The 55,668-nt window shown below is 65.8% G+C and carries 58 protein-coding genes and 1 pseudogene (1 of these 59 only partly in view); 32 read left to right on the top strand and 27 right to left on the bottom strand.

Going from position 1 to position 55,668, the window contains the following annotated elements; genetic code table 11:
* The 4 genes from mnmG to FL625_RS03330 all read right to left on the bottom strand — a co-directional run.
* Positions 1-123, bottom strand: partial view of a tRNA uridine-5-carboxymethylaminomethyl(34) synthesis enzyme MnmG gene (mnmG, locus tag FL625_RS03345; protein WP_200833869.1) — the start only. It extends 1,740 nt beyond the left edge of the window; the window shows 123 of its 1,863 coding nt (coding positions 1-123); the start codon lies at positions 121-123; the stop codon falls past the left edge of the window.
* Between the two features lie 12 nt (positions 124-135).
* Positions 136-1,419: a tRNA uridine-5-carboxymethylaminomethyl(34) synthesis GTPase MnmE gene (gene mnmE, locus FL625_RS03340; protein WP_149587223.1), complete on the bottom strand. Its 1,284-nt coding sequence runs from the start codon at positions 1,417-1,419 to the stop codon at positions 136-138.
* A gap of 13 nt (positions 1,420-1,432) precedes the next feature.
* A complete protein-coding gene (gene rho, locus FL625_RS03335) occupies positions 1,433-2,704 on the bottom strand; it encodes a transcription termination factor Rho (RefSeq protein ID WP_149587222.1) in 1,272 nt (423 codons plus the stop codon).
* 120 nt (positions 2,705-2,824) lie between these two features.
* Positions 2,825-3,286, bottom strand: coding sequence for a CopD family protein (locus FL625_RS03330; RefSeq protein WP_149587221.1), 462 nt, complete (start codon positions 3,284-3,286; stop codon positions 2,825-2,827).
* Between the two features lie 411 nt (positions 3,287-3,697).
* Between FL625_RS03330 and FL625_RS03325 the strand changes: the two genes are divergently transcribed.
* Genes FL625_RS03325 through dnaQ form a run of 4 tightly spaced genes read left to right on the top strand, consistent with a single transcriptional unit; the run spans position 3,698 to position 6,456 of the window.
* A complete protein-coding gene (locus FL625_RS03325; RefSeq protein WP_149587220.1) occupies positions 3,698-4,297 on the top strand; it encodes a Maf family protein in 600 nt (199 codons plus the stop codon).
* Positions 4,294-5,133 (top strand): shikimate dehydrogenase, encoded by an 840-nt coding sequence (locus FL625_RS03320; RefSeq protein ID WP_149587219.1) that lies wholly within the window; start codon positions 4,294-4,296, stop codon positions 5,131-5,133. The genes FL625_RS03325 and FL625_RS03320 overlap by 4 nt, the downstream gene beginning before the upstream one ends.
* Entirely contained in the window at positions 5,130-5,726 is a 597-nt protein-coding gene (gene coaE / locus FL625_RS03315) for a dephospho-CoA kinase (RefSeq protein WP_149587218.1), read from the top strand. Before FL625_RS03320 ends, coaE begins: the two co-directional genes overlap by 4 nt.
* Positions 5,719-6,456, top strand: coding sequence for a DNA polymerase III subunit epsilon (gene dnaQ, locus FL625_RS03310; protein WP_149587217.1), 738 nt, complete (start codon positions 5,719-5,721; stop codon positions 6,454-6,456). Before coaE ends, dnaQ begins: the two co-directional genes overlap by 8 nt.
* A 21-nt stretch (positions 6,457-6,477) precedes the next feature.
* Here dnaQ and secB read toward each other — a convergent pair whose 3' ends face one another.
* The 8 genes from secB to FL625_RS03270 all read right to left on the bottom strand — a co-directional run bounded on the left by secB (position 6,478) and on the right by FL625_RS03270 (position 13,961).
* The gene (gene secB, locus FL625_RS03305) at positions 6,478-6,996 is read right to left on the bottom strand and encodes a protein-export chaperone SecB (RefSeq protein WP_149587216.1); all 519 of its coding nucleotides are present in this window, start codon (positions 6,994-6,996) and stop codon (positions 6,478-6,480) included.
* 193 nt (positions 6,997-7,189) lie between these two features.
* A complete protein-coding gene (gene iolG / locus FL625_RS03300) occupies positions 7,190-8,191 on the bottom strand; it encodes an inositol 2-dehydrogenase (protein ID WP_149587215.1) in 1,002 nt (333 codons plus the stop codon).
* Positions 8,192-8,199: 8 nt separating this feature from the next.
* Positions 8,200-8,982 carry an SDR family oxidoreductase gene (locus FL625_RS03295; protein ID WP_149587214.1) on the bottom strand — a complete coding sequence of 261 codons (783 nt, stop codon included), beginning with the start codon at positions 8,980-8,982 and terminating at the stop codon, positions 8,200-8,202.
* Entirely contained in the window at positions 8,975-9,742 is a 768-nt protein-coding gene (locus FL625_RS03290) for an ATP-binding cassette domain-containing protein (protein WP_149587213.1), read from the bottom strand. Before FL625_RS03290 ends, FL625_RS03295 begins: the two co-directional genes overlap by 8 nt.
* Positions 9,743-9,746: 4 nt before the next feature.
* Positions 9,747-10,859 carry an ABC transporter permease gene (locus FL625_RS03285; RefSeq protein WP_149587212.1) on the bottom strand — a complete coding sequence of 371 codons (1,113 nt, stop codon included), beginning with the start codon at positions 10,857-10,859 and terminating at the stop codon, positions 9,747-9,749.
* A gap of 103 nt (positions 10,860-10,962) precedes the next feature.
* Complete coding sequence (locus FL625_RS03280) at positions 10,963-11,904, bottom strand: substrate-binding domain-containing protein (RefSeq protein ID WP_149587211.1); 942 nt, start codon at positions 11,902-11,904, stop codon at positions 10,963-10,965.
* Between the two features lie 76 nt (positions 11,905-11,980).
* Positions 11,981-12,799, bottom strand: a complete 819-nt coding sequence (locus FL625_RS03275; protein WP_200833868.1) for a TIM barrel protein — start codon at positions 12,797-12,799, stop codon at positions 11,981-11,983.
* A 130-nt stretch (positions 12,800-12,929) separates the two neighbouring features.
* Complete coding sequence (locus FL625_RS03270; RefSeq protein WP_149587210.1) at positions 12,930-13,961, bottom strand: LacI family DNA-binding transcriptional regulator; 1,032 nt, start codon at positions 13,959-13,961, stop codon at positions 12,930-12,932.
* A 153-nt stretch (positions 13,962-14,114) separates the two neighbouring features.
* On the opposite strand from FL625_RS03270, the gene FL625_RS03265 reads away from it, so the two are divergent.
* The 3 genes from FL625_RS03265 to FL625_RS03255 are packed head-to-tail and all read left to right on the top strand — an operon-like array spanning position 14,115 to position 16,324.
* Entirely contained in the window at positions 14,115-15,206 is a 1,092-nt protein-coding gene (locus FL625_RS03265; RefSeq protein ID WP_149587209.1) for a fatty acid desaturase family protein, read from the top strand.
* Positions 15,207-15,215: 9 nt separating this feature from the next.
* Complete coding sequence (locus tag FL625_RS03260; protein ID WP_149587208.1) at positions 15,216-15,527, top strand: MocE family 2Fe-2S type ferredoxin; 312 nt, start codon at positions 15,216-15,218, stop codon at positions 15,525-15,527.
* Positions 15,527-16,324, top strand: coding sequence for a 3-methyl-2-oxobutanoate hydroxymethyltransferase (locus tag FL625_RS03255; protein ID WP_149587207.1), 798 nt, complete (start codon positions 15,527-15,529; stop codon positions 16,322-16,324). The genes FL625_RS03260 and FL625_RS03255 overlap by 1 nt, the downstream gene beginning before the upstream one ends.
* Here the strand turns inward: FL625_RS03255 and FL625_RS03250 are convergent.
* A complete protein-coding gene (locus FL625_RS03250; RefSeq protein ID WP_149587206.1) occupies positions 16,321-17,253 on the bottom strand; it encodes a LysR family transcriptional regulator in 933 nt (310 codons plus the stop codon). The two genes, FL625_RS03255 and FL625_RS03250, sit on opposite strands and share 4 nt — an antisense overlap.
* A gap of 165 nt (positions 17,254-17,418) precedes the next feature.
* Here FL625_RS03250 and chvE point away from each other — a divergent pair, with 165 nt between their 5' ends.
* From chvE to FL625_RS03210, 8 genes are all read left to right on the top strand, one after another.
* Positions 17,419-18,465, top strand: a complete 1,047-nt coding sequence (gene chvE / locus FL625_RS03245; RefSeq protein WP_235019325.1) for a multiple monosaccharide ABC transporter substrate-binding protein — start codon at positions 17,419-17,421, stop codon at positions 18,463-18,465.
* Positions 18,466-18,527: 62 nt separating this feature from the next.
* Positions 18,528-20,069, top strand: coding sequence for a multiple monosaccharide ABC transporter ATP-binding protein (gene mmsA / locus FL625_RS03240; protein WP_149587204.1), 1,542 nt, complete (start codon positions 18,528-18,530; stop codon positions 20,067-20,069).
* Positions 20,070-21,239, top strand: a complete 1,170-nt coding sequence (mmsB, locus tag FL625_RS03235) for a multiple monosaccharide ABC transporter permease (RefSeq protein WP_149587203.1) — start codon at positions 20,070-20,072, stop codon at positions 21,237-21,239.
* Between the two features lie 8 nt (positions 21,240-21,247).
* The gene (gene araD1, locus FL625_RS03230) at positions 21,248-22,216 is read left to right on the top strand and encodes an AraD1 family protein (RefSeq protein ID WP_149587202.1); all 969 of its coding nucleotides are present in this window, start codon (positions 21,248-21,250) and stop codon (positions 22,214-22,216) included.
* A 10-nt stretch (positions 22,217-22,226) separates the two neighbouring features.
* Entirely contained in the window at positions 22,227-23,972 is a 1,746-nt protein-coding gene (araD, locus tag FL625_RS03225) for an L-arabinonate dehydratase (RefSeq protein ID WP_149587201.1), read from the top strand.
* Positions 23,972-24,892 carry a Gfo/Idh/MocA family protein gene (locus FL625_RS03220; protein WP_149587200.1) on the top strand — a complete coding sequence of 307 codons (921 nt, stop codon included), beginning with the start codon at positions 23,972-23,974 and terminating at the stop codon, positions 24,890-24,892. The genes araD and FL625_RS03220 overlap by 1 nt, the downstream gene beginning before the upstream one ends.
* 11 nt (positions 24,893-24,903) lie before the next feature.
* Positions 24,904-26,412 carry an aldehyde dehydrogenase (NADP(+)) gene (locus tag FL625_RS03215; protein WP_149587199.1) on the top strand — a complete coding sequence of 503 codons (1,509 nt, stop codon included), beginning with the start codon at positions 24,904-24,906 and terminating at the stop codon, positions 26,410-26,412.
* A gap of 2 nt (positions 26,413-26,414) precedes the next feature.
* Positions 26,415-27,440, top strand: coding sequence for an aldose epimerase family protein (locus FL625_RS03210; RefSeq protein WP_149587198.1), 1,026 nt, complete (start codon positions 26,415-26,417; stop codon positions 27,438-27,440).
* Positions 27,441-27,458: 18 nt separating this feature from the next.
* Here FL625_RS03210 and FL625_RS03205 read toward each other — a convergent pair whose 3' ends face one another.
* The 3 genes from FL625_RS03205 to FL625_RS03195 are packed head-to-tail and all read right to left on the bottom strand — an operon-like array spanning position 27,459 to position 30,288.
* Positions 27,459-28,157 carry an SDR family oxidoreductase gene (locus tag FL625_RS03205; protein ID WP_149587197.1) on the bottom strand — a complete coding sequence of 233 codons (699 nt, stop codon included), beginning with the start codon at positions 28,155-28,157 and terminating at the stop codon, positions 27,459-27,461.
* 10 nt (positions 28,158-28,167) lie between these two features.
* Entirely contained in the window at positions 28,168-29,400 is a 1,233-nt protein-coding gene (locus tag FL625_RS03200; protein ID WP_149587196.1) for an NAD(P)/FAD-dependent oxidoreductase, read from the bottom strand.
* A gap of 3 nt (positions 29,401-29,403) precedes the next feature.
* Positions 29,404-30,288, bottom strand: a complete 885-nt coding sequence (locus FL625_RS03195) for a dihydrodipicolinate synthase family protein (protein WP_200833867.1) — start codon at positions 30,286-30,288, stop codon at positions 29,404-29,406.
* 157 nt (positions 30,289-30,445) lie between these two features.
* On the opposite strand from FL625_RS03195, the gene FL625_RS03190 reads away from it, so the two are divergent.
* Positions 30,446-31,165, top strand: coding sequence for a GntR family transcriptional regulator (locus FL625_RS03190; RefSeq protein WP_149587195.1), 720 nt, complete (start codon positions 30,446-30,448; stop codon positions 31,163-31,165).
* Between the two features lie 39 nt (positions 31,166-31,204).
* On the opposite strand, the gene FL625_RS03185 is transcribed toward FL625_RS03190, so the two are convergent.
* From FL625_RS03185 to FL625_RS03160, 6 genes are all read right to left on the bottom strand, one after another.
* Complete coding sequence (locus FL625_RS03185) at positions 31,205-33,286, bottom strand: oxidoreductase (RefSeq protein WP_149587194.1); 2,082 nt, start codon at positions 33,284-33,286, stop codon at positions 31,205-31,207.
* A complete protein-coding gene (locus tag FL625_RS03180) occupies positions 33,283-34,041 on the bottom strand; it encodes a nitrilase-related carbon-nitrogen hydrolase (RefSeq protein WP_149587193.1) in 759 nt (252 codons plus the stop codon). The genes FL625_RS03185 and FL625_RS03180 overlap by 4 nt, the downstream gene beginning before the upstream one ends.
* A 95-nt stretch (positions 34,042-34,136) precedes the next feature.
* Entirely contained in the window at positions 34,137-35,153 is a 1,017-nt protein-coding gene (locus FL625_RS03175; RefSeq protein WP_149587192.1) for an extracellular solute-binding protein, read from the bottom strand.
* A gap of 18 nt (positions 35,154-35,171) precedes the next feature.
* The gene (locus FL625_RS03170) at positions 35,172-35,972 is read right to left on the bottom strand and encodes an ABC transporter permease (protein ID WP_149587191.1); all 801 of its coding nucleotides are present in this window, start codon (positions 35,970-35,972) and stop codon (positions 35,172-35,174) included.
* Complete coding sequence (locus tag FL625_RS03165) at positions 35,969-36,886, bottom strand: ABC transporter permease (protein WP_149587190.1); 918 nt, start codon at positions 36,884-36,886, stop codon at positions 35,969-35,971. Before FL625_RS03165 ends, FL625_RS03170 begins: the two co-directional genes overlap by 4 nt.
* Complete coding sequence (locus FL625_RS03160) at positions 36,886-37,941, bottom strand: ABC transporter ATP-binding protein (protein WP_235019299.1); 1,056 nt, start codon at positions 37,939-37,941, stop codon at positions 36,886-36,888. The genes FL625_RS03165 and FL625_RS03160 overlap by 1 nt, the downstream gene beginning before the upstream one ends.
* A gap of 80 nt (positions 37,942-38,021) precedes the next feature.
* Between FL625_RS03160 and FL625_RS03155 the strand changes: the two genes are divergently transcribed.
* Positions 38,022-38,849: a helix-turn-helix transcriptional regulator gene (locus FL625_RS03155; protein ID WP_160147721.1), complete on the top strand. Its 828-nt coding sequence runs from the start codon at positions 38,022-38,024 to the stop codon at positions 38,847-38,849.
* 159 nt (positions 38,850-39,008) lie between these two features.
* Here FL625_RS03155 and FL625_RS03150 read toward each other — a convergent pair whose 3' ends face one another.
* Both FL625_RS03150 and FL625_RS03145 read right to left on the bottom strand, forming a co-directional pair.
* On the bottom strand, positions 39,009-39,665 hold the full coding sequence (locus FL625_RS03150; protein ID WP_149587187.1) for a flagellar hook capping FlgD N-terminal domain-containing protein: 657 nt from the start codon (positions 39,663-39,665) through the stop codon (positions 39,009-39,011).
* A 7-nt stretch (positions 39,666-39,672) separates the two neighbouring features.
* Positions 39,673-41,475: a flagellar hook-length control protein FliK gene (locus FL625_RS03145; RefSeq protein WP_149587186.1), complete on the bottom strand. Its 1,803-nt coding sequence runs from the start codon at positions 41,473-41,475 to the stop codon at positions 39,673-39,675.
* 107 nt (positions 41,476-41,582) lie between these two features.
* Here FL625_RS03145 and FL625_RS03140 point away from each other — a divergent pair, with 107 nt between their 5' ends.
* Both FL625_RS03140 and FL625_RS03135 read left to right on the top strand, forming a co-directional pair.
* A complete protein-coding gene (locus FL625_RS03140) occupies positions 41,583-41,855 on the top strand; it encodes a rod-binding protein (protein ID WP_149587185.1) in 273 nt (90 codons plus the stop codon).
* Positions 41,842-42,153, top strand: a complete 312-nt coding sequence (locus FL625_RS03135; RefSeq protein WP_149587184.1) for a hypothetical protein — start codon at positions 41,842-41,844, stop codon at positions 42,151-42,153. Before FL625_RS03140 ends, FL625_RS03135 begins: the two co-directional genes overlap by 14 nt.
* 69 nt (positions 42,154-42,222) lie before the next feature.
* Here the strand turns inward: FL625_RS03135 and FL625_RS03130 are convergent, their stop codons facing one another.
* The 3 genes from FL625_RS03130 to FL625_RS03120 are packed head-to-tail and all read right to left on the bottom strand — an operon-like array spanning position 42,223 to position 45,283.
* Complete coding sequence (locus FL625_RS03130) at positions 42,223-43,401, bottom strand: acetyl-CoA C-acyltransferase (protein WP_149587183.1); 1,179 nt, start codon at positions 43,399-43,401, stop codon at positions 42,223-42,225.
* Entirely contained in the window at positions 43,398-44,522 is a 1,125-nt protein-coding gene (locus FL625_RS03125) for a 3-hydroxyacyl-CoA dehydrogenase (RefSeq protein ID WP_149587182.1), read from the bottom strand. Before FL625_RS03125 ends, FL625_RS03130 begins: the two co-directional genes overlap by 4 nt.
* Positions 44,523-44,527: 5 nt before the next feature.
* Complete coding sequence (locus FL625_RS03120) at positions 44,528-45,283, bottom strand: enoyl-CoA hydratase-related protein (RefSeq protein ID WP_149587181.1); 756 nt, start codon at positions 45,281-45,283, stop codon at positions 44,528-44,530.
* A 104-nt stretch (positions 45,284-45,387) separates the two neighbouring features.
* On the opposite strand from FL625_RS03120, the pseudogene FL625_RS03115 reads away from it, so the two are divergent.
* The 13 genes and pseudogenes from FL625_RS03115 to FL625_RS03055 all read left to right on the top strand — a co-directional run.
* A pseudogene (locus FL625_RS03115) lies at positions 45,388-46,479 on the top strand (FAD-dependent monooxygenase); the annotation flags it as partial.
* 8 nt (positions 46,480-46,487) lie between these two features.
* Complete coding sequence (locus tag FL625_RS03110; RefSeq protein ID WP_235019298.1) at positions 46,488-47,240, top strand: SDR family NAD(P)-dependent oxidoreductase; 753 nt, start codon at positions 46,488-46,490, stop codon at positions 47,238-47,240.
* Positions 47,237-47,668, top strand: coding sequence for a MarR family winged helix-turn-helix transcriptional regulator (locus FL625_RS03105; protein WP_149587180.1), 432 nt, complete (start codon positions 47,237-47,239; stop codon positions 47,666-47,668). The genes FL625_RS03110 and FL625_RS03105 overlap by 4 nt, the downstream gene beginning before the upstream one ends.
* The gene (locus FL625_RS03100; protein WP_149587179.1) at positions 47,665-48,492 is read left to right on the top strand and encodes an enoyl-CoA hydratase family protein; all 828 of its coding nucleotides are present in this window, start codon (positions 47,665-47,667) and stop codon (positions 48,490-48,492) included. The genes FL625_RS03105 and FL625_RS03100 overlap by 4 nt, the downstream gene beginning before the upstream one ends.
* A 4-nt stretch (positions 48,493-48,496) precedes the next feature.
* Positions 48,497-49,645, top strand: a complete 1,149-nt coding sequence (locus tag FL625_RS03095; RefSeq protein WP_149587178.1) for an acyl-CoA dehydrogenase family protein — start codon at positions 48,497-48,499, stop codon at positions 49,643-49,645.
* A gap of 4 nt (positions 49,646-49,649) precedes the next feature.
* A complete protein-coding gene (locus FL625_RS03090; protein ID WP_149587177.1) occupies positions 49,650-50,057 on the top strand; it encodes an acyl-CoA thioesterase in 408 nt (135 codons plus the stop codon).
* Positions 50,054-50,452 carry a RidA family protein gene (locus FL625_RS03085; protein WP_149587176.1) on the top strand — a complete coding sequence of 133 codons (399 nt, stop codon included), beginning with the start codon at positions 50,054-50,056 and terminating at the stop codon, positions 50,450-50,452. The genes FL625_RS03090 and FL625_RS03085 overlap by 4 nt, the downstream gene beginning before the upstream one ends.
* Positions 50,453-50,497: 45 nt before the next feature.
* Positions 50,498-52,129 carry an AMP-binding protein gene (locus tag FL625_RS03080; RefSeq protein ID WP_149587175.1) on the top strand — a complete coding sequence of 544 codons (1,632 nt, stop codon included), beginning with the start codon at positions 50,498-50,500 and terminating at the stop codon, positions 52,127-52,129.
* 228 nt (positions 52,130-52,357) lie between these two features.
* On the top strand, positions 52,358-53,563 hold the full coding sequence (locus FL625_RS03075; RefSeq protein WP_149587174.1) for a flagellin N-terminal helical domain-containing protein: 1,206 nt from the start codon (positions 52,358-52,360) through the stop codon (positions 53,561-53,563).
* 71 nt (positions 53,564-53,634) lie between these two features.
* Positions 53,635-54,006, top strand: coding sequence for a flagellar biosynthesis regulator FlaF (gene flaF, locus FL625_RS03070; RefSeq protein ID WP_149587173.1), 372 nt, complete (start codon positions 53,635-53,637; stop codon positions 54,004-54,006).
* Positions 54,003-54,407 (top strand): flagellar biosynthesis repressor FlbT, encoded by a 405-nt coding sequence (flbT, locus tag FL625_RS03065; protein WP_149587172.1) that lies wholly within the window; start codon positions 54,003-54,005, stop codon positions 54,405-54,407. The genes flaF and flbT overlap by 4 nt, the downstream gene beginning before the upstream one ends.
* A complete protein-coding gene (locus tag FL625_RS03060) occupies positions 54,404-55,195 on the top strand; it encodes a DUF1217 domain-containing protein (RefSeq protein WP_149587171.1) in 792 nt (263 codons plus the stop codon). The genes flbT and FL625_RS03060 overlap by 4 nt, the downstream gene beginning before the upstream one ends.
* Positions 55,196-55,396: 201 nt before the next feature.
* The gene (locus tag FL625_RS03055) at positions 55,397-55,621 is read left to right on the top strand and encodes a hypothetical protein (protein ID WP_160147720.1); all 225 of its coding nucleotides are present in this window, start codon (positions 55,397-55,399) and stop codon (positions 55,619-55,621) included.
* Positions 55,622-55,668: the final 47 nt, after the last annotated feature.

Raw genomic sequence — 55,668 nt, 5'->3', positions numbered from 1 at the left:
CGCACCCAGCGTTTCCACGCGCAACGTGACCAGAGCCGTGGCCACGCCCATCCGGGCCGCCACCGCCGCCGCTTCGGCGCCCGCATGGCCGCCGCCAATCACGATGACATCGTAGTGTTTCACGTGGAACACCCCTTACTTGCCGATGCAGAAGCTGGCGAAGATCTCGCCCAGCAGATCGTCGACATCCACTCGTCCGACCAAGGCATCCAGTGCCCGGACCGCCTGCCGCAGATGCTCCGCCGCCAGCTCGACGCGCGAGTCGGGTCTTACCACTTCCGCCCGTGACTCGGCCAGAGCGGCAATCGCCGTCGTCACGGCAACGCGATGCCGTTCGCGCACCAGGGCACCAGCCGAGCCCACCCGCTGCGCCAGGATTTCGCCGATCCGCGCCATCAGTTCCGGGACGCCTTGCCCGGTCTTACCCGAGACAGCCAAGCCAGAAATCCCAGATCTGGTGTCGGCCTTGCCAATTACCACAATATCATCGCCCACCGGCTCCAGCGGCAAATCCGATCCGTCCGACAGGAACAGCCGCAGGTCGGCCGCCTCGGCCCGGGCAAGCGCCCGCTCGATCCCGGCGCGTTCCAGCCGATCCTCGGTCTCGCGCAGGCCGGCCGTGTCCAGAAAGGTCACGGGAAGCCCGGCAATCTCCATCCGCACCTCGATCACATCTCGGGTCGTCCCGGCTATCTCGCTGGTGATCGCCGCCTCCCGCCCCGCCAGCTGGTTCAGAAGCGTCGATTTGCCGGCGTTCGGCGCGCCGACAATAGCCACCTCGAAGCCGTCGCGGATGCGTTCGGCCGCCGTGACCCCGGCAGCCTCGCGGCCAAGATCGTCCATCAGCCCGTCGATCAGCGCCAGAACCTCGGGCGAGACGTCCACCGGCACGTCCTCGTCCGCAAAGTCGATGGTCGCTTCCAGAAGCGCCCCTGCCCGGATCAGGTCACGTCGCCAGCCCTCGACCTTCTGGCCCACCGCCCCCGACAGCACCCGAACCGCCTGACGCCGCTGCGCCTCGGTCTCGGCGTCGATCAGGTCCGCCAGCCCCTCGACCTGCGCCAGGTCGAGGACGCCATTCTCCAGCGCCCGCCGCGTGAATTCCCCCGGCTCGGCCAACCGCAAGCCTGGCTGCTCCGACAAGGCCCGAAGGACTGCCCCCACCACCGCCGGCCCGCCATGACAGTGCAGTTCCACCACCGACTCGCCGGTGAAACTGGCACCTTCGGCAAAGGTCAGCACCAGCGCCTCGTCCAGGAGCTCTCCGCCCCAGGTCAGCCGCCGCAGCCCCGCAACCCGCGGCGCAGGCAGCGACCCGCAAAGCGCAAGACCGGCCGCCACAGCGTCCGGTCCCGAGATCCGTACCACGGCTAGGCCCGACCGACCCCGCGCCGTGGCGAGGGCATAGATCGTGTCCATCGCCAACCGCCTGTCAGGTGTTCATCGACTCGAAGAATTCCGCGTTCGTCTTCGTCTGCTTCAGCTTCGAGATCAGGAACTCGATAGCATCCGTCGTCCCCATCGGGTTCAGGATGCGGCGCAGGACATAGGTCTTCTGCAGGTCGGTCTTGTCCACCAGCAGGTCCTCTTTCCGGGTGCCGGATTTCAGGATGTCCATCGCCGGGAACACGCGCTTGTCGGCGACCTTGCGGTCCAGCACGATCTCGCAGTTGCCAGTGCCCTTGAACTCCTCGAAGATCACCTCGTCCATCCGGCTGCCGGTGTCGATCAGAGCGGTGGCGATGATGGTCAGCGACCCGCCTTCCTCGATGTTCCGGGCAGCACCGAAGAACCGCTTCGGACGTTGCAGGGCATTGGCATCGACACCACCGGTCAGGACCTTGCCCGAGGACGGCACCACGGTGTTGAAGGCCCGGCCCAGGCGGGTGATGGAATCGAGCAGGATCACCACGTCGCGCTTGTGTTCGACCAGGCGCTTGGCCTTCTCGATCACCATTTCCGCCACGGCGACGTGCCGCGTCGCTGGTTCGTCGAAGGTCGAGGACACGACCTCGCCCTTCACGGACCGCTGCATGTCGGTCACTTCCTCGGGGCGTTCGTCGATCAGCAGGACGATCAGATAGCACTCGGGATGGTTGGTAGCGATCGAATGGGCGATGTTCTGCAACAGCACCGTCTTGCCGGTCCGCGGCGGTGCCACGATCAGCGCGCGCTGACCTTTCCCGATCGGCGAGACGAGGTCGATGATCCGGGCCGAGCGGTCCTTGATCGTCGGATCGTCGATTTCCATCTTCAGCCGCTCGTCGGGGTAAAGCGGCGTGAGGTTGTCGAAATGGACCTTGTGCTTGGCCTTTTCGGGATCGTCGAAGTTGATCTTCGTGGCCTTGACCAGGCTGAAATAGCGTTCGTTCTCCTGCGGGGCCTTGATGACGCCCTCGATGGTGTCGCCGGTACGCAAGCTGAACTGGCGGATCATCTCCGGTGAGACGTAGATGTCATCCGGGCCCGGCAGGTAGTTGGCTTCCGGAGAACGAAGGAACCCGAACCCGTCCTGCAACACTTCCAGAACGCCATCGCCGCCGATCTCCCAGCCTTCCTCGGCATGCTCCTTCAGGATCGAGAACATCATCTCGCCCTTGCGCATGCTGGGGGCGTTCTCGATCTCCCACTCTTCGGCCATGGCCAGAAGATCGGCCGGGGTCTTGGCTTTCAGCTGGGCGAGATTCAAGCGTTCGACGGTCATGTCATACCTTTGTGCGGGTCCCGCACACTGCGGGAAACCTCGACGGATCTGGATCGGGAGACGCGATGGACCGGACGGCCCTGCATGGCGGCACCTAATCGCGCCCCGGCCAAAAGTCAATCAGAAGCGGGTGATGACAGCAAAGACGATGACCAGCATCAGGATGGTCGGAACCTCGTTCATCATCCGATAGGTGCGCCCGCTGCGGGTGTTGGTGCCCATGACGAACTCTTTCCGTCGCAGTCCCAGCCAATGATGGAACCAGGTCATGGTCAGGATGCAGACGACCTTCACCCAGGGCCAGGCGAAGGACCAGTCCACCACGCCCGGCGTAAAGACCAGCGCCAGGCCAAAGACCCAGGTCGCGATCAACGACGGGTTCATGATGCCGCGCAGCAGCCGCCGCTCCATCGTCTGGAACATCTTGTCGGTGGGCGACCCCATCTCGACCTGTTCGACGTGATAGACGAAGAGGCGCGGCAGGTAGAAAATCCCGGCCATCCAGGTGATCACCGACACGACATGCAGCGATTTCGTGACCAGATACCACTCGGCCAGGAAATCCGTGATCGTTGCAAGCATCGTCCCACTCCGTCCGTTCAAGTCAACTTCTTCTATTAAGAATAAAGAAAAGAAGGAATGCTGATGCTGTTGCGGCTGTGGACGACGGGATTTCCCGACTCTCCCCCAGATCGCTCCACAGGGAAGAGGCTGTGGACAAATCCGGGAAAATCCCTGAAAGGGCATGGAGGCATAAGAAAAATCATTATAAAGCAAATACTTGTGTCTGAATCCCTTGACGCGCAATCCACAGGCGAGTGCTGCGCTCTCCCCGGGCATAACCACTTCTCCCGAGCCGCGTGACAAGGCCATGCACAACGGGATATCTCTGGCACAGCCGCCGCGGAACTGGCTGCCTGATCACAGGGCCACCCGCAGAGCCTCAATGGCCCCCATTCCGGACCCAGGAACAAACCGAGGTTATTCACAGCCTTGCCCCCGACCCTGATCCTCGCCTCCACCTCCGCCACCCGCCTGTCGATGCTCCGCGCTGCGGGCCTTGAGCCGATCCCCGTCGCTCCGCGCGTCGATGAGACCAGCGTCCGGGATTCCCTGGTGGCCGAGGGAGCGACCCCCCGCGACATCGCCGACGCCCTGGCCGAGATGAAGGCGCGCAAGGTCGCCGAGAAGCATCCCGACGCGCTTGTCCTCGGCTGCGATCAGGTCCTCGCGCTCGACCGCGATATCTTTGCCAAACCCGAGACCCCCGACGATGCCCGCCAACAGCTGCGGCAGCTTCGGGGCAAGACCCACAAGCTCCTCTCCGCTGCCGTCGTCTATGAAAACGCCGAACCCGTATGGCGCCACGTCGCCGAGGCCCGCCTGACCATGCACCGCTTCTCCGACGCCTACCTCGATGACTACGTCGAGCGGAACTGGGACTCGATCCGCCATTCCGTCGGCTGCTACAAGGTGGAAGAGGAAGGCGTCCGCCTGTTCTCCGCCATCGCCGGCGACCATTTCACCATTCTCGGCCTGCCGCTTCTGCCGCTGTTGGCTTGGCTCGGCAACCGGGGCATGATCGCCACATGACAGATCATCCCCGCATCCCTCTTGCTGCCGTCATCGGTCACCCCGTCGCGCACAGCCGCAGCCCCGCCCTGCACGGCTACTGGCTGAAACGCTACAACATCAAGGGCCATTACATCCCGATCGACATTGCGCCCCTCGATCTGCCCCGCCTGCTGCGCACCTTGCCGGACCTCGGCTTCGTCGGCTGCAACGTCACGATCCCGCTCAAGGAGGCCATCCTCCAGATCGCCGATGTCGTGACCGACCGCGCCGCGTTGATCGGGGCCGCGAACACGCTGATCTTCCGCAAGGACGGCAAGATCCACGCCGACAACACCGACGGTTCCGGCTTCATCGCCAACCTGCGCCAGAACGCACCCGACTGGAAACCGGCCTCCGGCCCGGCTGTCGTGCTTGGGGCAGGCGGCGCCGCCCGCGCCGTGGTCGCCGCGCTGATCGAGGTCGGTGTGCCGGAGATCCGTCTCGCCAACCGCACCCGCGCTCGCGCGGACGCCATCCGCCAGGACTTCGGCGCCAAGATCCACGTTCACGAATGGGTCCAGGCCCCGAACCTTCTCGACGACGCGGTCACGGTCATCAACACGACCTCTCTGGGAATGACCGGCAAGGCCGACTTCAACGTCCCGATGCACCGCCTGAACGCCGGGGCAGTCTGCAACGACCTGGTCTATACGCCGCTCAAGACCCAGTTCCTGATCGAGGCCGAGGAGCGTGGCGGCATCGTCGTTGACGGGCTCGGCATGCTGCTCCACCAGGCGGCCCCCGGCTTCGAACGCTGGTTCGGCGTCCGGCCCGAGGTGGACGAGGCCACCCGCAAGGCCGTTCTTTCGGCATGAAAAGACCTTTCGTCCTTGGCCTCACCGGCTCCATCGGGATGGGCAAGTCCACCACCGCCCGGATGTTCGCCGAAGAGGGTCTTCCCGTCTGGGACGCCGATGCCACTGTGCACCGCCTCTATCAGCCCGGCCAACCCGCCGCCCTGATCGTCTCGCGTCTTTTCCCCGATGCGATGGACCCGGACGGCCGCGTCAACAGGCCCCGCCTGCGCGCCCTCATCAACGAAGATGCCACAGTGCTTGACCGTCTCAACGCCGCCGTCCACCCGCTTGTCGCCGAGGATCGCGCTCGCTTCCTTGCCCATGCGGATGCGCCCATCGTCCTTCTCGACGTGCCCCTTCTCTATGAAATCGGACTCGAAAAGGCCTGCGACGCTGTTGCCGTGGTCTCGGCGCCCCCGGAGGTTCAGCGCGAACGCGTCTTGATGCGCGGCATGACCGAGGCCGAATTCCGGACCATCCTCGACCGCCAGATGCCCGATGAGGAAAAGCGCCGGCGCGCCGATTACATCATCCCCACGACCAGCCTTGAAGGCGCCCGGCAGGCCGTGAAAGATGTGCTGGAAGACATCCGGCGGACCAAAGATGCGTGAAATCGTCCTCGACACCGAAACCACCGGACTGGAACCCGCAGAAGGCCACCGCATCGTCGAAATCGGCGCGGTCGAGCTGTTCAACCATCTGCCGACCGGCAGGACCTGGCACCAGTATATCAACCCCGAACGCAGCATGCCGCTCGGCGCGTTCGAGGTGCACGGCATCGGCCATGACATCCTGGAAAGCCCCGCAAAGCCCGTCCCCGGCGGCGTCACCCTGCGGGACAAGCCGGTTTTTGCCCGGATCGCGCAGGCGTTCCTCGATTTCGTCGGCGATGCCCAGCTGGTGATCCACAACGCCGCCTTCGACATGAAGTTCCTGAACTTCGAACTGGAACGCGCGGGCCTGCCGGTGTTGCCCCTCGCCCGGGCGACGGACACGGTGATGCTTGCCCGGACGAAGTTTCCAGGCTCTCCAGCCTCGCTCGATGCGCTGTGCCGGCGGTTCGGCATCGACAACTCGATGCGCGAAAAGCACGGCGCGCTGCTCGACAGCGAAATCCTGGCCGAGGTCTATCTGGAGCTGATCGGCGGCCGGCAGCCCGATCTGGTTCTCGGCACGGCCAGCCCGCTGCCCGGCCGCACCGTAACGGGCGAGGCTGTCGCCTGGCGCCCGCACCCGCGCCCGCACCCGCTTCCGCCCCGGATCACCGAGGCGGAAGCCGCTGCCCATGCCGAGATGATTGCCCGGATCGGCGCCTCGGCCATCTGGACAAAGGACGCCTAGCCAGAACCCAGGGCTGCGGGCTCAGTTGACCTGCTCGCCCGGCGCCGCCTGCTGTGCCTGGGCTTGCGCCCGCCGCGCCAGTTCCTGACGGTAGAGCGACATGAAGTCCACGGTATCGACGTTCAGCGGCGGGAAGCCACCGTCCCGCGTCACGTCCGAGATGATGCGGCGCACGAAGGGGAACATCAGGCGCGGGCACTCGATCAGCAGGAAGGGGTGCAGCTGTTCCTCCGCGACGCCCTCGATGTGGAAGGTCGCGCCGTATTCCACTTCCAGCAGGAACAGCACGTCGCCGTTGACCTTGTTCTTCGAGGTCACCTTGTATTTGGTGATGACCTCGAACTGGTTCGGGACAGGGCGCTTGCGGGCGTCGAGGCTGACCGCAACCTGGATGTCGGGCTGCACTTCGCCGGCGCTCAGACCTTTCTGCACGACCACGTTCTCGAAAGACAAGTCGCGCACATACTGGGCCAACACCTGCATCTTTATCTGCTGCGGCGCAGCCGTCGCGCCATTCCCTGCCGGGGTTTCGTCTGCCATGTCCGGGTCTCCTCAAGAGTTGGCGCCTTCTATCAGGTCGGGCGCCCGCTCTCAATGCTGCGGTTCATCGAGATGGAAAAGGCCGACCACGGGGGGTCGGCCAAAGGTTAATCTTTCGTATACGCCCACGATCAACATTTTGATTCCATGTCGAAATCAGAAAATGTCCACCGTGGACAGACTGGACCTCAGGTCAGAGAATCTCGCTCATCTTCACGACGCGCCCCTCGGCGACCGACTTCAGCGCGGCCTCGGCCAGGGCCAGGGCCAGAAGCCCGTCCTCGCCCGAAGGCGACGCCTTGGCCTTGCCCGCCATCGCGTCGATGAAGGCCGCGATCTCGGCCGCATAGGCCTCGGTATAGCGGGTCATGAAGAAGTCGTGCAGTGGCGGCCGGGTATAGCCCGCGCCGGTTGCGACCTCGATCGAAACGGGCCGCTGGTTCTCCGCCGCAACCGACCCGCCCGACCCGTGCACCTCGATCCGCTGGTCGTAGCCATAGGTTGCCCGGCGGCTGTTCGAGATGACGGCCATCTTGCCGCTGGCTGTCCGCAGCATCACCTGGACCGAGTCGCTGTCCCCGGCCTTGCCGATCTCGGGGTCCACCAGGACCGAGGCCATGGCCGAGACCTCGGCGACCTCCTCGCCCAAGAGGAACCGGGCCATGTCGAAGTCATGGATCGTCATGTCCCGGAAGATCCCGCCCGACCGCTTGATGTAATCCACAGGCGGCGCGCCGGGGTCGCGGCTGATGATCACCGCCATCTCGACCTTGCCGATGGTGCCCTTGTCGATCTCGGCCCGGACCGCACGGAAATGCGGGTCGAAACGACGGTTGAAGCCGACCATCAACGTCCCCCTGTGGGCGCGGACGACGTCAAGGCACTGTTTCACGCGGGCGAGGCTGAGGTCGATGGGCTTTTCGCAGAACACGGCCTTGCCAGCCTTCACGAACTGCTCGATCAGGTCGGCATGGGTGTCGGTCGGGGTGCAGATCACCACCGCGTCGATATCCTTGGCCGCCGCGATGGCGTCGATGGTCCGCACCTCGCAGCCATACTGATCGGCAATCGCCTGCGCCGCGGCGGGCATCGCGTCCGAAACCGCCACCAGCTTCGCGGCCGGGTTGCCCGTCACCGCCTTCGCATGAACCTTCCCGATGCGCCCCGCACCCAGAAGCCCGAACCTGATCGTCATCTTTCTCCTTACTCCGGGTAGGCCCCGGCGACGTTCTGATCGAAATCCACCAACGCGCCGGTCATCACGCCGGACGCGTCGGAAAGCAAGTAGCTGGCCAGCCCGGCCACATGGACGGGCTTGACCAGCATCCCCATCGGCTGCCGCGCCTCGGCCTCGGCAAGCCAGCCATCCCGCGCGCCATGGAAGCGGCGCTGCGTCTCGTCCTCTCCGGGCGTGTCCATCCAGCCGCAGTTGATCCCGTTCACCCGGATCCGATACTTCCGCAGCGCCTGGGCCGCGTTCTTGGTGATGTTGGCCAGCGCCGCCTTCGAGGCCGAATAGGGCGCGAGGTAAGACTGCCCGCAGTGCACCACCATCGACAGGATGTTCACCGCGCTTGCCGGATGCCCGCCGGCCACCGCCAGCTGCGCGAACCGCTGCAAGGCGAAGAACGGGCCTCGCGTGTTCACCGCGATATGCCTGTCGAAATCCGCGGGCGAGCAGTCGAGGATCGACCCCCTCTCGGTCGTCGCCGCCGCGTTGACCAGCGCCGTCACCCTCCCGAACCGTGCCGCTGCCGCATCGACCAGCGCCACCGCATCCTCGACCACGCCCATGTCGGCGCGCCGGAAATGGGCGTCGGCGCCCAGCCCCCGCAGACGATGCACCGCCGCCTCGCCCTCGGCCAGGCGTCGGCCGGCGACGACGAGACGGGTGCAGCCATCGGCCACCAGCGCCTCGGCAATCGCCAGACCGAGGCCCTGCGTGCCGCCCGCGATGACGGCGACGGTTTCCTTGTGGTCAGGCATAGGCCGCGTCCGATCCGCCCTTGACGCCGGTGATGTAGGACACGATGTCGTTCCCGTCCGTCTCGTCCCGGCGCAGCGAGGCGACGATCCGGCCGCGACGGAAGACGACGATCCGGTCCACCAGATCGAACACCTGCCGCAGGTTATGGCTGATCAGGATCATCGGGATGCCCCGGTCCTTCAGCCCGCGGATGATGTTTTCCACCTGCGCCGTCTCTTGCACCCCCAGCGCCGCCGTCGGCTCGTCCATGATGACCAGCTTGGACGCGAATGCCGCCGTCCGCGCGATGGCAACGCACTGGCGCTGGCCGCCTGACATGTTGCGGATCGGGTTGTCGACATTGGGGATCTTGACGGCCGTGGTCTTCAGCGCCTCCAGCGTCCGATCACGCATCGTCTTGCGGTCCAGCCAGGAAAACGGCCCGAGCCGCCACTTGAAGATCTCGCGTCCGAGAAACAGGTTCGACGGTACGTCCAGATCGTCCGCCAGCGCCAGCGTCTGGAACACCGTCTCGATTCCCGCTTCGCGCGCTTCGAGCGGTCCCGAGAAATGCACCGGCCGGCCGTCGAAGATGATCTCGCCCGCCGTGCGCTGCTCCACCGCCGTCACCTGGCGGACGAAGGTGGACTTGCCCGCGCCGTTGTCGCCGACGACAGCGACGTGTTCGCCCTCGTGCAGGATGAAGTTCGCATCCTCCAGCGCATGGACGCCACCGTAATGCTTTGTCAGGCCACGGGTTTCCAGAATGATCCTCGACATCGGCCTACCCCCTTGCCCGCTTGCGCTGCCGCCACTGGTCAAGCACCACTGCGCCGACGATGATCGCACCCTTGACCATCTCCTGATAGTAGGCGTCCAACTTGACCGAGGTGAAGCCGGAGATGATGACGGAAAAGATCGCCGCGCCGAGCACGGTGCCGATGATCGAGCCACGACCCCCGGCAAGGCTGACCCCGCCGATCACTGCCATGGCGATGGCGTCGAGTTCATACATCACCCCCATGCCCGCCTGGGCCGTGAGATTCTTCGAGGTCAGAAGGACGGCCGCAACCGCCGCCAGCAGCCCTGCAATCGCATAGACCAGCACCTTGTGCCGATCGACGTTGATCCCCGACATCCGGGCCGCGGCCTCGTTCGACCCGATGGCATAGCAGCGCTTGCCGTAGAGCGTGTAGGTCATGACGACGTGGAACAGCACCGCCAGCAGGACAAACACCACGGCGGGGTTCTGGCCCGGCCAGTGGATCAGGCCGAAGGTCAGACTACCCAGGAGGTCCCCGTTCGCAAGCTGGCCGTATTCGGCGGTGGGAAAGCTGACCGGCTGCCCGTTCGACCACCAGCGCGCCACGCCCCTTGCGCTGACCATCATGCCCAGCGTGGCGATAAAGGGCGGGATCTTCGTGTAGGCGACCAGAAGGCCGTTCACCAGACCGGCGACCAGGCCGCAGGCGAGACCCACCGCGATCGGCACGATCACCGGCAGGTCCATCGCCCAGTCGCCGAAGATCGCCTTCGGGTTCGGGTTGCCGTTGACCACGGCGGTCTGCGCGAAGCTCATCACGATCATCGCCGTCGCGCCCACGACGCTGCCCGACGACAGGTCGATCCCGCCGATGATGATGACCTGCGTCACCCCCAGCGCGATGATCCCGACGATCGCGACCTGCAGGATCATGATGTCCAGCCGCTGCTGGTTGAAGATCGCGTCCACATTGTCGCGCATGTTGAAGAGGAACGACCCCCCCTGCATGCGGTTCAGGATCTCGAAGATCAGGACGATCAGGACGAGCGCGCCGAAGACGTTCCATTCGGGCGCGCGCGTGCGCTTTGTCGGATCGTATTTCAGGCCGCCCAGGCCATGCGCTGTTTCTGCCACGTCACCCCTCCCCCAGAATTCAAGTATCTGGCCGATGTGAACCCATCAGCGCCAGAAAACGGGGCGACCGTCGCCGGCCGCCCCGCAGGTGCCCGGAAGGGGCTCAGTTCTTCGCCATGTAGTCGGCCATGTTCGCCGGGGTCACCAGCTCGAACGGGATGTAGACCTTCTGGTCCACCGCCTCGCCCTTGGCCAGCTTGACCGCCGCGTCGAGCGCGCCGCCCCCCTGGGCCGCGGCGTTCTGGAACACGGTGATGTCCAGTTCCCCGGCCTGCATCGAGGCCAGCGCGTCCTGGGTTGCATCGACGCCCGACACGATGACCGAGGCCATGTCGATCCCCGCCGCCTTCATCGCCTGGATCGCGCCCAGAGCCATCTCGTCGTTGTTGGCCAGCACGCCGTCAAAGGCCGTGCCGGTCGAGAGCCAGTTGGTCATCAGGTTCTGGGCCTCGTCGCGGCTCCAGTTCGCGGTCTGCTGGTCGATCACGTTGACCTTCACCGGGCAGAGGCCTTCGTTGATCACGTCGTAATAGTTCTGCGTGCGCTGCACGGCGGCCTGGTTGGAAAGCTGGCCCTGCAGAACGTAGACGCTGACCTCGTCCTTGCCGGCGGCCTTCCACTGGTTGCACTGCTCGATGAAGCCCTGGCGCGAGGACTCGGCTTCGTTCGAGGCGACGAAGGCCTGGTTGTCGGGCAAGCTGTCCACGTTGATCGGCTGGCGGTTCACATAGACCAAAGGCACGCCGGCGGCAGCGGCGGCATCCGACATCGCCTGCGTGGCCGAGGTATCGACCGGGTTCACGATGATCGCGTCCACGCCGCTCGCGATGAAGTTGTTGATCTGGTCCAGTTGCTTTGCGACGTCGTCCTGAGCGTCCTCGATCTGCACCGAAAGCCCGGCGGCATCGGCCTGGGCCTGGATGCCGTTGCGCAGAACGGTCAGGAAGTTGTCGTCGAACTTGGCCATCGACACACCGATCCCTTCCGCCATCGCGGTTGTGCCCATCAGAGCGGCGAAGCCTGCGGCAAGAAGCGTCTTTTTCATCTCTCTCTCCCTTGTTGGATGTCCGGCGGCATCCTGGATCGTGCCGGAAGGACCCGTTTCCTCCGGGGTCCGGAACTCAGGCAGCGCGGGCGGCAATGCCCTGGCGGATGACTTCGAAGGACTTCGCCAGCGCGGCACCGGGATCGGCGAGGGCGTGCACCTCTGGCGAGAACGCCTCGAAGCTGATCGGCCCGCTCCATCCCGCAGCCAGCAGCGCCGCGATCTGCTCCACGTTGCCCAGCCGGTCCTGCGGCGTGACCAGCACCCGGTGCGGGTCGCGCATGTCGGCGATGCCAACCTCCTGGTCCACCACGCCCGAGACATGCACGATCCCGGTATGTTCGGGGAACAGTGGACCGCCATGGGCCAGCGTGTGGTGGAAGGTGTCGTGCACCAGCTTGAAGCGGTCCCTGCCGCCGACCGCCTCGATCCCCTCGACCGCCTCGGACTTGAAGCGCAAGGCGCAGATCTCGAAGCCCAGGGGCTCGACCATGCCGACCAGCCCGTGATCCTCGAGCATCGGTTTCAGCGCCTTAAGCGCGACGCGCAAGGATGCCTGCCGCTCGCCGTTGCCCATGCCCAGGTTGTCGTTGCGCGGGATCAGGCTGACAGACTCGGCCCCGGCGGCGCGGGCGATCTTCATCAGTGCCAGCGCCTCGGCCTCCTTCTCGAAAGACCAGTCGTTGAACCGCTTGACCTCGGCCACCGCCAGCAGCCGAAGCCCGCTATCGCGAAGCAGCGCCCCGCCCTCGGCCGGGTCCATGCCGTCGAACAGCGGTTGCGGCAGGTCGTTCCTGACCTCGACACCGACACAGCCCAGCCGCTTCGCCAGCGCGACAAGATCGCGAAAGGACAGCCGCGCCACTGTCATGTGGTTCAACGCAAACTGCACCATCCCCGGCCTCCCCAACCGCGACGACCTTCCTGGCCGGACCTTCCCCGAGACTCTCCGGCCGCGTCAATCGGCAGAGGAACGATCCCATCATTCCTGACGAAGGTGGCTATAATAGTCTGAAAGTTTTTCGTCAGACGCTTTCAGGAAGGTAAAGGTCGGGAGGCAGGAAATGCTGACCCTGGACGGGCACCATGCCGTCCGTGACGGCTGCGGTTGCCAGCCGGATCAGATCGTCGCAAAGCCTTTGAAGCGGCGTTGCAATCACCATCGTGACGTGCCGCCCGATAAGGGCTGCCCGGCTTTCTGGCGTGAGCTCGTTGACGACCAGCGCCACCTCGCCCGGGGCCCGGGCCTCGCGAACCGCGGCGATGGCTCCCTCCATCCCGCCACCCGCACAGTAGATGCCACGGAGATCGGGGTGGCGGGAAAGCAGGTCCAGCGTCGCCTCGTAGGTCAGTTGCCGGGTTTCCAGGTTGATCAGGGTATCAAGAACCTGGAACTGAGGCGCGTGTTCCCGGAAGTAGCTGCGGACGCCGGTCTCGCGCAGTTCGTGACCGTGCCAGCGATAGCCGCCGACGAAGACCGCGATCTTGCCCGCGTGGTGCGAGGCAGTCGCGATCATGTGCGCCGCAATCCGCCCGACCTTCAAGTTGTTGAGGCCAAGATAGTTTTGCCGGACCCCCTGGCCGAAATCGTTGAGGAGCGCAAAGCAGGGGATGCCCTTGGCATTGAGCCGCATGACGGCTTCGGTCACTTCGGGATGTGTCACAGCGGTTGCGGCGACGGCATCGACGCGACCAACCATGCCCTCCATCAGTTCGGTGAAGTCCTTGGGCGATTGCGAGGCCGCAAAGGCGACCTGGATCGAAGCCCGGACGCCCGTCGCCCGGGTCACGGCCCTTTCGGCCTCGGCCTTGAAGGCCTGGTAGAAGGCCTGCCTTTCCTTGTGCAGCACCAGGCCCAACCGCAGGCGCGGCAGGTCGGCCTGCACCCTTTGTCCGATCAGCGGCGCGGCATGGTAGCCGATCAGGCGGGCGGCCTCGTAGACCTTGCGCGCGGTTTCCTCGCGAACCCTTTCGCGCCCGTTGAGGACGCGGTCCACCGTGGCGCTGGACACGCCCGCCTCGCGGGCGACGTCATGAATGGTGGGGCGATTTGCCATAGGGCTTGACGAAAATCTATCAGGGCTTTGCCGGACTATGATGGATCATGACGAAACCTGCAAGCCAGGCACTTGGCGATCGGACCCGGCCCGACCTATGCACGATGGCAGGAGGCGTTTCCGGCAGGAAGCGCAGGGAGACGGGGGTCACACATGGGCAAGCGCAACTACAGCCTGTTCGGTCCTGACGCCGCGCGCGCCGTGGAAAGCGGGCTGACGGCGGCCGAGTGGTATCACACCGAGGTACCACGCAAGGTGATGAAGGATCTGATGGCACGCAGCGACGCGCCGGCGATCCGCGACACCATCATCCTGTATGGCAGCATGATCCTGCTTGCCGGCATCGGCATCGCGCTCTGGCCGTCGTGGTGGTCGGCGCCGTTCTGGCTCGCTTACGGTGTGCTTTACGGTTCGGCCTCGGATTCGCGCTGGCACGAATGCGGGCACGGCACCGCCTTCCGCACGCCTTGGATGAACAACGTCGTCTACGAGATCGCCAGCTTCATGATCATGCGCAACTCGGCCACCTGGCGCTGGAGCCACGCCCGCCACCATTCCGAGACCTACTTCGTCGGCCGCGATCCCGAGATCGCCGTGATGCGCCCGCCGGAAGTCGCCAAGCTGGTCCTGAACTTCTTCGGCATCCTGGACGTGATCGCCTTCATCCCGCGCATCCTGAGGAACGCCGTTTCCGGCCCGACTCCGGAAGAGCGCACTTATGTGCCGCAAAGCGAATGGGGCAAGGTGCAGCGGGTCGCCATCGTCTACGTCGCAATCTATGCCGCGACGATCGGGCTTGCGGTCTGGATGGGCTCGATCCTGCCGCTTATGGTGATCGGCCTGCCCCGGATGTATGGCGCCTGGCACCACGTCATGACCGGGCTTCTCCAGCACGGCGGCCTGGCTGACAACGTGGTGGATCACCGGCTGAACAGCCGAACGGTCTACATGAACCCGATCAGCCGATTCATCTACTGGAACATGAATTACCATGTCGAACACCACATGTTCCCGATGGTGCCCTACCACGCGCTGCCCCGTCTGCACGAGATCATCAAGGACGACCTGCCGCCGCCCAACCGCTCGATTGCCGAGGCCTTCCGGGAAATGTGGCCGGCGATCCTGCGCCAGGTGCGGAACGAAGACTACTTCCTGAAGCGTGCACTGCCCCCCACGGCCAAGCCCTACCGCGAGGATTTCCATCAGTATGTGCCGGGCATGATGCGTCCGGCCGCCGCAGAATGAGGACGGATCATGCCCTGGATTGACGCCTGTTCGACCGACGACATCGACGCCGAGGACCTGATCCGCTGGGATCACGCCGGCCAGACCTTCGCCATCTATCATTCGCCGGAGGGCGAATTCTTCGCGACGGCCGGTCTTTGCACGCATGAGCAGGTCCATCTCTGCGACGGCCTGGTGATGGGCCATCTGATCGAGTGCCCCAAGCACAACGGCCAGTTCGACTATCGCACCGGAGAGGCTAAACGCGCCCCGGTCTGCGTGAACCTCAGGACCTTCCCGGTGAAGGTCGAGGGTGATCGCGTGTTTGTCGAGGTGGCGTGATGGCCCCGCCCACTGTCAGGGACCTGATGGATGCGCGTGGCACGCATCAGTTCGCCATGCTGCGGGTCGAGACGCTGGAGGAAGCCGAGGCCGCGACCCGGGCCGGGGTCGAGCTCTTGTCCGTGCCGCCTGCCATGGTGATGGACCGCCGTTTCCGCGAGGCTGCCCCGGACGCCTTCGCCTTTCCCGGTGACAACTTCTACGAAATTGGCGGGACGGATGATTTCCTGCGCTGGGCCTTCCCGCTCTACAAGCACGGCGCGGACGGGTTCTACTGCTCTGGTTCACTGGCGACCGTGCGCGCCATGGCCGATCATGGGTTGCCGGTTTGCGGTCATGTCGGCCTGATCCCCTCGAAACGCACCTGGACTGGCGGGTTCAAGGCAGTGGGAAAGACGCTGGAGACGGCGCAACTGGTCTGGGCCCAGTGCAGGGCGCTGGAAGAGGCTGGCGCCTTCGCGGCGGAAATCGAGGTCGTTCCACACTCGATCACGCGGCTCATTGCCGAGAGGAGCAAGCTCTTCCTCATTTCGATGGGCGCGGGGGCGGGCGGGCACGCGCAGTACCTTTTTGCCGACGACGTGCTGGGCCAGAACCGGGGCAAGGTCCCGCGCCACGCCAAGGTCTACGCGGATTTCGCCGCCGAATACGACCGGCTGCAAGCCATGCGGATCGAGGCCATGGGCCGCTTCGTCAGCGATGTCCACGAAGGCGACTACCCGGCCCCGCAGCATCTGGTGGACTGCGACCCGGACGTGGTGTCCGCCTTCGCCGACTGGCTGGATCGGAACGCCTAGGACGCGGCCAGCACCGCATCCGCCAGCCGCTGGGCCGAGGGGGTCATCTGGGCGCCGATCCGGGTCACCAGGCTGAACGGGGCCACGGCCAGGCCAAGGTCGATGGGCAGGGACACGAAGGGCACCGATGGATTGCCCGCGAAACTGTCAACGACCGGTGTTGCCAGGGGCGCAATGGCGTCGGTCTGGTTCAGAAGGGCGAGGGTGAACAGGAAGGAAGAGGTCGAGATCCGACGCTTCGGCAACGGCAGGTCCAGTTCGGTCAGCCGGCTGATCACGGTTTGCGTGAGCAGGGTTTCGTCGTCGCCCATCACCCAGTCGAACCCAAGCAGGTCATGCAGTGACAGGATCGGCCTGACCAGCAGCGGATGGCCGCGCCGGACCACCAGCGACAAGGGCTCTCCCGCCAGCACGCGCGCCTCGAGCTGCGTTTCCCCGGGTGACAGCCGCGCGAGCGCGAAGTCCAGCCGCCCCTCGCGCAGCAGATCGCACAGCGTGACCGAGGTCGCGACCGTCACCTCGGCCCGGAAGTCGGGAAGATCCGACTGCAACGCGATCAGGGTCGGCATGACCAGGCTGAGCGCGGGGCCCGTTACCGCGCCCACCCGGACCACGCCCGCCCTTCCGGTGGCAGCCTCGGCCATGTCGCGCGCGGCGTCGGCCAGTTCGATCTCGATCCGGGCCGCGCGCCGGGCGAGGGCCCGACCGACGGCGGTCAACCGCAACCCGCGCCCCTGACGTTCGTGCAGGGACAGGCCGAGCAGGGCCTCCATGTCGGCCAGCAACCGCGAGGCGGCCGGCTGGGCAATCCCGATCCGTGCGGCCGCCACCCCCAAGGCGCCGGCCTGATCCAGCTCTGCGAGCAGCCGCAATTGCACGGGTTTCAGCCGGCGCAGCTGGATCGAAAGGCCGGCCTCGGTTTGATTCATAACGAAATCATCATGTATCTCTTCATAAACCCTATTTGACAGATATGGGTCGTCCACGCAATCTGCGGCGCGTCCGTGAGCAAGGGCTGCAAAGGCACGCCCAAAGCGGATGCAAACGAAGAATCATCGGGAGGAAACAAGATGATCTTGACCCGCCGCGGCCTCATGGCCCTTGCCGGCACCACGGCCGCCCTGTCGGCGCTGCCTGCCTTCGCCCAGGACAAGGGCACCATCGGCATCGCGATGCCCACGAAATCCTCGTCGCGCTGGATCTCGGACGGCGAGTCGATGGTGAAGGCCTTCCAGGAGGCCGGCTACGCCACCGATCTGCAGTATGCCGAAGACGACATCCCGACGCAGCTGAACCAGATCGAGAACATGATCACCAGCGGAGTGAAGGCGCTGGTGATCGCGGCGATCGACGGCACCACGCTGTCGAACGCACTGGAGAACGCTGCCGCCCAGGGGATCAAGGTCATCGCCTATGACCGCCTGATCCGCGACAGCGCGAACGTTGACTATTACGCGACCTTCGACAACTTCAAGGTCGGTGTGCAGCAGGCCGAAAGCCTGGTGAAGGGCCTGAAGGAGCGTTTCCCGGATGTGAAGCCGTGGAACGTCGAACTGTTCGGCGGCAGCCCGGACGACAACAACGCCTTCTTCTTCTACAACGGCGCGATGTCGATCCTGCAGCCGATGATCGACGCGGGCGAGATCGTCATTCCCTCGGGCCAGATGGGCATGGACGTGGTCGGCACCCTGCGCTGGGATGGCGCCGTCGCCCAGGCGCGGATGGACAACCTTCTGACCTCGAACTACGGCGACAAGCAGCTGCACGGCGTGCTGTCACCCTACGACGGCCTGTCGATCGGCATCCTGTCGTCGGTCAAGGGCGTGGGCTACGGCTCGGGCGACCTGAAGATGCCGATCGTCACCGGCCAGGACGCCGAGATCCCGTCCGTCAAGTCGATGATCGCGGGCGAGCAGTATTCGACCATCTTCAAGGATACCCGCGAACTCGCCAAGGTCACCGTCAAGATGGTGGACGCGGTGCTTGCCGGCGGGGAGCCCGAGATCAACGACACCTCGACCTACGACAACGGCGTGAAGGTCGTGCCGTCCTACCTGCTGGAGCCGGTCTCGGTGGACATCTCGAACTACGAGGAAGTCCTGGTCGGTTCGGGCTACTATACCGCGGACCAGCTGAAGTAGGCTGAGCCGAAGGGCCCGCCTGCGCCGCTCCCGCGCAGGCGGGATCCCCTGGGGGAGGGATCATGACCACACTTCTTGAAATGCGGGAGATCACCAAGGTCTTCCCGGGCGTCAAGGCGCTTGATCGGGTCAGCCTGACGGTCGAGGCCGGGGAAATCCATGCCATCTGCGGCGAGAACGGCGCCGGAAAATCCACGCTGATGAAGGTGCTGTCGGGTGTCTATCCGCACGGTACCTACGAGGGCGAGATCGTCTATGATGGCCAGCCGCTGCATAACCGCGGGATCCGCGACAGCGAGCACAAGGGCATCATCATCATTCACCAGGAACTTGCGCTGATCCCGCTCCTGTCGATCGCCGAGAATCTGTTCCTGGGCAACGAGGTGGCGTCGAAGGGCGTCATCTCCTGGCCGATGGCGTTCAAGAAGACCGAAGACCTGTTGCGCCAGGTTGGCCTCAACGAGCCTCCGGGCGCTGTCGTCGGCAAGCTGGGCGTCGGCAAGCAGCAGCTGATCGAGATCGCCAAGGCCCTGTCGAAGAACGTGCGCCTCCTGATCCTGGACGAACCGACCGCTGCCCTTCAGGAGGCTGACGCCGACCGGCTTCTCGACCTGATGCTGGACCTGAAGGCACGCGGCGTGACCCAGATCATCATCAGCCACAAGCTGAACGAGATTTCCCGCGTGGCTGACCGGATCACCGTGATCCGCGACGGCACTTCGGTTTCCACCCTGACCAAGGACGAGATTTCCGAGGACCGCATCATCAAGGACATGGTCGGCCGCGACATGGCGCACCGCTACCCCGAGCGCGAAAGCCACCCCGGCGAGATGCTGTTCGAGGTCGAGAACTGGTCCTGCTGGCACCCCGAACAGGCGGGACGGCAGATGATCAAGGGCGTCTCTCTGAACGTCCGCAAGGGCGAGATCGTGGGCATTGCGGGGCTCATGGGCACCGGCCGTACCGAACTGGCCATGTCGATATTCGGGCGCAGCTACGGCAAGGGGCACCAGGGCACGGTGAAGATGCACGGAAAGCCCGTGGATGTCTCGACCGTGACCAAGGCGATCGAGGCGGGCATCTCTTACGTCACCGAGGACCGCAAGGCGCTGGGCCTGATCCTGGAAGAGCCGATCCTGAGGAACATCAGCCTGGCCAACCTGGTCGGCATCGCGAAGAACTCCATCCTCGACAAGCGGCGCGAGGCGCAAGTGGCCGAGACCTATCGCAAGCAGCTGGCGATCCGCACTCCCGGCGTGCAGCAGAAGGTGGTGAACCTCTCGGGCGGAAACCAGCAGAAGGTTGTCCTGTCGAAATGGCTATTCACCGACCCCGAGCTCTTGATCCTCGACGAGCCGACCCGAGGCATCGACGTCGGCGCGAAGTTCGAGATCTACACGATCATGAAGGATCTCGCCGACCAGGGCCGCGGCGTGCTGATGATTTCGTCCGAGATGCCCGAGCTTCTGGGCATGTGCGACCGGATCTATGTGATGAACGAGGGCCGGATCGTAGGCGAGCTGACGCGCGACGAGGCCAGTCAGGAAAAGATCATGGCGCTGATCGTGAAAGACAACGGCAAGACCACAGGGAAGGTGGCGTGAATGGCTGAAAAGCAAAGCTCCTTGGGCGGACATTTCCGCGAAAACGGCATGCTCCTGGCGCTGGTCGCCATCGTGGCGCTGTTTTCACTGCTGGTATCCATGCAGGGCAAGCCGATGTTCCTGCAGGCTCCGAACATCACCAACATCTTCCTGCAGAACGGCCACGTCATCATCCTGGCGCTGGGCATGCTACTCATCATCGTCTCGGGCCACATCGACTTGTCGGTGGGCTCGGTCGCGGCCTTTACCGGGGCGGTGGCAGCCTGGCTGACGGTCAAGCAGGGCCTGCCGGTCTGGGCGGTGATCCCGCTGACATTGCTGGTGGGCGGGCTGATCGGGGCGGCGCAGGGCTACTGGGTGGCCTACTGGCGCATCCCCAGCTTCATCGTCACGCTGGCAGGGATGCTGGTGTTCCGCGGCGCAACGCTGTGGCTTCTGGGCGGGCAGAACATCGGTCCGTTCCCGAAAGAGTTCCAGGCCATGTCCTCGGGCTTCATTCCCGACCTGACCGGGGTGATGAAGCCGCACGGGCTGACCCTGATCATCGCGGCGCTGGCCATCGCGATCGTGATCTGGATCGGCCTTCGCGCCCGCAAGCGCGATGCCGAATTCGGCATCACGCCCGAGCCCGGCGGCCTGTTCTGGGGCCGGACCCTGGTGATCGCAGCCGCCATGGCCTTCGTGGGCTGGCAGCTCGCCAGTTTCCGGGGCCTGCCGAACGTTCTGGTCGTGCTGACCGTCCTGATCGTGCTTTATGCCTTCTTCACCGAGAACACGGTTCAGGGCCGCCGCATCTATGCCGTGGGCGGCAACGAAAAGGCGGCCAAGCTGTCCGGAATAAACACCGAACGCCTGGTCTTTGCCTGTTTCGTCAACATGGGCGTGCTGGCGGCCCTGGCCGGCATGATGGTCACCGCGCGCCTGAACTCGGCCACCCCGAAAGCTGGAACAGGGTTCGAATTGGACGCCATCGCCGCCGTGTTCATTGGCGGGGCCTCGATGACCGGCGGATCTGGCAAGATCATCGGGGTGGTGATCGGGGCTCTGATCATGGGCGTGATGAACATGGGCATGTCGATCCTTGGCGTCGGCATCGACTACCAGCAGATGATCAAGGGGCTGGTGCTGCTCGCTGCCGTGATCTTCGACGTCTACAACAAGAACAAGTGAGATCGGTCATGCATCTGTCCACGGTCAAGGGGATCGGCGTGGTCGTCCGGCAGGGCGACGAGGCGCGCGTCCTGCGCAATACCGCCTCGGTCTACGAACTGGCGCAGGCGGCCATCAGGTCCGGGCAGGGGATCGCCGCCGAAATCGGCCGCCGGGGGCTGGGCGAGACAGTGGACCTGACCCGCGCCACCTTCGATCTGCCGGTCAGTCACCCGGACCCGGCGCATCTGCATCTGACCGGGACGGGGCTGACCCACCTTGGCTCGGCCTCCGCCCGGGACGCGATGCATGCCAAGCTGGAAGGCGCCGAGACCCTGACCGACAGCATGAAGATGTTCCGCATGGGACTGGAAGGCGGCCGCCCCGCCCCGGGCGAGGTCGGTGCGCAGCCCGAATGGTTCTACAAGGGCAACGGCTATGCCGCGGTCGCCCCTGGTGCGGCCCTCGAAGCCCCGGGCTTCGCCGAGGACGGTGGCGAGGAACCGGAAATCGCCGGGATCTACCTGATCGGCCCCGACGGCACTCCGCACCGGATCGGCTGGGCGCTGGGCAATGAATTCTCGGACCATGTCACAGAGCGGGTGAACTACCTCTGGCTTGCTCATTCCAAGCTGCGGGTGGCCTCCTTCGGCCCCGAAATCCTGGTGGGCGACCTGCCCCCCGATGTCCGCGGCCATTCCCGCATCCTGCGCGACGGCAAGACCCTCTGGGAGAAGCCTTTTCTGAGCGGCGAGGCCAACATGTCGCACACGTTGGCGAACCTTGAACACCACCACTTCAAGTATTCGATCTTCCGCCAGCCCGGCGACCTGCATGTCCACTACTTCGGCACCGCCACCCTGTCCTTTGCCGACGGCATCAAGACACAGGCCGGCGACATCTTCGAGATCGAGGTTGCCGACTTCGGTCAGCCGCTTCGCAACACCCTGACCTTCGCGCCGAAGTCTTCCGGCGCAACCCGTGTCCAAGCCCTGTAAGGAACCCGAGATGTCCAGCTTCAAACCCGCCCCCTGGCCGCGCAAGCTGCGGTCGCAGGAATGGTTCTCCGGCACCTCGAAGGATGCGATCTACCACCGCTCGTGGATGAAGAACCAGGGTCTCCCCGCCGACCTGTTCGACGGACGTCCGGTCATCGGCATCCTGAACACCTTCAGCGAGGCGAATCCCTGCAACGCGCACCTGAACGACCTGGCCGAGCGGGTGAAGCATGGGGTTTACGAGGCCGGCGGCTTCCCGATCATCGTGCCGGTGTTCTCGGTCTCTGAAAGCGCATTTCGTCCGACCGCGATGATGTTCCGCAACCTCGCCGCAATGGCGGTCGAGGAGACGATCCGTGGTCAGATGATGGACGGCGTCGTCTGCCTTGTCGGCTGCGACAAGACCACGCCGTCGTTGCTGATGGGTGCGGCCTCGGTCGATCTGCCCACCATCATGGTCTCCGGCGGGCCGATGCTGAACGGCTATTTCCGGGGGGAGCGCGTCGGCTCGGGCACGCATCTGTGGAAGTTCTCCGAGGCGGTGAAGGCGGGCGAGATGACCGCCGAGGAATTCGTCGAGGCCGAGGCCTCGATGTCCCGCTCGCCCGGATCGTGTAACACGATGGGCACGGCCTCCACCATGGCCTCCATGGCCGAAGCGCTGGGCATGACGCTGTCCGGCAACGCGGCGATCCCCGCGGTGGACAGCCGCCGTCGGGTCATGGCGCAGCTGACCGGGCGGCGCATCGTGCAGATGGTGAAGGACGACCTCCGGCCATCCCATATCCTGACCCGCGAGGCCTTCCAGAACGCGATCCGCACCAACGCCGCAATCGGCGGCTCGACCAACGCGGTGATCCACCTCCTGGCCATCGCCGGCCGCTGCGGCATCGACCTCACGCTCAACGACTGGGACGACTGGGGCCGCGACGTGCCGACCATCGTCAACCTGATGCCCTCGGGCAAATACCTGATGGAGGAGTTCTTCTATGCCGGCGGTCTGCCGGCGGTCATCAAGCGTCTGGGCGAGGCGGGGTTGCTGAACAAGGACGCATTGACGGTCAGTGGCGGGCCGATCTGGGACGAGGTCAAGGACGCCCGCATCCACAACGACGACGTGATCCTTCCGGCCGAAAAGGCGCTGACCCAGTCGGGCGGGATCGTGGTGGTCAAGGGCAACCTCGCCCCCGACGGCGCGGTCCTGAAGCCCTCGGCCGCCACCCCTGCCCTGATGAAGCACCGAGGCCGCGCGGTCGTCTTCGAGGACATCGACGACTACAAGGCGAAGATCGAGGACGAAAGCCTCGACATCGACGAGACCTGCGTGATGGTGCTGAAGAATTGCGGCCCGCGCGGCTATCCCGGCATGGCCGAGGTCGGCAACATGGGCCTGCCGCCCAAAGTGCTGCGCAAGGGAATAACCGACATGGTCCGCATCTCGGATGCGCGCATGTCCGGCACCGCCTACGGCACGGTCGTGCTGCACACTAGCCCCGAGGCTGCGCGCGGTGGCCCGCTGGCCGTGGTCCGCAACGGCGACATGATCGAACTGGATGTCGAGAACCGCCGCCTGCATCTGGACATTCCCGAGGCGGAGCTGAAGGCCCGTCTTGCCGCCTGGAAGCCGGCGGTGGAGCCTCCTGCCTCGGGCTATGCCAAGCTCTACCACGACCATGTGCAGGGCGCCGACAAGGGCGCCGACATGGACTTCCTGGTCGGGTGCCGCGGCAACGCCGTCGCGCGGGAGAGCCACTGATGGCCCGCTTGAAGGTCGCTCTGGTCGGCATCGGCAAGATCGCTCTGGACCAGCACGTTCCAGCGATCGCGGCCAGCCCCGACTGGAAACTTGCCGCAACCGTCAGCCGCAAGGGCAGCGTTCCCGGGGTGCCGGCCTTCACCGACTTCGCGGCCTTCCTCGCGGAACGCCCGGACGTGCCCGTGGTGTCGTTGTGTCTGCCCCCCGTCCCGCGCTTCGACTATGCCGAGGCCGCGCTTCTGGCCGGGAGGCATGTGATGCTGGAGAAGCCCCCCGGCGCCACCCTGGCCGAGGTGCATGAGCTTCAGGCTCTGGCACGCGACCGGGGCCTGACACTCTATGCCACCTGGCACAGCCGCATGGCCCATGCCGTCGCCCCGGCGAAGGCCTGGCTCGCCGACAAGGCGGTGCACGAGGCCCACATCACCTGGCGCGAGGACGTGCGCAAATGGCACCCCGGCCAGGACTGGGTGTTTGAGCCCGGCGGGATGGGCGTCTTCGACCCCGGCATCAACGCCCTTTCCATCCTGACCGAGATCCTGCCGCAGCCTGTCCACCTGACGAAGGCGCGGCTGGAGTTTCCGGCCAACCGTCAGACACCCATCGCGGCACAGCTGACCTTCACCGGCAATGTCACGGCCGATTTCGACTGGCGGCAAGAGGGTCCGCAGACCTGGGACATCAGCGTCCAGACCGACCGGGGCGAGCTTGCGTTGCGCATGGGCGGCAATGTTCTGGAAATCGACGGCAAACCGATGGCTGGGGAAAACTCGATCATGGGCGAATACCCGGCGCTTTATGCCCGAATGGCGGATCTGGTGCGCCGGGGCGAAAGCGAGGTGGACCTTGCCCCGATGGTCCATGTTGCCGATGCGCTGACCCTTGGCGAGCGGGTAACGACCGCCGCCTTCGACTTCTGAGGGAGGTTCCCATGCTGACAGGAAAGCACCTGATCGCGGGTGAATGGGTGGGTTCCGCCCAGTCGTTCCAGTCGTCGCCGGCCCACGGCCCGGCGCACAGCTTCGCAACCGGAACCCCCGCCCACGTCGAGGCGGCCTGCGAGGCGGCCGAGGCAGCGTTCGCCGACTACTCCGCCGTGTCCCGCGCGGGTCGTGCGGCCTTCCTGAACCGGATCGCCGACGAGATCGAGGCCCGGGGCGCCCAGATCACCGAGATCGGCACTCAGGAGACCGGCTTGCCCGCCGCACGGCTGGAGGGCGAGCGGGGCCGGACCACGATGCAGTTGCGGCTGTTTGCCAGCCATATCCTGAAGGACGACTGGCTGGACCGGCGCCACGATCCGGCGCTGCCCGACCGGCAGCCGCTGCCGCGCCCCGATCTGAAACTGATCCAGCGGCCCATCGGCCCGGTTGCGGTATTCGGGGCCTCGAACTTCCCGCTCGCCTTTTCGGTGGCGGGCGGCGACACGGCCTCGGCGCTGGCGGCCGGCTGCCCGGTGGTGGTAAAGGGCCATTCCGCCCATCCGGGAACCGGAGAGATCGTCGCCCAGGCCATCCTTGCCGCCATTCAGGCCTGTGACATGCCGCGCGGCACCTTCAGCCTGGTGCAGGGTGGCAAGCGCGATGTCGGCGAGGCGCTGGTGCAGCATCCCTTCATCAAGGCGGTCGGCTTCACCGGATCGCTTGCCGGAGGCCGGGCGCTGTTCAACCTGTGCGCCGCGCGGCCGGAGCCGATCCCCTTCTTCGGCGAGTTGGTGTCGGTCAATCCGATGTTCCTGTTGCCCGCTGCCCTTGCCGCGCGCGGCGAGGCGATCGCGAAGGGCTGGGCCGGCTCGCTGACGCTTGGCGCCGGGCAGTTCTGCACCAATCCCGGCATCGCCGTGGTGATCGACGGTGCCGAGGCCGATGCCTTCGTGGCAGCAGCGAAGGAGGCCGTGGGCGCCGTCGGCCCGCAGACCATGCTGACCGATGGCATTGCCGAGGCCTTCCGGGCAGGCCGCGACCGCGTGGCCGCCGGCACCGGGGTGCGTGCCGTGCTGACCACGATGTGCGACCTGCGCAATGCCACACCCTATCTCTTCGAGGTTTCCGGCGCGGACTGGCTGGCCGACCACATGCTGGCCGAAGAGGTCTTCGGGCCGCTCGGACTGATCGTCCGGGTGCGTCATGCCGCCGAGATGCAGGCCGTCGCGCGGAGTCTGCAAGGGCAACTGACCTGCACGCTGCACCTCGACGATGCGGACATGGACCTTGCGCACAGCCTGATGCCGGTGCTCGAGCGGAAGGCCGGACGGATTCTTGCCAATGGCTTTCCGACCGGGGTCGAGGTCGTGGATGCGCAGGTCCACGGTGGCCCCTACCCGGCCAGCACCAATTTCGGCGCGACCTCGGTCGGCACCCTGTCGATCCGGCGCTGGCTGCGGCCCGTCGCCTACCAGAACATGCCGGATGCGCTGTTGCCGCAGGATTGGGCGCACTAGCAATGTCCAGCATCACCAGCGCCGGGCAGATCGACGGCCAGGACGTCCGGCGCATCAGTCTGACGGGCTCCCACGGGCTGAAGGCCGACATCCTGACCTATGGCGCACGCCTCGTGGCGCTTTGGGTGCCGGATCGCAGGGGCGTGCTGGCGGATGTGGTCCTGGGGTTCGATGTCCTGTCGGACTGGCGGGACCGTGGCGGTTATCTCGGGGCGACCTGCGGGAGATACTCGAACCGGATCGCGGGCGGTCGGTTCATCCTGGACGGGCGTCCGGTCCAGTTGGACCGCAACGAGGGCGACCAGCACCTGCACGGCGGTCGTTCGGGACTGGACACGAAGCACTGGCGGATCGAGGACGTTTCCGACAGCCATGCCGTTCTGACCGTGACCTCACCTGCGGGTGAAATGGGCTATCCCGGCGCTCTGGACGCGAAGGTGACCTACCGGGTCGAGGGATTGCATCTGGTCATCACCATGGAGGCCGCGACCGATGCCCCGACCATGGTGAACCTGGTCAATCATGCCTACTTCAACCTGGCCGGTCAGGGTTCCGGCGATGTGCTGGGGCAGGAATTGCAGATCGAGGCCGCGCACTACCTGCCGGTGGATGATCATCTGATCCCTACCGGAGAAGTCCGCGCGGTCGCGGATACTCCGTTCGATTTCCGCCGCCTGCGCAAGGTGGGGGACCGGATGCCCGGACCCGGTGGCTTTGACCACAATTTCTGCCTTTCCGCCGCCACCGATGCGACGGGCCTGCGTCCCTGCCTAAGAGCCCTTGATCCGGTCTCGGGCCGCCAGATGCGGCTGGACACGACCGAACCGGGCCTCCAGCTTTACACGGGAGCGCATTTCGATGGCACGCCCGGCAAGGCTGGCGCGCGCTATCCGCGCTTTGCCGGCTTTGCGGCGGAAACCCAGCGGTTCCCGAATTCGCCCAACATGCCGCAGTTTCCGCCGGCACGGCTGGATCCGGGCCAGACCTATCGTCACATCATGCGGTTCGACTTCACGCCCGCCGCATGAGGCCGGCTCGCCGCCCTGTCAGACCGACCTTGTCAGGCCGCCATCGACGCGCAGCGTCTGACCCGTGACATAGCTGCCGTCATCGGTCAGCAGGAACGCCGCCGCCTTGGCCTGCTCCTGCACGGTCCCGATGCGTTTCAGCGCCGCAAGCTCGCCATACCTTGCCACGTCGAGACTGTCGGTGAAGCCGGGCGCCAGGCAGTTCATCCGGATGTTGGACGGCCCATAGCGGTCGGAGTAGAGCTTGGTGAAGGTCGAGACGGCGGCCCGGTAGGTGCAGGAGGCCGGGAACCACAGCGAAGGTTCGTGACTGGCATAGGTGGTGATGTTGACGATGGATCCGCCCTTCTGCTGCTCCATGACCGGAGTGACCAGACGGGCCATTCGGATGACCGAGGCCAGGATCATGTCATGCGCGAGCATCCAGCCTTCGTCGGGGATGGACAGAAGGTCGCCCTTCGGCGGATGGCCGGTATGATTGAGGACAGAGTCGATCCGTCCATATGTGGACATCGCCAGATCGACCAGCGCCTTCAGATCCTCGGCGCTTTGCGCGACCCCACGCCGGGCCACTCCGCCCAGTTCGGCGGCCAGGGTCTCGCAGGAGTCGGACGGCGACATCAGCACCAGCGCGTATCCGCGCGCATGCATCTCGCGGGCGACAGCGGCGCCAATACCTCGCCCACCTCCGGTGACGATGCAAACCTTGCGGGTCATTGTGCGATCCTCAGTAACGGTTGATCCGGTAGGGATGGAGATCGATCGGAGGCCGCTTCCCCGTGATCAGGTCCCCCATCAGCCGAGCCGTGGTGGCGGCCAGAGTCAGTCCAAGATGCCCGTGTCCGGTGGCGTAGAAAAGGCCCTTCGTGCGGGCACTGGCCGACAGGATCGGAATCGTGTCCGGCAGGGCGGGACGGTGGCCCATCCATTCGCTGAAGTCCTCGCAGCGCAGATTCGGCAATGCCTCCTGCGCACGCCTGACCGTGACCTTTGACCGGCGGTAGTCGGGCGCGGCATCGAGACCGGCCATCTCTACCGTGCCGCCGACACGGATGCCGCCCGATGTGGGTGTCACCATGAAGGCCTTTGCGGGCCAGATGATCGAATGTCGCAGCCCGATGCCGGGCGCCATGATCTGCGTGTGATAGCCACGCTCGGTTTCCATCGGGATCGGCTCGCCCAGAGACTTTGCCAGCCTGCCGGAATGGGCCCCGGCGCAGATGACGACCTCGTCCGCGGGCAGATGGCGCCCGCCCCCCAGCGCCACCTCGCGCATCCGGTCGGACCGGTTGAAACCCACGACGTCGCCCCGTTCGATCCGTCCGCCAAGGCCGACGAACCGACTGGCCAGGGCCAGCACCAGACCGTAGGGATCCTTCATCGACCGGTTCTGCGGAAAGAGGACCGCCATGCCGACCTTGTCCGAAAGCGCCGGCTCCAGCGGGCGGATCGCCTGGCGACCGATGACCTCGTGCGGGAAACCGAACCGTTCAAGCAGTTCGATGTGGTCGCGGTCGGTCCTGAACTCAGCCTCATCAGCGTAAAGCGACAGGCACCCCTCGTCGCTGATCTGGTCGGACAGGCCGGTGTCGCGCAGCAGGTCGAGCGTGTCGTCCAGAGCGCGACCACAGAGCGCGGCGCCCTGTGCTTCCAGCTCGCGCAGCCTGGAGGGACGCGACGCGGCAAGAAAGCGCAGGAACCAGGGCGCAAGCCTTGGCATGTAGGATGGTCGAACCCGGACCGGGCCCTCGGGGTCCAGCATCCAGCCCGGGATCTGTTTCCAGACAGAGGGGCGGGAGGCCGGCATGAACTCGGTCACCGCAATCGAGGCCATGTTGCCGAAAGAGGCGCCCCGTCCCGGTGCGTCGCGGTCGACCAGCACAACCTGCCGACCGCGCCGCTGAAGGTCATGCGCGATGGCGGTGCCGATGATTCCGGCGCCGACAACGACGGTCGCCATGACCTAGGCCCAGGCCAGGATCGGCTGCATGGCGGCGGCGAATTCGGCCTTTTCGGCGTCGGTCAGCGGACCGAACGGCATGCGGCAGTCGCCGACCGGGTTGCCCTGAAGCTCGCAGCCGTATTTCAGCTTCTGCACGAACTTGCCGGATTCCAGCACGTTCATCGCCGGCCAGACCACCTGCATGATCTCCTTGGCGCGCGCATGGTCGCCCCTGCGGAACGCCGCGTCCATTTCGCAGACGGGTCTTGCCATGCAGTTGGCCGGCCCGCAGATCCAGGCATCGGCACCCCACTGCATGAAATCCCAGGCGATGTCGTCCGATCCCGACACCAGCTGGATACGGCCCGCATAGCGCGTCGAGATGCCGATGGCCCGCTGCAGGACGCCCGAGCTTTCCTTGATCGCGATGATCCGGGGATTGTCGGCCAGCGCATCCAGCGCCTCGTAGCCGATCTCGACTCCGTCCTTGCCGGGGTAGGAATACAGAACGATGTCCATGTCGGTGGCCGAGGCCACGGTCTCGAAGTGGTGGATGATCTCGGCCTGGGTCGGCCTGGTGTAGAAGGGCACGGCCAGAAGGACGGCATGATAACCGAGTTCCCTGGCGCGGCGCGTATTGGCGATCACCCCGGCGGTCGAGGGCGCATTGGTGCCGGCGATCAGCAGCTCGCCGGGGCGGGCCTGGTCCCGGACGAAGGTCAGCACGCTGTCGCGTTCGGCATCGGTCAGCAGATTGTACTCGCCCGACGAGCCGCACGGCACCCAACCCGATACGCCGGCCGCGCGCAGGCTGTCGAGGTGCCGCCCAAAGGCAACGAAGTCGATGGCGCCGGTGCGGTCGAATGGCGTCACAAGCGCAGGCAGAACCCCCGAAAGCTTCAGCATGACTTTGTCCTTTCCGACCCCTGGTCGCCCAACGCGGCACTTCCAGCGCCTTTTATGACGACACCATGACGACACGTCAAATCGAAAATGGACTGTGTCGACTTGTTGGCCTGCGATGGTCTAAGCTGCCCCGCGCGTGGGTGCCGGGAGCCAAGACATGCGGAATGAGACGGAACCGAAGCGGGTCAAGGGCAGCGGAGTGCGCTTCGCCTACGAGACGTTGCGGGACGAAATCCTGTCGTTGCACCTGCAGCCGGGCGCGGTGCTGGACGAGACCTCGCTGGCCGAGCGGTTCTCGATGTCGCGCTCGCCTGTCCGCGAGGCGCTGATCCGCCTCGCGGGGGACGAGCTGGTCGTCACCCTGTCGAACCGCTCGACCGTGGTCGCGCCGATCGACGTGCAGAGCTTTCCGAAATATGTCGAGGCGCTGGACGTCGCCCAGCGGATGAACACCCGTCTGGCGGCCGAGCTGCGCACGGATATTGACCTCAAGACCATCGCCCGCCGCCAGAAGGAGTTCGTCGCGACGGTGCAGCGGGGCGATCACCTGGCCATGTCCGAAGCGAACAAGGCTTTCCACATGGCCATCGCCCACGCCGGCCGAAACCCCTATCTCGCGGCCTTCTATGAAAGGCTGCTGAACCAGGGGCGGCGCATGCTGCACCTGCACTTTGCCTATCTGGAGCAGGGCAACGAGGGTGTGCTTCTGACCGACGAGCATGACGAGATGCTGGCCGCGATCCGCGACCGGGATGTCGCCCGCGCCGATGCGCTTGCCCATGCCCATACGCGGCAGTTCCGCGACAACTTCATGAGCTACCTGTCGAAGAACTACCTGCAGAACGCGCCACTGGCATCGCTTGGGCCTGCGGCTTGACCAGGGCCGGGCCCGGTCGGCAACGCAGGCCCCTGCCGGTCAGGGTGTGATCCGGTCGTCGGGCAGAAGTTCGGCGATCTCGCGCCGGAAAGGCAGGGCATCGCCGCGATCCGGCTGGTCGAGGGATTCGGCCCAGGCCCGGCCGGCATAGGTCGCCCAGGCGATCGGACCCGGAGCCGCCGCATCGCCGATGACTTTCAGGCTGCGGATGCCTGCGCCTTGCCAGTCCAGCGCCCGGGTCGCGTGGAAAAGCCCGTCCTCCGGACTGCGCGAGGTCACCAGCACCACGGCTTCGACCGGCAGCGCAGTCTGGCGGCCGGTCCAGGTGCAGCCGAGGATCACCTCGTCCTTGCCGATCGCCTCCGGTGCCTTGCTCAGATGCATCTCGACGCCGATCTCCAGCAGGCGGCGCATGATGCTGCCCTGTTCCAGCGTGTTGTCCGTCCACTCGGCAACCTTCACTGCCGGGGTGACAAAGTGCACGCGATTCCCCTTGGCCACCAGAAGCTCGGCGAGGACGGAGCCCATGTAGAAGTGATCGTCGTCATAGACCGCGACGCTCAGGCCCTCGGGACAGCGGCCCGCCATCAGGTCGTCTGGGGTGAAGATCGGCATGGCCGGATCGGTCGGGATCGGGTGCAGGTGGAAGCGCGCCACCGCGTCCCGCCGCCAGGTGGCGCCGGTGGCGATGGCGACGTGATCCGCACCCATGGCCACGATGTCCTCGGGCGTGAGGGGGCTGTCGCGGTAGATCTCGACGTTCGGCATCACGGCCATCTGGCCAGTGCGGTAGTCAGCGACGCGACCCCAGGCGGAGAGGCCCGGAAGCATTCGTTCCTTCGCCACACGGCCGCCGAGCCTGGTGCCGGCCTCGGCCAGAGTAACCCGGTAGCCCCGCCTGCCGGCCTGCAGGGCGGCCTCGAGTCCGGCCGGCCCCGCCCCGACGACCAGAACGCTTTCGGATGCACCCTTGGGTCGGGCGCGGTCGGGGTGCCAGCCCTTGCGCCATTCCTCCATGAAGGCGGTGTTCTGCGTGCAGCGGCTGATGCCGCCCGTCATGTCGCCCGAGACGCAGATGTTGCAGCCGATGCATTCCCGGATGTCCTCGTAGCGGCCCTCCTCGACCTTGAGGGGCAGGAACGGATCGGCGATCGAGGGTCTGGCCGCGCCGATGAAATCCAGGATCCCCGCCCGGATCTGTCGCACCATCGCATCGGGCGAGGTGAAGCGCCCCACCCCGACGATGGGCTTGGGCGTCAGGACCTTGATCCCCTTGACCAGTTCCTCCTGCGCGCCTTCGGCCTTGAAGCGAGAGGTGCCCGAGCAGGCCTCCCAGGTGCCCTGGGCCAGGTCCCAGAGGTCGGGCAGCTCGGCGTGCATGGCGATGAAGTCGCGGAGTTCGGCATTCGAGAAGCCGTAGGCCCCGGCCTCGTGCAGCGACATGCGCAAGGTGACGGCCAACTCGCCCCTGGTGACCTCACGCAGGTCCTCGACGATTTCGCGCAGGAAGCGGCCACGGTTCTCCAGACTGCCGCCGTATTCGTCCGTCCTGTGGTTGGTCGCCCGCGACAGGAAATGTTGCAGGATCCCGAAGCTATGCGCACCGTAGAGGCAGATCAGGTCGAAGCCCGCCTGCTGGCTGCGACGGAAGGCGTTGCGGAACCAGCGGCGGAGGTCGCGGATATCCTCGCGGTCCATGGTGCGGGCCTGCACCGGATCGGCGGTGAAGGTCAGGATCGGCCCCCCGGTCACCGCCAGCGGCACCTCGCGCGAATAGAGGTTCGGGCCGTTGATCCCGGAATAGGCCAGCTGGATGCCGGCCAGCGCGCCATGGGATTTCATCGCCTCGGCCATACGGGCGAGCGCCGGGATGTCGCGGTCGTCCCAGAGGTGCTGTTCGATGAAGGGCGTGATCTCGGAGGTCGGGTGGATTTCCGTCTGTTCGGTGAAGATCACGCCCCAGCCGCCCTCGGCCTTGGTGCGGCGCATTTCCACGACAGCCGAGGGGTCGCGATAGCCGCCGCCGTTGCAATGCGGGACCTGGTAGAACCGGTTCTTCGCCACCTTAGGGCCGATCTGCATCGGCGTGAACAGGATGTCGTGGGCGGGCAGGCGGGTCATGGGAGAATCCTGAGGTCGGCCGACTGGGTGGACAGCCGGGCCGGATCGCGCGGCGGAATGTCGGCGATCAGCAGCGCGGGATGCCCGCCGGCTTGGGCCAGCACCTCTCCATGCGGACCGGCGATGAGGCTGCCACCGACATAGGTCAGATCGCCCTCCTGGCCGCAGTAGTTGGCATAGACGATGGAGACTCCGTGGTTCGCGGCCATTGCGGGCACGGTGTGGTGCCCGACATGGGTGTAGGGCTGCATGTTGGCCGTTGGTGCCAGGATTACGGTCACGCCCCGGTCGGCCAGCGCCTTCACATGGGGGGCGAACTCCACATCGTAGCAGATCAGGATCGCGGCGGTTGCTTCCCCGAGGCGGAAGGTGACATAGACGTCACCCGGCACGAACAGCGCGCGCTCGCGCGGGCCGTAAAGCTGGATCTTCCGGTAGTTGACGAGAAGCGACCCCTCAGGCCCGAAGCAGGCGGCGGAGTTGAAGGTCCGGCCTCCGTCACGCTCGGCATAGCCCACCACCAGCGCCGTTGCCCGGTTCCTCGCGGCGGCGGCAAGGCGCTGCATGGGATGATCGTCGAGGGTCAGGGCCCGGGTCGGAATGTCGGGCTGATTGTACCCGGGCAGCCAGAGCTCCGGCAGGACAAGGGCGGCCGCGCCCAGGGCTGCGGCCGAGGCGAGGGCGGCTTCGGCCTGTACGCAGGCGAGATCCGGGTCGCCCGAGGGAGAGGGGGCTTGCAGCAGGGCGAGGCGCATGGGGGTAATCCGGTGGGCCGCTCATCGCTGTCCTGCGGACGCTCTTCGCCGGTGTCGCGCGAAGAGGCCCGCAGGGGCCGAGGAGCGGCGGGGTGTCACTTCTTCAGGTTCGTCCAGATCGCGTCGTAGAGGCGCTGGGTCGCCTCGTCGCAGGCCTCGATGAAGAAGCCCTTCTGGCCCTCGGGCGGGTTGTTCTCCGGGCTGCCCGAGATCTCGGGCGCAAGGAACGGCTCCACCCCCTTCACCCCGGCGCTGTAGGCGGCGTAATTGGTGACGGCGGCCGCATTCTCGGGATCGAGGAGGAAGTTCATGAACTTCAGCGCGTTTTCCCGGTTCGGGGCATCCTTCAGCAGGACCACGTTGTCCATCCAGACGACGTAACCCTCTTTGGGAAAGGCGTATTCCACATTCGCGCCCTCGGCCCGGGCCTTGGCAGAAAAGCCGTTGTAGATCATCCCCGCCGCCGCATCGCCCGAGACGAGCACATCCTTGGCGATGTCCGAGCCGAAGCTGGCCCAGTGCGGCTTGGCGGCCAGGAGCATGTCGTTCAGCGCCTTCAGCTGGTCGCGGTCCTGGGTGCATTGCGGGATGCCAAGATAGATCGAGCCCAGCGTCAGCACCTCGCCCTGGCTGTCCAGCACGTTGATCCTGCCGCGCAGCTCTTCCGGCGGGTCGAAGATGATCGACAGGCTGGAGATGTCACCCTTGTAGACATCCCGGTTCACCGAAAAGGCCGTGGATCCCCACTGGTAGGGGATCGAATGCTTGCGGCCCGGATCGAAGGGCACGTCCAGCCACTGCGGCTCGATGTTGCCGAAGTTCGGCAGTTCCTCGGGAGTGAAGCTGTCAAGGATCCCCTCGTTGGCCATGATCTTGACCATGTAGTCGCCCGGCACCGCCACGTCATACTGGCCCAGCTTCCCGGCCTTCAGCGCGGCAAGCATTGCCTCGTTCGAATCGTAGGTGTCGATCGTGACCTTGATCCCGGTCTCGGCCTCGAACTTCTGCACGAGGTCGTCGGGGATGTATTCGAACCAGTGATAGACCTTCAGCTCGCCTTCGGCGAGGGCGGGCGTGGCGAGGAAGGCGGTCAATGCGAGCAGGCGTTTCATCGGTCTCTCCTGTTGAGTTCAGGGCGTCTGGCGGCCCTTGCGGTTGATCAGATAGGCGGCGGTGACAAAAAGCACGCTGACCAGCAGCATCAGCGTGGACAGGGCCATGATGTTCGGCTTGATCCCCTGTTTCACCGACCCGAAGATCGCGGTGGGCAGCGTCTCCATCCCGGCGCCCTTGACGAAATTGGTGATGATGAAGTCGTCGAGGCTGATGATGAAGGCCAGCAGCCAGCCCGAGACTATGCCGGGCATCATCAGCGGCAGAAGGATCAGGCGGAAGGCCTGCGCGCGGGTGGCATAGAGGTCGCGGGCGGCCTGTTCGTAGGTGGCCTCGATCCCCTCCAGCCGTGCGGCGATGGGCAGATAGGCGAAGGGGATGCAGAAGGTGATGTGGGCCAGAAGGATCGTCAGGTAGCCCATGGTCAGCCCGATGGCTGAAAAGAAGATCAGCGTGGCCACGGCGATCACGATTTCCGGCACCATCAGCGGCAGGTTGATCAGCGCGAAACTCGCCTGACGCCCGCGGAAAGCCCCGCCCCGGACCATGGCCAGCGCGGCCGCGGTCGCGATCACCGTTGCGACCGTCGAGGCGATCAGCGCGATCGTGATCGAGTTCCAGGCCGCCTGTCCGAAGCGCGCGGCCTCGCGTCCGGTGAACACCTCGCCATACCAGCGCAGGGAAAAGCCGCCCCAGCTGGTGATCGAGGTCGAGGCGTTGAAGCTGTAGATCGCCACCACGATCAGCGGTGCGTAGAGCACGGCCAGACAGAGGATCGTCAAGGCAAGGAAACCGGGATAATGCCGCACGCCCTTCATCGCGGGGCCCTCCCCTGCGCGCGGGCGTAGATCAGGAGCACGAAAAGGACGAGCGTCATCAGGATCATTGCCGCCGCGGCGCCGAAGGGCCAGTTGCCCTGGCTGCCCCGGAACTGCTCGTCGATCAGGCTGCCGATCATGAAGGTCTTGGCCCCGCCCAACAGGTCTGGCGCAAGGAAAGCGCCGAGCGAGGGGATGAAGACCAGGATGCAGCCGGCGACGATGCCGGGCTTGACCACCGGCAGCACGATCTCGCGCAGGGTGGCCCAGCGGCTGGCGTAGAGATCGGCGGCGGCCTCGGACAGCGCGAAGTTGTAGCGTTCGACCGCGGCATAGATCGGCAGGACCATGAAGGGCAGATAGCTGTAGAACAGTCCGATCTGCACCGCGAGGTTGGTATTGATGATCGGCAAAGGCGCGTCGATCAGGCCCAGCGATTGCAGCGCGCCGTTCATCGGCCCGGTGTCGCGCAACAGGAACCGCAGCGAAACGGTGCGGATCAGCAGGTTCACCCAGTAGGGTATGGTGATCAGGAACAGCCAGATCCCGCGGGTCCGCGCCGGCCGCGTTGCGATGAACCAGGCGGTCGGGAAGCCGATGACCAGGCACATGAGCGTCGCCAGCCCCGCCTGCCAGATGGAACGCCAGAAGATCGTGATGTAGGTCCATTCGATCCGCGGCGGCTCGTCGCCGAACAGGCCGCGGTCGAAGAAGAACTGGTCATAGGCGGCCAGCGTGAACTCCCAGATCACGCCACCGCGGAACTCTCGCGTCAGGAAGGAATAGACCGCCATGAGGGCGACCGGCAGCACCATCAGGATGCCGATCACCAGCCAGCTGGGCAACAGGAGCGGGCGCACGAGCTCGCGGTATGTCGCGTCGCCAGCGGGTGTGGTGCGACCGGGCCCGGCCATCAGTCGGCCAGAAGGCGGGCGCCGCCTTCCTCCAGATGCAGGCCGATGCGTTGGCCGGGTTCAGGAAGGCTTGTGCGGGCGGCATTCTGGAGCCGCAACGTGATCGGCTGGCCGCCATCGAGATGGGCGATCACCTGAAGGTCCGTCCCCAGATAGACCACCCGTTCCACGTTCGCCATCAGCTCGGCCCTGTCCGAAATCGTCAGGCGTTCGGGGCGGATCGACAGGTGATGCCGTCCCCCGGTCATGCTGGAGGACGGACAGGTGATCCGCGCACCGCCGGGCAGGATGACTGTCGCCCGGCCATCCGACACGGAGGCGACCTCGACCTCCAGCAGGTTGGTCTCGCCGATGAAGTCGGCGACGAAACGGTTCACCGGCGCCTCGTAGATTTCGCGCGCCGTGCCGATCTGCTGCACCCGGCCCGCGCTCATCACCGCGATCCGGTCCGACATGGTGAGCGCCTCTTCCTGGTCGTGCGTGACGAAGATGAAGGTGATCCCGGTCTCTTCCTGCAACTGCTTCAACTCGACCCGCATCGCCTGGCGCAGCTTGAGGTCCAGTGCCGACAGCGGCTCGTCCAGCAGCAGGACCTTCGGCTCCGGGGCCAGTGCCCGGGCCAGCGCCACGCGCTGCTGCTGGCCGCCGGAAAGCTGGGCCGGAAGCCGCTCGGCGAAGGCGGAAAGATGCACCATTTCCAGCATCCGGCCCGCCCGTGCCCGGCGGGCGGCAGGGTCCACCCCCTTCATCTTCAGCCCGAAGGCCACGTTATCCAGCACCGACATGTGCGGAAACAGGGCGTAATTCTGGAAGACGGTGTTCACCGGACGCTGGTTCGGCTCCAGCCGGGCGATGTCGTGGCCGAAGAGACGGATTTCGCCTTCCGAAATATCCTCGAAGCCCGCTATCAGGCGCAGAAGCGTGGTCTTACCGCAACCAGACGGTCCGAGAAGCGTGAAGAATTCGTTGTCCGCGATGCTCAGCGTCACCCCGTGCAGCGCGGTGACGGTTCCGTAGCGCTTGACCACACCTCGCAGATCCACCGCATCCGTCATTGACGCATCCATACCCCCACAGCTATCTGAAAAGCATAGCCGGCCCGGTTTCCGGTGGTATATACCCCCAGAGAGGTATGATGCGGGCGCAACCCAATTGTGCCGAGGAGGCTCTTGCCGAGGCCGTGCGGCGCCTGGGCCGTCCGGGGTTCGAAAGCGCACTCTGGGCCTGGTTCCACCGGGCAGTTGCACCCGACAACCTGATCGTCCTGGCCTATCGCGACGGGGTCGCTCCGCAGGTCATGTTTCGTCACTCGGCCCCCGGAAGCCCAGTCTTCGGGCAACTTGACAGCACCTACCTGGGCGGCGCCTATCTGCTTGATCCCTATCATGCGCTGCACCTCGCGCGGGTGCCGCCAGGGCTTTACCGGCTTTCGGATGTCGCCCCCGATGCCTTTCAGCGCAGCCGCTATTTCAATGACTACTACCGCCAGACTACGCTGGTCGATGAACTGACTTTCGTCGCCTATCCGGCGCACGGTGTCACGTTGAACCTGTGTCTCGGCCGGGACGGTCAGTCGCGCCGCCCGTTCGAGGCCCGCGCCTTCGAAACCTGCCAGAGAATCTCGCCTGTCGTCGTGGCACTTGCCGAGGAACACTGGTCCGGACTTGCCGCCGCTGGTTCACCCCCGGAAGCGGTGACCCGGCAGATCCGGGATCGCCTGGCAGAGGCAGACATCCGGCTGACCCCCCGGCAGGTCGAGGTCGCGCTCCTGATCCTGCAAGGCCACTCTACCGCCTCGATCGCCCTGCAGCTCCAGATAAGCCCGCAGACCGTCAAGGTGTTCCGTCGCCAACTTTATGCTCGCTGCGGGCTTTCGAGCCAGGCCGAGCTTTTCGGCCTCCTGATGCCACTTTTGGGGGAACGGAAGGAACCTCAAGCGGCTGAAGCCAGATTTCGCGAGTGACTGCGCGCACGATCATCGATGCTGCGAGACCCGCCCAAGGCGTCGAGGATCGTGTTCAGCACGGGTTCCCGCCAGGCCCAGGTCAGGTTCATGCCGACAATACGGAAGTGGCCCGCCCAGGTGGATCCGATGGCCGGGGCACCCGCTTAAAGGGCCGGCTCAACCTTTCGGGTTTCGCAGTGCGGTCACATCAGTTGCTGCGACTTCGATCCCGCCGCGGAGGACGAGGGTCGTTCCTGCGCTGCCTCCCTTGGCTTCCGTCACCAGGGCGTAGTGCTCGATCGGGCGGGCGTCGATCCGGGTCTCTCCCCTCATGCTTTCGAGAGTGATCGAGTAGATGCCGGTCGGCAGGGGTGCGCCGTCCATGCCGGCACCAAGCCACTGATAGGGCTCGGTGCTTACCGGGATCTCCTCGCGCGATACCAGGTTTCCGGCCTCGTCCCGCACCACGAGCACGGCGCGGTCGGACCCGACTGCCGGATTCGGCGACAACGTGACCGGAGAGCCCTCGTAAAGGACCGGTGCGTCCGACCGCGCCTCCTTGCCCACCCAGCTGGCCATTTCGGCCATGCCCAGCTGCTGGAACCGGCCTTGCAGGTCGGCCAGCAGCTGATTGGTGCGCACCTGCTGCTCGACCCCGGAAAAGGTCGCCAGCTGAACTGCGTAGTCAGCCGAGTCGATCGGCTTCAGCGGGTCCTGATTCTGCATCTGCACCGTGAGCATCCGCAAGAACGTATTGAAATCCGAAGTGATCTTCGATGCCGCTGCGGGTGCCTGCGTTGCGGTCGTCGCGGAACTGACGGATGAGATGTCCATGGTAGCCTTACAATCTGAGATCTAGGGTTTCCCCGGTGACATTGCGGAAAGGAAGCTGCCCGCGCTCCATGTCGCGGGACTCCGGCGCGGCGAGGCTGGGCCGATCATCGCGTCCTGCTTCGCGCCGGTTTCCCTGGCCTTGTTGCCCGAAGTCGATGCTGGACCCCGCGTAGCCCGCGCTTCGGATCGCCTCGGCGAGCTCGGCCGCATGGCGTCGGAAAAGCTCCAGCGTCTCGGGGCGTTCGACGTTGATCAGGATCAGCAATCGGTCTGGATCCCTCGCGTCGGGCTCGATCCGCAGCCGGACGCGGCCAAGTTCGATCGGGGCAAGCGATAGTTCCGCAGCGCCACCGGCAGTCCGGCGAAGGACGGCAGCGACCTGGGTGGCCACCTGCGGAACCGGAAGGAAAACGGGCGATGACGCCGCGGCCTGACTTGCTGGCCCCGAGGACGGTGCCGACACGCCGGATACAGCTATCGCATCCGTTGTGGCCGCTGTTAGGGAACCCGGGTCGGGCCAAGCTTCGACCACGAGCCGCGAAACGAGGTCGGCCTGCGAAACCGCGGCGGTTTGCGTTGCAGGGCCAGCGATTTCGGTCGGATCCGGCGGCCATGTACTGTCTACTTGCGCGGGCGCAATGGACGCAACGGTCTGATCCTTGTCTGCCGCATGAGCCGTAGAAGTTGCGACCGGCAACGGGATGGCCTCGCCGTCCGTAGACGGCTGCTGTGCGCCAGCGGCCTGCGCCTTGGTTGCGTCATGGAAAACCCGTTCCCAGAAACTGCCCGTAACCGAAGGGGATGAGGCGGGTTCATCGGGCTCGGACCTCGCGTCGAAGGACGGCCCGGTTCCCGTTTCCGCCGGGAAACGCGGCAAGGCCACGTCCGGTTCGGACCGACTGCCTCCCGGAGCGGCCGACTGTCCTGCGGCTTGTTTCCCCCAGGGATCAGGCGGCTGGTTCGAAGCGCCAGCAACCGGGTGATGCTCTTCCGCTTCGACCACCGCGAGCCCTGATGTCGGCAGCCTGGCCGCGGCAATCTCTTCGGACCGGCCGGTGTTCATCTGGCGGATCTGGTTGATCGCTCCGGTCTCAGAGCGCTGCAGGGCAACCGGGTCGGTGGCTTGTCCATCCCTTCGTGGCCTGTCGTCAGCGACCATGGGGAGAGACCTTTCTCCATCGGCGGCCTTGTCGCCGGCCGGGGCGATCTCGGCCAGTGCGAGCGTTGACGGCAAACCGTCTGCCCTGTCGAGTGATGCAAACAGCGGAGCCGCAGTCTCGGATGACAGAAGCGCGTGCCCGCGTCCTTCGAGAATCGGGATGGCAGCGTAGAGGTCACCAGGGGGGATCAGACTCTCGCGGATCGGCACTGCACCGGCTGTGGCCCGCAGCAGAACTGGGCTGTTTGCCGCTTCCCCCTCTGGCGCGCCGCTGGCGGCCTCTGTTCCGTGACCCGAAGGCGTTGCCTCCGGATCCGCGCTTCCCCAATCGGGCCCTGTCCGGGCTTCGATGGCCAACAGGGTGCCCGCAAGCGCCGTCGGCGCGGACGGCAGGTCGGCGTCTGACGCAACCCGAGGAGCATCCGTGTGTGGGCGCGTCCAATCCCGCAAGGCCGTGGAAAGCAGGCCGTCATTCCAGAAGAACACCCCGGGGGCGGGCAGGGAATTGTCGGTTTCCGGATCGGTCGGGCCCGGGTGGACAAGAGTTTCGCAAAAGCTGTCCGCAAATGCCTGGCCATCGTGCCGGGTTTGGATGAACCCGGCTTCCGTAAAGGAAACTGCGATCGGCCCGATGATGAGTGCGTTCTGCATGGATTCACGACGTTTGCCGCTGTGCCACCGTTATCCGGTGCAGAAGTTACCCATTCTTTACCCGCTTGCCGGATGCTGGCGAAAATTCGAGCTTTCAGGAGCATGCGATGGACATTCCCCCGATCAGCGGCACGGCGCCTGCGCGCGAAGTCCTTCTCATGACAAAGGCAAAGGAGCTGGAGGCGACATTCCTGTCCGAGATGCTGGGGCATTCGGGCCTCGGCGAACTCGACGGCGCTTTCGGAGGCGGGCAGGGTGAGGCGCAGTTCGCCTCGTTCCTGCGCCAGGAGCAGGCGAGACTGATCGTGCAGGGTGGCGGCCTCGGGCTGGCGGAACTCATCTTCAAGGCGATGACGGAGGCAGAGAATGGAACGGCTTGACAGCCTTCTTGATGCCGTTGCAGCGGCCTTGACCGCAGGCGATTTCGTGACGCTGTCCGAACTTGCGCCGCAGGTCGAGGCCATCAGCCTTGCGGCGGAAGACGCGCGACTGGCAGAGCCGATACTGGCCAAGGCCCGGCGGAATGCCCGGCTGATCGAGGCGGCCGGACGGGGCGTCAGGGCGGCAAGGCTCCGATTGTCCGAAATCACGCAGGGCAGGGAACTGACCACCTACAATGCGCGCGGCCAGAAAGCGCAGATCACCGTGCGAGGTGCCGAGCGGACATACCGCGTCTGAGCAGCTCGCGGCCAACCCTGGCGAGAATGACTTGCGCGGGCGGATGGCCACCGGGTGATCCGCCGGGTTTCAGGCGGGCAGAAGCTCGACAGCCACGCCCTGACCGACCCCGACGCAAAGCGTTGCCAGTGCAGACCTGCCGTTCGATTCCGCCAGACGCCTCGCCGCCGTTGCCACAATGCGCGCGCCGGACATCCCCAGCGGATGCCCCATGCTGATCCCGCCACCATATGCGTTCAGCCGCGGGTCGGAGTCGTCCAGCCCCCAGGCGCGGGTGCAGGCCAGCACCTGGGCGGCAAAGGCCTCGTTGAGTTCGATTGCGTCCTGCTCTGCGGGCGGTCTGGCGCCCGCTGCCACCAGCCGTTCGACCGCCGCAACCGGGCCGACACCCATGATCCTTGGGGCTACGCCGGCGGCGGCAGCGCGACCGATGCGGGCCAGGGGCGTGAGGCCCGTCCTCTGCAACCCCGTAGCCGATGCCAGAAGCACGGCGGCGGCGCCATCATTGACACCGGCGGCATTGCCCGCCGTTACCGTCCCGCCGTCCCGGAACGGGGTTGGCAGTGCCGCGAGGCGGTCCGCAGAGGTGACGCGCGGATGCTCGTCCGCGCTGACGACCGTGTCGCCCGACCGGGTGCGGAGGGTCACCGGCAGGATGTCGGACCGATGCCAGGCCGCGTCATAGCGCAGTTGCGAGCGCAGCGCATAGCCGTCCTGGTCGGCGCGGCTGACCGCAAAGTCCTGCGCCACGTTCTCGGCGGTTTCGGGCATGGACTCGATGCCATATAGCCTTGCGATACGCTGGTTCACGAAACGCCAGCCGATCGTGGTGTCGTGAATCTCCGCCTGCCGGGAAAAGGCGGCTTCGGCCTTCGGCATCACGAAAGGAGCGCGGCTCATGCTTTCGACGCCGCCGGCAATGACGATGTCCGCCCCGTCGCGGATCGCGCGCGCGCCGGCGATCACCGCATCCATGCCCGAGGCACAGAGCCGGTTGACGGTCAGTGCGGGCACGGTTTCCGGCAGGCGGGAAAGGAGCACGGCCATGCGCGCGACATTCCGGTTGTCCTCGCCCGCCTGGTTGGCGCAACCGAAGATCACCTCGTCCACCGGCAGGTCGGGGCAGAGGTCGAGAAGGCCGTCGATCACCAGGGCCGCCATGTCGTCCGGGCGCAGGCTGGCGAGGGCGCCACCATAGCGGCCGATCGGCGTGCGGCGCATGGTGCAGAGGAAGACGTCTCGGGTCATGCGGCATCAAGCTCCGGTGCGGGCAGATAGCGCCCGCGCAGATGCGCAGGGGCCAGGCGCTCGAGGCGTTCCAGTTCCGCGAGGATCGTTGCGGTGCCATGCGCGCGCAGGCATTCGAAGGGTCCGCGCGGCAGGTTCAGCCCAAGCTTCATCGCGGTGTCGATCCCCTCGCGCTGAACGCCACCCTCGGCCAGAAGCCAGCCCGCCTCGTTCGCCAGCGTTGCTTCGATCCGCAGGACGATGGCGGTGGCATCGGACGGCGGGGAGGCCGGCGGATCGGGAAAGACGAAGCCCCTGCCCGTCTTGCGCCCGAGATTGCCGCTGGCGACCTGCGCACGCAACGCCGCAAAGACGTGATAGCGCGGATGCCCGCCCATGGCCCGGTTGAGCCCCTCGGTCGCGGCAAGGTTGATGTCGGCGCCGACCAGGTCGATCAGCGAGAACGGACCCATCCGGTATCCCGCCGTCAGCATCGCCGCATCCACCTCGGTAGCAGTGCGACCCTCCTCCAGCAGGGCCAGCGCCTCGCCGTAGAACGGACGCGCGCAGCGGTTCACGATGAAGCCGGGGCAATCTGGACTGTCGATCAGGGTCTTGCCCGCAGGATGCATCAGGGCCCGGACCTTCTGCAGCGCCGGGTCGGACGTGCCGGAATGCGGGACGAGTTCGACCAGTCTCATCGCAGGGGCCGGGTTGAAGAAATGCAGGCCGAGCAGCCGCTCGGGCCGGACCAGACCCTTCGCAAGCGCGGCAATCGAAAGCGACGAGGTGTTGCTGGCCAGAACGGCATCCGGCGCCATCACCCGTTCAAGTGCCGCGAAGATCGCCTGCTTGGCTGTCAGATCCTCGACCACCGCTTCGATGGCCAACTCGGCCTCCCCCATCTGCCCGGGGTTTTCGACCAGTTGGACCCGTGCAAGCGTCTCGGCGCGCTCCGCCTCGGTCAGCTTGCCGGCCGCGACTCGCGAGGCCAGGGCGGCCGCAATCCGGTCCAGGGCGCTGTCGCGGGCAGGTGCGTGACTGTCGGTCGCCAGCACCCGGTATCCGGCCGCCGCGAAGACCTGCACGATGCCGATCCCCATCGTTCCAAGGCCGACGACACCGACGGTTGCGGGTTCCATGCGTCTCACCTGCCCTGGAAGTCGGGTTTGCGACGCGCGCGGAAGGCATGGATGCCTTCCTGCTTGTCGGCCGAGGACAGAAGCGCCTCGAAACCCGCGCGCTCCTCGGCGAAGGCAAGGTGTGCCTCCGCCCCCGCAACGAGCGCCGCCTTGGCCGCCCGCAAGGCCAGCGGCGCACGTTCGGCCAGCCGTGCTGTCAGGGCCGCGCCTTCGGCCACGGCATCGGCCGTTCGGTGCGAGGCGATGCCCCAGGCATGGGCCGTGTCGGCGTCGATGATCTCTCCGGTCAGCACCATCCGCGCCGCCCGAGCCGGGCCGATCCGGGACAGAAGCCGCTGGCCGCCGCCGGCACCTGGGATCAACCCGAGGCTGGTTTCGGGCAGGCCCAGCCGGGCCGTATCCCCGACCACCATCAGATCCGCCATCAGGGCAAGTTCCAGCCCGCCGCCCAGCGCAAAGCCCTCGATGGCGGCGACAAGTGGCTTCGGGAAGGTGCGAATCGCCGCCCAATGCGCCTTGCGCGGATCGGTCGCGGCATCGGCTGTGGTGCGGGTCTCGATCTCGGCGATGTCGGCCCCGGCCGCGAAATTGCCCTCGGCGCCCTGGATCAGGACCGCCCGGCAATCCGGCACGTCGGCAAGCCGCCGAAGGGCTGCCGCCAGATCGCCCAGCAGGGCGGTGTTCAGCGCATTCCGGGCGGCCGGCCGGTTCAGCACCAGCCGCACCCATGCGCCTTCGTCGATCTCCAGCAGGTGGTCCATGGGCGCAGAATGGAACAAGTCCGGAGATTTTCAAGCATAAAAGTTTTAAGCTTGAAATTGCTGGCCGACCTGCCAAACTTGCGGGCAAACAGGAGCACCGGGTGATGAAGATACTTTGCCTCGGCGGCGGGCCGGCCGGTCTGTATTTCGCGATCTCGATGAAGCTGCGCGATCCGTCCCATGACGTGACCGTGCTGGAACGGAACCGCGCGAATGACACCTTCGGCTGGGGAGTGGTCCTGTCCGAGGACGCCCTGAGCCGGATGCAGAAGAACGACCCTGTCTCGACCGAGGCGATACGGTCGAACTTCGCCTATTGGGACGATATCGCCGTGGTCCACGACGGCGTGCGCACCGTTTCGGGCGGCCATGGCTTTGCCGGGATCGGCCGCAAGGCGATGCTGATCCTGTTGCAGGCCCGCGCGCGCGAGCTGGGCGTGAAGCTTGAATTCGAGACCACCTTCAAGTCGGCCGAGGAGTATCGGCGGGACTATGACATCGTGGTCGGCTGCGACGGGATCAACAGCCTGGTGCGGCAGGAATACAGCGACACCTTCCGCCCCGATATCGACGTGCGCCGCTGCAAGTTCGTCTGGCTGGGCACGCACCAGAAGTTCGACGATGCCTTCACCTTCATTTTCGAAAGGACCGAACATGGTTGGGTCTGGGCCCATGTCTACCAGTTCGACGACAACACCGCGACCTTCATCGTCGAGACCCTGCCCGAGACCTGGGACCGCTTCGGCTTTGCCGGGATGACCAAGGAGGAGACGGTCGAGACTTGCCGCAGGATTTTCGAACGTCACCTCGGCGGGCATGACCTGATGTCGAACGCCGCCCACCTGCGCGGCTCGGCGGTCTGGATCCAGTTCCCGCGGGTGATCTGCGAGAAGTGGTACCACGAGAACGTCGTCCTGATGGGCGACGCGGCGGCGACCGGGCATTTTTCGATCGGTTCGGGCACGCGGCTGGCCTTCGACAGCGCCATCGCGCTGGCCGATTACCTGCACTCCGAGCCCAGCATGGAAGACGCCTTCCGCCGCTATCAGGAGGAACGCCGGCTCGAAGTGCTGCGCCTGCAATCGGCGGCGCGCAACAGCCTGGAATGGTTCGAGCAGGTCGAGCGTTATCTCGACATGCCGCCGATCCAGTTCGCCTATTCGCTGCTGACCCGCTCGCAGCGGATCAGCCACGAGATCCGCGCATGACGGGTGGCATGCTCGATCCGCGCTGCCGGCGCGTCCTGATCACCGGCGGCGGAACCGGGGTCGGGGCCGACCTCGCGCGCGGTTTCGCGGCGGCCGGAGCCGAGGTGGTGATCTGCGGCCGCCGCGAGGCACCGCTGCGCGCCGTGGCCGAGGCGACCGGGGCGCGCGTGCTTCTGGCCGATGTGACGGACGAGATCCAGGTGGAACGGCTGTTTGCCGAGGCGGGGCGCTGCGACGTGGTGATCGCCAATGCCGGGGCGGCGAGCAGCGCACCTTTCGGCAGGACCACGCTTCAGGACTGGAACGCGATGCTGGCGGTCAACCTGACCGGCGTCTTCCTGACCTTCCGCGAGGGTCTTGCCCAGATTGCCGACTGGGGGCGGCTGATTGCCGTCGCCTCGACCGCCGGGTTGAAGGGCTATCCCTATGTCGCGCCTTACGCTGCCGCCAAGCATGGCGTGGTGGGACTGGTGCGGTCGCTCGCGCTGGAAGTGGCGCGCAAGCCCGTCACGGTCAACGCGCTCTGCCCCGGGTTTCTCGACACCGAGATGACGGATCGTTCGGTCGATACCATCATGCAGAAGACCGGCATGAGCGCCGAGGCCGCGCGGCAGACGCTCGCCGCCCACAACCCGCAGCGCCGACTGATCCGGCCGGCCGAGGTGACGTCGGCCGCGCTCTGGCTTTGCAGCGCGGGGGCCGAGGGGATCAACGGGCAGGCCATCGCCATCTCGGGAGGAGAGGCATGAGCGAGGGGACCAAGCGCCGCCTGAAGCTGTGGATCCGGCTTCTCTCCGTCACCCGCTCGGCCGAGGCCGAACTGCGCGAGTTCCTGCGCGTGCGGCATGGCTCCACCCTGCCCCGCTTCGACGTGATGGCCACGCTCTATCGCCGGCGCGAGCCCTGCAGCATGAGCGAGTTGAGCCGGATGCTCCTGGTCTCGAACGGCAACGTGACTGCGGTGGTGGACCGGCTGGAGGCGGACGGTCTGGTCGTCCGGCACCCGTCGGAAAGCGACCGGCGCACCGTGCTCGTATCGCTCACGGCCGAAGGTCTGGCGCATTTCGAGACGCTAGCCCGCGAGCATGAGGCCGAAGTGGCCCGGATCTTCTCCACCCTCAGCGACGCCGATGTGGACGCGCTGACCGAAATCCTGAAAAGGGCGACGAAGCGATGAGTCAGCTGACCCGCACCGAGCTTTCCAATCTGAAGCTCGCGCATTTCCTGTGGCAGGTCCGCGACCGGATCGGCACCATCCGGCTGAACCGCCCGGACCGGAAGAACCCGCTGACCTTCGACAGCTATGCCGAACTGCGCGACCTTTTCCGGGCCCTGCCCTATGCAACAGATGTGGCTGTGGTGGTGCTGGCCTCGAACGGCGGCAACTTCTGTTCCGGCGGCGACGTGCATGACATCATCGGCCCGCTGATCGGGATGGAGATGAAGGACCTGCTGGCCTTCACCCGGATGACCGGGGATCTGGTCAAGGCGATGATCGGCTGCGGCAAACCGGTCATCGCGGCGGTGGACGGAGTGGCGGTGGGGGCTGGGGCGATCCTGGCCATGGCCTCGGACCTGCGGCTGGCAACGCCGGATGCGAAATGCGCCTTCCTGTTCACCCGTGTCGGGCTGGCCGGCTGCGACATGGGCGCCTGCGCCATGCTGCCGCGCATCATCGGGCAGGGACGGGCGGCAGAGCTTCTTTATACCGGGCGCACGATGCGGGCCGAAGAAGGCCATGCCTGGGGCTTCTGGAACGCGCTGCACGCCCCCGAGGCGCTGGAGGAGGCCGCGATGTCCCTGGCCCGGCAACTGGCGGCGGGGCCGACCTTTGCCCATGGCATCACCAAGACCCAGCTGAACCAGGAATGGAACATGGGTCTGGACCAGGCGATCGAGGCCGAAGCACAGGCCCAGGCGATCTGCATGCAGACGAAGGACTTCGAACGGGCCTACCGGGCCTTCGTGGCGAAGGAAAAGCCCGTGTTCGGAGGGGATTGAACCGATGGCCGGATCCGTTGACCGCAGCTTTCTCGACTGGCCCTTCTTCGAGCCGCACCACCGCGATCTGGCCGCCCGGTTGGAGGACTGGTGCGCCACCCATCTGCCCGTGGCGCATGACGATGTGGACGCCGCCTGCAAGGCGCTGGTCGCGCAGCTGGGCGCGGGTGGCTGGCTGCGTCACACCGGGGCGGCGGAGGGCGAGCGGCTGGACGTCCGCACGCTCTGCCTGATCCGCGAGACGTTGGCCCACCACGACGCGCTGGCCGACTTCGCCTTTGCCATGCAGGGTCTGGGCATGGGCGCGGTCTCGCTGTTCGGCACGGCAGACCAGCGTGCCTGGCTGGACCGGACCCGCACGGGCACCGCCATTGCCGCCTTCGCGTTGACCGAGCCGGGGTCAGGGTCCGACGTCGCCGCAACCGCGACGATCGCGGAACGGGTCCAGGGCGGCTGGCGTCTGAACGGGTCCAAGACCTACATCTCGAACGGCGGCATCGCCGACATCCATGTGATCTTCGCCCGTACCGGCGAGGCACCCGGCGCACGCGGCCTGTCTGCCTTCCTGATGCCCGCCGACGTACCGGGCCTCTCCGTGGTCGAGCGGATCGAGGTCATGGCGCCGCATCCGCTTGCCACCCTGCACCTTTCCGACGTGGATCTGCCCGACGAGGCCCTGATCGGCCGCCCGGGCGAGGGCTTCAAGTTGGCCATGTCGGTGCTGGATGTCTTCCGCCCCACGGTCGGGGCCGCCGCGCTGGGCCTTGGCCGGCGCGCGCTGCAAGAGGCCCTGTCCCGCGTGACCTCACGACGGATCCAGGGCGAGGCGCTCTCTGCGCTCCAGATGGTGCAGGGGCATCTTGCCGACATGGCGCTGAAACTGGATGCCGCGGCGCTTCTCGTCTATCGCGCCGCCTGGGCCAAGGATCAGGGTGCCGCCCGGATCAGCCGCGAGGCCGCCATGGCCAAACTGTATGCCACCGAGGCCGCGCAGGAGGTCATCGACATGGCCGTGCAGCTGCATGGCGGTGACGGGGTGCGGCACGGCGTCAAGGTCGAGGAACTCTACCGCGAGATCCGCGCCCTGCGCATCTATGAGGGCGCCAGCGACGTGCAGCGCGTCGTGATCGCCCGCAGCCTTCTGGGAGCGTGACGGCATGACCTATCACCGCAGCATCCGCGTCGAGTTCAACCACTGCGATCCCGCCGGGATCGTCTTTTACCCGCGCTATTTCGAGATGATGAACTCGGTCATCGAGAACTTCTTTCGCGACGTGGCGGGCCGGACCTTCGGGCAGATGATGACGAGCCGGACCGGCGTGCCGACCGCCGCCGTCGAGACCGTGTTCCATGCCCCCTCTCGCCTGGACGACCTTCTCGACTGGCGGCTTTCGGTGACCAGGCTGGGGCGCACGTCCGTCGGCATTGCCCTGCAGGCCCATGGCGATGGACAGCACCGGCTGACCTCCAGCCTGACCCTGGTCCACATCAACGAAAGCGGGCGCCCGCAGCCCTGGCCGCAGGATGTGCGCGGCCGCATCGCAGCCTTCATGGAGACAGCATGAGCATCACCCTCCTGCACCCGCCCGGCTGGAAGCCGGCGAAGGGCTACGCCAACGGGGTCACGGCGCGCGGGCGCATGGTCCTGACCGGCGGGCTGATCGGCTGGAACGCGGACTGCCAGTTCGAGACCGACGATTTCCTCGGCCAGGTCGAACAGACCCTGCGCAATGTCGTCGCCGTCCTTGCCGAGGCCGGCGCCGGGCCCGAGCATCTGGTCCGTCTGACCTGGTACATCACCGACAAGACCGAATACCTCGCCGACCCCAAGGCGCTGGGCCGGATCTACCGCGAGATCATCGGTCGCCACTACCCGGCCATGGCCGTGGTCCAGGTCGTCGCCCTGATCGAGGACCGCGCCAAGGTCGAGATCGAGGCCACCGCGATCGTTCCCGACTGAGATCCTCCCTCCCGGCGCGTCCGGGACCGCCCGAAAGGAGCCCCCATGCTTGGACCGACCGGACATCTCGACAGCTTCACCCGCGACCGGCTGCCGCCGGCAGAGGAATGGCCCCGGATTGATCTGACCGGCTTCGACTACCCGGAGTTCCTGAACGTCGCGGTCGAACTGACCGACCGCATGGTCGAGAAGGGCTTCGGCGATCACGTCGCCCTGATCGGCAATGGCCGCAGCCGCACCTACAAGGAACTGACCGACTGGACCAACCGCATCGCCCATGTCCTGATCGAGGACTACGGGGTCAGGCCCGGCAACCGGGTGCTGATCCGCTCGGCAAACAACCCGGCGATGGTGGCCTGTTGGCTGGCGGCGACCAAGGCCGGGGCGGTGGTGGTGAACACCATGCCGATGCTGCGGGCCGGAGAACTGGCAAAGATCGTGGACAAGGCCGAGATCAGCCACGCCCTCTGCGACACCCGGCTGATGGAGGAGCTGGTCCTCTGTGCCAAGGGCAGCCGGTTCCTGAAGACGGTGATCGGCTTCGACGGCACCGCCAACCATGATGCCGAACTCGACCGCCATGCGCTGAAGAAACCCGTGCGGTTCGAGGCGGTCCGCACCGGCCGCGACGACGTGGCGCTTCTGGGCTTCACCTCGGGCACCACGGGCGAGCCGAAGGCCACTATGCACTTCCACCGCGACCTCCTGATCATTGCCGACGGCTACGCCCGCGAGGTGCTCGGCGTCACGCCCGACGACGTGTTCATCGGCAGCCCGCCGCTCGCCTTCACCTTCGGCCTCGGCGGGCTTGCGGTCTTTCCCCTGCGTTTCGGCGCTTCGGCCGCGCTTCTGGAACAGGCCTCGCCGCCGAACATGGTGGCGATGATCGAGGAGCACCGCGCGACGATCTGTTTCACCGCGCCGACCGCCTACCGCGTGATGCTGAAGGCGATGGACGAAGGCGCCGACCTCTCCTCGCTCCGGGCGGCTGTCTCGGCGGGCGAGACGCTGCCCGCGCCAGTCCATGAAGAATGGCGCGCCAAGACCGGCAAGCCGATGCTGGACGGCATCGGCGCAACCGAAATGCTGCACATCTTCATCAATAACCGCTTCGACGATCACCGCCCCGGCTGCACCGGAAAGCCCGTCACGGGATACGAGGCTCGGATCGTGGATGACGCGATGGTCGAGAAGCCCCGGGGAGAGGTCGGTCGGCTTGCCGTCCGTGGCCCCACCGGATGCCGCTATCTCGCCGACTCGCGCCAGCGCGCCTATGTGCGCGACGGCTGGAACCTGACCGGCGACGCCTTCTGGCAGGACGAGGACGGCTATTTCCACTTTGCCGCCCGCACCGACGACATGATCCTGTCGGCCGGCTACAACATTGCCGGTCCCGAGGTCGAGGCGGCGCTGTTGCAACATCCGGCGGTGCTGGAGTGTGCCGTCGTCGGTGCCCCGGACCCGGAGCGAGGGCAGATTGTCGAGGCACATGTCGTGCTCGCACCGGGTCATCAGGGCGATGCCCTGATGGTCAAGCTCTTGCAGGACCATGTGAAACGGGTCATCGCCCCGTTCAAGTATCCGCGAAGCGTGATCTTCACCCAGGCCCTGCCCAAGACGCAGACCGGCAAGATCCAGCGGTTCCAGTTACGGTCCGAGTCGGCTCCCAAGGCCTGACAGCCATCCCCTCGCGCTGGCTGCTTCCCATCCAATACGGATCAAATGCCGGGCATTTGGCCCGGTCCGATTAGCAATTGATTAGGCGGTTTGCCGCTTGATGGTCCTCGCGCCTCATGAGGGGGCGGCGCTTCCGGTGATCCGGCGGCACGGACAGAACGCCCAAACTGCCACGCCTCGTGGCTTTCCCGGCCGTGAAACCTGCGGCCCTGCGTGAAGGACTGAAACATGTCGTCGATCCTGACCAATACCAGTGCGATGGTCGCCCTGCAGACGATGAAGGGCATCAACGCCAACCTGAACAAGACCCAAGCCGACATCTCGACCGGCAAATCGGTTGCCACCGCCAAGGACAATGCCGCGGTGTGGGCAATCTCCAAGGTGATGGAGTCCGATGTGGAGGGGTTCAAGGGCATTTCGGACAGCCTCTCCGTCGGCTCGGCCACGCTGACCGTCGCCCGTAACGCTTCAGAATCGGTCACGAAGCTTCTGACCGAGATGAAGGGCAAGATCGTCGCCGCCCAGGCTGAAAACGTCGATCGCTCCAAGATCCAGGCCGATATCGATGCCCTGACCGACCAGATCGAGTCGGTCGTGGGCGCCGCTCAATTCAATGGTCTGAACCTTGTAGACGGTTCGCAGACCTCGGTGAACGTCCTGGCCTCGCTTGACCGCAGCCAGTCGGGTGTCACCTCGTCGAACATCACGGTCCAGGCGCAGAACCTCTCCACCAATGCCGGCGCGGCGTTGACCGCGGGCGGTGGAACCTTGTCGGCCGCAAACGTGGTGACCGGATCCCCGGTCACGCTGAACGGCTTCACCCTTCAGGGCGGGGCCGGGGCGCTTGCAGCCGATGCTCCGACCGCAACACCCGGCAACCTCACCGGCATCATCGCCGGGGACAAGATCACGCTGAATATCGGCTCCGTCTCTGGCAGCTACATCGTGCAGCAAGGTGACACTGCCGACTCGCTCGTATCCGGGCTCAAGAACGCGATGACCCAGAACGGCCTGTCCGACAGCGACTTCACCCTGACCCTTGGCACCGGGGCGTTGACGGTTGCCAACAACACCAACCAATCCGTGGCGATCAGCGTCGGGACCACCCGGGGAACCGGCGGCCTTGCCGGCCTGAACACGATCGACGTCGTGAACCAGCCGGCCAACGCGCTCAATGCAATCGAGGGCATGTTGCAGACCTCGATCGACGCGGCTGCCGCCTTCGGCTCGTCGCAGAAGCGCATCGACATCCAGAACGAGTTCGTCAGCAACCTCACCGACTCTCTCAAGACCGGCATCGGCGTCATGGTCGACACCGACATGGAGGAAGCCTCGGCCAGGCTGCAGGCGCTGCAAGTGCAGCAGCAGCTGGCGACCCAGGCCCTCTCGATCGCCAACCAGCAGCCGCAGGGTCTCCTGTCTCTGTTCCGCTAAGCGCAACGGGCCGCGGGGACTGATCCCCGCGGCCTTCCTTCACCCCCGGCTTTCGAACAGATGGACACCCCATGACTTTCCATTCAGCGATCAGCTACGCCCGACCCGAAGCGCCGACCCGGTCGCTTCGCTCGGTAGAGTACGATCTTCTTGCACAGGTCACTCATCGGCTGCGCAGCGCCTGGGCTGCCCGAACCACCGATTTTCCCGCCCTGGTGCGGGCCGTGACCGACAACATCCAACTCTGGGCGACCTTCGCTTCCGACGTCGCTCTGCCCGGAAACACGCTGCCGGCGGCCCTCCGCGCGCGGCTGTTCTACCTGTATGAATTCACCGCACATCACAGCCGGACCGTGCTGGAAGACAAGGCCAGCGTCGAGGTTCTGGTGGACATCAACATGGCCGTCATGCGTGGCTTGCGCGGCGAAGGCGGTGGCAGATGAGCGGTCTTGTCCTCAAACTCGGGCCGCATGAGCGTTTTCTGATCAACGGCGCCGTGATCGAGAACGGCGAGAAGCGGTCGCGCCTCGCCATCATGACGCCAAACGCCAATATCCTGCGCTTGCGAGACGCAATTCATCCGGAGGAAGTCAACACCCCCGTCCGCCGGGTCTGCTACATCGCGCAGCTTGTGCTGACAGGCGACGTTGATGCCGAGGAAGCCAGGCTGCAGCTCTTGCGCGGGATCGAGCAGCTTTCACAGGTCCTGACCGATCATGACAGCCGCACCCAGCTGACCCTCGCCAGCCGTGCCGTGATGGAGGATCATCACTACCAGGCCTTGAAGGCCCTGCGCGCCCTCCTACCGCGGGAGGAGCGGCTCCTCGCCGCTGCACGGGCGTGAGCTTCCAGCCGGTATTGCCGCAATCGGGCTATTCCGGCTGGGTCTTCCTCAAGCGCACGATGGAGCGGCAGCAGGCCGTCCAGAAATCTCTTCCGGTTCAACAGCGGGACGAAGCCTATTTTCGTGACAGGATCGGGAAGGCCGATACCGCCGAAAAGCTGGTCAGCGACAAGCGGCTCCTGCGGATCGCCCTTACGGCGTTCGGCCTTGAGGGCGACGTGAACAGCAAGGCATTCATCCAGAAGGTTCTCGAGGGTGGCACGCTTAAGGAAGGCAGTCTGGCGAACAAGCTTGCCAACAAGCAATACCAGAAATTCGCCGCCGCCTTTGGCTACGGCGACTTCCCGGTTCCTCGAACACGAATCTCGACTTTTCCTGATGAAATCCTCTCGCAATACCACACGAGAAGCTTCGAAAAGGACATCGGCGCACAGAACAACACATATCGCCTGGCTTTGAACGCCGAGCGGGAGATTCCGGATCTGGCCGGGAAGCCCACCAGTGAAAAGGCAAAATGGTACAGTCTACTTGGTAATCCACCCTTGCGAGAGATGATGCAGACCGCCCTTGGCCTGCCGAAAAGCTTCGCCGCGATCGATATCGACCAGCAAGTCTCGACCATCCAGGCCAAGACCGAAGCCGCCTTTGGATCATCAGGCCTGGTGCAGTTCAGGGACCCGGCCAAGCTTGATGCCTTGATCCGGAGGTTCATCCTGAGATCGGAAATGCAGGATCAAGCGGCCGCTCTTTCGCCAGCCGCCGCCGCTCTCTCTCTGCTTCGGCGGTAACGCGTCCGGCTCTGCGACTGTTGCCGGGACGATGGATCGGCCCATAAAACCGAGCGCGAACTGTTGGAATTGAGCCCGGCGCGGCCGCTTCCTGCGAAACAACCTGCCTCGCCGCCAGCCCGTGACGACGATTTGCCTTTGCCACACTGACGGCATTGCCTAACCTGTGCGCCAGTCTGTGTCCCTGAGGGAAACTGAAGAGTGCGCCATCCAGCCACCGCCACATCGGACCGCCACGGGATTTCTATGGAAGCGTCCACCTTGCGAACTCTGAACCAGTTCGCGGTCGACCTCATACAGATCCCAAGTACGGAGGACCTGTTCTGGTACGTTGCGCAGAATGTGGTCGGGAAGCTCAACTTCATCGACTGCGTGGTTTACCAGGCGAACGAGGAACAAACGGCCCTCCGGCAGGTGGTGCTCTGACCCCCGAGAGTCATCCAGCTGAAACCAGAGCCGGCGGGTGACAATTG

The sequence above is a fragment of the Tabrizicola flagellatus genome, assembly GCF_008271465.1.
Classification (GTDB): Bacteria; Pseudomonadota; Alphaproteobacteria; order Rhodobacterales; family Rhodobacteraceae; genus Tabrizicola; species Tabrizicola flagellata.
The sequence above is the reverse complement of the archived record's forward strand: the minus strand, read 5'-3'. Positions and strand labels throughout refer to the sequence as shown.

Coding starts and splice junctions, on each gene's coding strand:
- dnaQ (WP_149587217.1), top strand. CDS start 5,719: ATGCGTGAAATCGTCCTCGACACCGAAACCACCGGACTGGAACCCGCA.
- FL625_RS03275 (WP_200833868.1), bottom strand. CDS start 12,799: ATGGTGCAGTTTGCGTTGAACCACATGACAGTGGCGCGGCTGTCCTTT.
- FL625_RS03185 (WP_149587194.1), bottom strand. CDS start 33,286: ATGACCCGCCTGCCCGCCCACGACATCCTGTTCACGCCGATGCAGATC.
- coaE (WP_149587218.1), top strand. CDS start 5,130: ATGAAAAGACCTTTCGTCCTTGGCCTCACCGGCTCCATCGGGATGGGC.
- FL625_RS03160 (WP_235019299.1), bottom strand. CDS start 37,941: ATGACGGATGCGGTGGATCTGCGAGGTGTGGTCAAGCGCTACGGAACC.
- flbT (WP_149587172.1), top strand. CDS start 54,003: ATGAGCGGTCTTGTCCTCAAACTCGGGCCGCATGAGCGTTTTCTGATC.
- mmsB (WP_149587203.1), top strand. CDS start 20,070: ATGGCTGAAAAGCAAAGCTCCTTGGGCGGACATTTCCGCGAAAACGGC.
- FL625_RS03290 (WP_149587213.1), bottom strand. CDS start 9,742: ATGTCGAGGATCATTCTGGAAACCCGTGGCCTGACAAAGCATTACGGT.
- FL625_RS03215 (WP_149587199.1), top strand. CDS start 24,904: ATGCTGACAGGAAAGCACCTGATCGCGGGTGAATGGGTGGGTTCCGCC.
- FL625_RS03155 (WP_160147721.1), top strand. CDS start 38,022: ATGCGGGCGCAACCCAATTGTGCCGAGGAGGCTCTTGCCGAGGCCGTG.
- FL625_RS03200 (WP_149587196.1), bottom strand. CDS start 29,400: ATGGCGACCGTCGTTGTCGGCGCCGGAATCATCGGCACCGCCATCGCG.
- FL625_RS03140 (WP_149587185.1), top strand. CDS start 41,583: ATGGACATTCCCCCGATCAGCGGCACGGCGCCTGCGCGCGAAGTCCTT.
- FL625_RS03295 (WP_149587214.1), bottom strand. CDS start 8,982: ATGCCTGACCACAAGGAAACCGTCGCCGTCATCGCGGGCGGCACGCAG.
- FL625_RS03265 (WP_149587209.1), top strand. CDS start 14,115: ATGGGCAAGCGCAACTACAGCCTGTTCGGTCCTGACGCCGCGCGCGCC.
- FL625_RS03255 (WP_149587207.1), top strand. CDS start 15,527: ATGGCCCCGCCCACTGTCAGGGACCTGATGGATGCGCGTGGCACGCAT.
- FL625_RS03180 (WP_149587193.1), bottom strand. CDS start 34,041: ATGCGCCTCGCCCTGCTGCAAGCCCCCTCTCCCTCGGGCGACCCGGAT.
- FL625_RS03320 (WP_149587219.1), top strand. CDS start 4,294: ATGACAGATCATCCCCGCATCCCTCTTGCTGCCGTCATCGGTCACCCC.
- FL625_RS03085 (WP_149587176.1), top strand. CDS start 50,054: ATGAGCATCACCCTCCTGCACCCGCCCGGCTGGAAGCCGGCGAAGGGC.
- FL625_RS03175 (WP_149587192.1), bottom strand. CDS start 35,153: ATGAAACGCCTGCTCGCATTGACCGCCTTCCTCGCCACGCCCGCCCTC.
- FL625_RS03100 (WP_149587179.1), top strand. CDS start 47,665: ATGAGTCAGCTGACCCGCACCGAGCTTTCCAATCTGAAGCTCGCGCAT.
- FL625_RS03075 (WP_149587174.1), top strand. CDS start 52,358: ATGTCGTCGATCCTGACCAATACCAGTGCGATGGTCGCCCTGCAGACG.
- iolG (WP_149587215.1), bottom strand. CDS start 8,191: ATGACGATCAGGTTCGGGCTTCTGGGTGCGGGGCGCATCGGGAAGGTT.
- FL625_RS03120 (WP_149587181.1), bottom strand. CDS start 45,283: ATGGACCACCTGCTGGAGATCGACGAAGGCGCATGGGTGCGGCTGGTG.
- FL625_RS03125 (WP_149587182.1), bottom strand. CDS start 44,522: ATGGAACCCGCAACCGTCGGTGTCGTCGGCCTTGGAACGATGGGGATC.
- FL625_RS03080 (WP_149587175.1), top strand. CDS start 50,498: ATGCTTGGACCGACCGGACATCTCGACAGCTTCACCCGCGACCGGCTG.
- FL625_RS03165 (WP_149587190.1), bottom strand. CDS start 36,886: ATGGCCGGGCCCGGTCGCACCACACCCGCTGGCGACGCGACATACCGC.
- FL625_RS03145 (WP_149587186.1), bottom strand. CDS start 41,475: ATGCAGAACGCACTCATCATCGGGCCGATCGCAGTTTCCTTTACGGAA.
- FL625_RS03130 (WP_149587183.1), bottom strand. CDS start 43,401: ATGACCCGAGACGTCTTCCTCTGCACCATGCGCCGCACGCCGATCGGC.
- FL625_RS03260 (WP_149587208.1), top strand. CDS start 15,216: ATGCCCTGGATTGACGCCTGTTCGACCGACGACATCGACGCCGAGGAC.
- FL625_RS03135 (WP_149587184.1), top strand. CDS start 41,842: ATGGAACGGCTTGACAGCCTTCTTGATGCCGTTGCAGCGGCCTTGACC.
- secB (WP_149587216.1), bottom strand. CDS start 6,996: ATGGCAGACGAAACCCCGGCAGGGAATGGCGCGACGGCTGCGCCGCAG.
- FL625_RS03105 (WP_149587180.1), top strand. CDS start 47,237: ATGAGCGAGGGGACCAAGCGCCGCCTGAAGCTGTGGATCCGGCTTCTC.
- araD1 (WP_149587202.1), top strand. CDS start 21,248: ATGCATCTGTCCACGGTCAAGGGGATCGGCGTGGTCGTCCGGCAGGGC.
- flaF (WP_149587173.1), top strand. CDS start 53,635: ATGACTTTCCATTCAGCGATCAGCTACGCCCGACCCGAAGCGCCGACC.
- mmsA (WP_149587204.1), top strand. CDS start 18,528: ATGACCACACTTCTTGAAATGCGGGAGATCACCAAGGTCTTCCCGGGC.
- FL625_RS03095 (WP_149587178.1), top strand. CDS start 48,497: ATGGCCGGATCCGTTGACCGCAGCTTTCTCGACTGGCCCTTCTTCGAG.
- mnmE (WP_149587223.1), bottom strand. CDS start 1,419: ATGGACACGATCTATGCCCTCGCCACGGCGCGGGGTCGGTCGGGCCTA.
- FL625_RS03170 (WP_149587191.1), bottom strand. CDS start 35,972: ATGAAGGGCGTGCGGCATTATCCCGGTTTCCTTGCCTTGACGATCCTC.
- FL625_RS03150 (WP_149587187.1), bottom strand. CDS start 39,665: ATGGACATCTCATCCGTCAGTTCCGCGACGACCGCAACGCAGGCACCC.
- FL625_RS03250 (WP_149587206.1), bottom strand. CDS start 17,253: ATGAATCAAACCGAGGCCGGCCTTTCGATCCAGCTGCGCCGGCTGAAA.
- chvE (WP_235019325.1), top strand. CDS start 17,419: ATGGCCCTTGCCGGCACCACGGCCGCCCTGTCGGCGCTGCCTGCCTTC.
- FL625_RS03190 (WP_149587195.1), top strand. CDS start 30,446: ATGCGGAATGAGACGGAACCGAAGCGGGTCAAGGGCAGCGGAGTGCGC.
- FL625_RS03280 (WP_149587211.1), bottom strand. CDS start 11,904: ATGAAAAAGACGCTTCTTGCCGCAGGCTTCGCCGCTCTGATGGGCACA.
- FL625_RS03210 (WP_149587198.1), top strand. CDS start 26,415: ATGTCCAGCATCACCAGCGCCGGGCAGATCGACGGCCAGGACGTCCGG.
- FL625_RS03195 (WP_200833867.1), bottom strand. CDS start 30,288: ATGCTGAAGCTTTCGGGGGTTCTGCCTGCGCTTGTGACGCCATTCGAC.
- araD (WP_149587201.1), top strand. CDS start 22,227: ATGTCCAGCTTCAAACCCGCCCCCTGGCCGCGCAAGCTGCGGTCGCAG.
- FL625_RS03220 (WP_149587200.1), top strand. CDS start 23,972: ATGGCCCGCTTGAAGGTCGCTCTGGTCGGCATCGGCAAGATCGCTCTG.
- FL625_RS03205 (WP_149587197.1), bottom strand. CDS start 28,157: ATGACCCGCAAGGTTTGCATCGTCACCGGAGGTGGGCGAGGTATTGGC.
- FL625_RS03270 (WP_149587210.1), bottom strand. CDS start 13,961: ATGGCAAATCGCCCCACCATTCATGACGTCGCCCGCGAGGCGGGCGTG.
- FL625_RS03330 (WP_149587221.1), bottom strand. CDS start 3,286: ATGCTTGCAACGATCACGGATTTCCTGGCCGAGTGGTATCTGGTCACG.
- rho (WP_149587222.1), bottom strand. CDS start 2,704: ATGACCGTCGAACGCTTGAATCTCGCCCAGCTGAAAGCCAAGACCCCG.
- FL625_RS03090 (WP_149587177.1), top strand. CDS start 49,650: ATGACCTATCACCGCAGCATCCGCGTCGAGTTCAACCACTGCGATCCC.
- FL625_RS03110 (WP_235019298.1), top strand. CDS start 46,488: ATGACGGGTGGCATGCTCGATCCGCGCTGCCGGCGCGTCCTGATCACC.